The following is a 57,671-nucleotide window of genomic DNA, read 5'->3' on the forward strand; positions in this document are numbered from 1 at the left end:
GGTGCTCGCGCGCCGCGCGCCGCGGAGGGCGGTACGGGGGCGCCCGCCCCGGCGTCCGTGTGCGCTTCCGAAGCGCCGGCAGCGGCGCGGGAGGGTTCGGCGGCGCTTCGGTCCGGTGCGGCCGCGGCGCGGTGCGGCCGGCCGGCGCGGTGCGCGGCGGAGTCCCGGGCGGAGGCGTCCGGGTCCCGGTCGGAGGTGGTGAGGGGATCGTCGCTGCGGGTGCCGGAGCCGGGCTCCACCGGTTCCGCTTCGGCGTTACCGGCAGGCGGCGCGGAGCCCGGCTGAGGGTGCGGCATGACGACGTCTCCTCTCCTGGGGCGGCCGGAGGCCAGGGGTCAGGGGGCTAGCGGGTTGTCGAGGGTGACGTAGACGGACTGGGTGTCGACCGGGCCGACGAGCTCGTCCATGCCGTGCAGCCGGGTGAGCAGGTTCGCCTTGCAGCGCAGCGTCGGGGAGTCGAGGAGCAGCGCGGGCAGCGGTGAGGCCGGTTCCTGGCGTGCCGCTTCCTGCAGAAAACGACGGAGTCCCGCGAGCAGCACCGTTTCGTCAGCGAGCTGCTGGGCACCGAACGCACCGATGAGGCCCAGGATGTTGTTGATGCCCAGGTAGTAGGTGAAGCGTTCGTCGGTGACGTCGTCGGCGACGAAGGTGTCGCTCTCCACACCCAGCTCCGGGCCGGGCAGCTGGCGGGTGAGTGCGTCCCGGTGCGACGTGCGGAAGTAGTACCCCTGGTTGTCCCGGTAGCGTCCGCCCGTGGGCCAGCCGTGTGCGTCCAGCAGAACGAGGGTGTTCTGCTGGTGCGCCTCCAGGGCGATGCCCCCGTGTGCGTCCAGCCAGAGGATCGGCCCCACCACACTGTCCAGATAGCGCAGGAACCACTCGGCGGCCACCGCCCCGACCGGCCGCCTGGTGTGCCGGGCGAGCGCGTGCACCACGGCCCCGAGCCGGGAGCGCAACGCGCCGGACGGGCCGGGGTTTCCGGAGGTGTGCGGGGCGGGGACGGGCGCGGTCAGTCCGGCGACGCAGACGGCGTCCTCACCCGCGCCGAAGGGGTTGTGCCGTACAACGGTGTCGAAGCCGGGCACGCGCCCCTCACCGGGGACGTCGACGCCGAGCCAGGCCGGGTCGCGCACGACGTCGAAGCCGGGGTGGGCGGCGCGCCAGGCACGGCCGAGACCACCGCGGAGCAGCCGGTGCATCTCCACGCCGCGCAGCAGTTCCTTGCGGAGGTTCTCGCGGCGCGAGTTGGTGATGCGCAGCCCCACCGAGAGCTTGAGCATCGCGCTGCTGTCCGCCCGGAAGACCGTGCGCACCGAGGAGGTGGGGCTCCAGCTCTCCCCCGTCCGGCCGAGGTCGTGCAGGAGTCCGACGTCCAGCAGGGCCCGGACCACGCGGCTGTGCTGTACCTCCCGGGCCTGCCACGGGTGCAGCGGCAGCGGTACGCATTCCTCGGGCAGGCGGCCGGCGAGTGCCCGCCCGCTCAGGCGCAGCGCGAGCTGGGTGACCGGGACGGGCTTGCCGCGGTCGGTCCAGGCGGAGTCCCCCGCGAGCACCGAACGGTGCACCGCCATCCAGTGCAGCGGGAAACTGCCGCGCAGTTCGGGCGAGTAGGCGCCCTCCTCCGCGTCGGAGAGGCCCTCGCGGCTCTTGGGGGTGGGGTGCAGGGGGTGGCCGAAGAGCAGCGCCTGCTCGCCGTCGAGGAACGGTCCGGTGCCGGGCGGGGGCGCGGGGTGGTCGCGCCTGTCGGCGAGGAACCGCGCGGTGCGCTGCACGGAGTCGGCGACCCGGCCCACGAGCGCGGCGTTCTCCGCTCCCGCGCCCTCTGCCGGGTCCCCGGCGGAGCCGGGGGTCCGGGCGGCGTGCACGGCTTCGCGTCCGATCAGGGCGGCGACCGCGACGGCCTGCAGCGGGGCGGCGGTCTCCGGCGCGCCCTCCAGGTGCGGCGGGTCGAAGCGGTGCCAGCCGACGGGCGACCAGTGCCGTACCGGAACCAGCAGCGCGGTGCCGCTGGCGGACAGCGGGATGCGCAGCACTCCGTTCCGGGGGGCTTCGGGAGCGGTCTCGCGGACCCAGCAGCGCAGCAGGTTCTCCACCGCGGCGGCGTCGGCCGCCGCACGGGGATCCGGGTGTTCCAGCGGATCGCGACGCGGCCGGTGTGCATGGTGCTCCGGGGACTCCTGGTCGGAAGGCGCGAGACGGCGCTCCTGCTGGGGGACCGTCGGCTCGATCAGGTCGGCGAGCCTCCGACGGACCGGTTCCGTCGGCTCGTCGGCTCCGGAGCGCGCATTCACTGAAGTCTCCTCCGCTGGTGTCGACCGGGCGCGCCGGGCAGCGAGCCACTGTCCCCCGTACGTACCAACGAGGTGAACGGCCCCCGATCACGGCCTGCGTGAAGTTCCCTCCACGGCCCCCGTGGAACGCGGAGCACTCGGGGGCGCGTGTGGAGGTCGTACGCCCCGGGGAACCGCGGACCCTGCTGTGCCCGTCCCGAACACCACCGGGCATAGTGGGGGCCGCCCTCACCCGGCGAGGTGCATGACAAGTCAACAGGCACGAGATCCACTTCAGGGGGAGTTCACCGATGCCATCGATAGCCAGGTCCGCGCGGCGCCGGCCGGCGCTGGCCGCGGCAGCGGTCGCCGCCGTGCTGGCGGTCACCGCAACCGCCTGCGGCCCGGAGGACGACAACGCCGACGCCAAGGCCGACTCGGCCTCCTCGCAGGAGGCGAGCCGCGACGCCAAGAAGGACCTGGGGCTCCCCGACGACCTCCCGAAGGACCTCCCGACCTCCCTGGACGACCTGGACGCCTGGAAGAACGGCGCCTGGAAGAACTGGGACCGGGACAAGTGGCTCAAGGAAGCCAAGGACTTCTTCAACCCGATCATCGACGATCTGTGGGACCCGGACCGCATGAAGGACGCGGACGGGAACGACCGCGAGGTCGACGACTCGGACATCGACGACAGCCCGAGCGGCGGCAGCGACGGCACCGGTGAGGACGAGGGCGTCACCGACCCGAAGCCCGAGGCGGTCAAGGCCGCCGCGGTCAAGACGCCCTACACCAAGGACGATCTGCCCGTCGGCAAGGTGTTCATGGACACGCCCAAGGGAGCCATGGTCTGCTCCGGCTCCGTGCTGAAGGACCCGCGCCACCCGGGCAAGTCCAACCTGGTCGCCACCGCGGGACACTGCGTGCACGGCGGGGCGGGCAAGGGCTGGTACCGCAACGTGGTCTTCGTTCCCGACTACAACCCCACCGGGCTGTCGAACAAGCAGCTCGCCACCGCGTCGCAGAGCCAGGTCGCGCCGGACGGCATCTGGTGGGCCAAGCGCGCCCGTACGACCAAGCACTGGATCCAGAACGGCGCCGAGCGCGGCGGCAAGGGCGCCCAGCAGGACTTCGCCGTGCTCCAGGTCCAGCCCGAGGACAAGAGCAGCGCATCGCTGGAGGAGAAGGCCGGCGGCGCGCTGCAGGCCACCTTCACCACGCCGCGGGTCAAGTCCATCAAGAGCCTCGGCGCCGTGGGCTATCCGGCCGCACCGCCCTTCGACGGCTCCCGGATGTACCGCTGCGACGACAAGCCGGGCCGGCTGACGATCGACCCGCAGCAGCCCTCGATGTACCGCATCGGCTGCACCATGACGGCGGGTTCGTCCGGCGGCCCCTGGCTGGACTCCTCGGGCACCCGGCTGCTGTCGGTGACCTCCATCGGCCCGATCACCGCCGACTGGCTGGCCGGTGCCCGCCTCGGCAAGGAGGCCAAGGCCGTCTTCGACACGGTCAGCAAGGAGGGCTGAGCGCCGATGCGACCGGAAGAACACCGTGCGCGCCAGGCGCACCTCTCGTACGGATCCTCAGGGGGACCTCGGATCATGCCACGCATACGCAGGGCCGGACCCGGACGTCCGGTGCTGGTCACCGCGGCACTCGCGGCGACGCTCGCCCTCACCGCCACCGCCTGCTCGGGCGGCGACGACTCGGGCAAGAAGGCGGACGCCAAGCCGGCCGCTTCCGATTCCGCTCAGGGCGGCGACGACGGGAAGGACAGGATCGGCCTCCCCGACAAGCTGCCCGAGGACCTGCCCACGTCGATGAAGGACCTCGAGGGGTGGAAGAAGGGCGCCTGGAAGGACTGGGACAAGGACCAGTGGGTGCGTGAGGCCGAGGACTTCGTCAACCCCTACATCAAGGGCCACTGGGACCTGGGGCGGATGAAGAAGGCCGAGGACAACGAGAAGAAGGTCCCGAAGGACATCGAGAGCACCTCCGGCGCCGCGAACACCGCGGAACCGCGCCCGGTCAAGGCGCAGGCCGTGAAGACCCCGTACACCCGGAACGCGGCTCCGGCCGGCAAGGTCTTCATGGACACCCCGGAGGGCCCGATGGTCTGCTCCGGCACGGTCGTCAAGGACCCGCGCCACCCGGGGAAGTCCAACCTGGTGGCCACCGCCGGGCACTGCGTCCACTCCGGCAGGAGCGGCGGCTGGCTGCGCAACATCACCTTCATCCCGGCCTTCAACGACAAGGGCCGCTCCATGCCGGCCGTCAACAGCGCCCCGCCGCGGGAGGTCGCGCCGTACGGCCAGTGGTGGGTGAAGTGGGCCCAGACCAGCAACTACTGGATCCAGAAGGGTGCCAAGTCCGGCGGCGGGGGCTCCCAGCAGGACTTCGCGGTGCTGCGCGTGGAGCCGGTGAACAAGTCGGGCAAGTCGCTGGAGGAGACCGTCGGCAACGCCATCAAGGTCAACTTCCACGCGCCCTCGTCCTCCCGGATCAAGGGAGTCAGCAACTACGGCTACCCGGCGGCTCCGCCCTTCGACGGGGCCAGGATGTACTCCTGCACCGACCGCCCGGGCGCGCTGACGATCGACCCGCAGCAGCCCGCGCTGTACCGCATCGGCTGCACCATGACAGGCGGATCCTCCGGCGGCGCCTGGCTGATCAAGGGCTCGGGCGGCAAGCCCGAGCTGATCTCGGTCAACTCCATCGGCCCGCACCCGGCCACCTGGCTGGCGGGGCCGCGGCTGGGGGCGACCGCCAAGGCGGTCCTCGACGCCGCCAGCAAGAAGGGCTGACCCTGCTGTGCGCGCCGGGTACCGGCGCGCACAGCGGACGAGGGCCGTTCCTCCCGGTCTCCGGGAGGAACGGCCCTCGTTCTCGTTCCGGTGCGATACGCGCTGCTACGGCCTGGCGGCCAGCGGCTGGAACCCGCGCAGCTCCGCGGCGAGTTCCTCGTGCACCCGCGCCTTGAGCAGGGTGCCCTGTTCCACGTGCTCCTCGGAGAGCACCTCGCCCTGGGAGTGCACGCGGGAGACCAGCTTGCCCTCGGTGTAGGGAAGCAGCACCTCCAGCTCCACGGACGGATGCGGCAGCTCGTTGTCGATCAGCTCCCGCAGCTCGTCGACGCCCTGACCGGTGCGGGCGGAGACGACCAGTGCGTGCTTCTCGGTGCGCAGCAGCCGCTGCAGGACCAGCGGGTCGGCGGCGTCGGCCTTGTTGACGACCACGATCTCGGGCACCTCGGCGGCGCCCACCTCGCGGATGACCTCGCGCACGGCGGCCAGCTGCTCCTCCGGCGCGGGGTGTGCCCCGTCCACCACGTGCAGGATCAGGTCGGCGTCGCCGACCTCCTCCATGGTGGAGCGGAACGCCTCCACCAGGTGGTGCGGAAGGTGCCGGACGAACCCGACCGTGTCGGCCAGCGTGTAGGCCCTGCCGGTGGGGGTCTCCGCCTTGCGCACCGTCGGGTCGAGGGTGGCGAACAGCTGGTTCTCCACCAGCACACCCGCGCCGGTGAGGCGGTTGAGCAGGGAGGACTTGCCCGCGTTGGTGTACCCGGCGATGGCGACCGACGGCACCTTGTTGCGCCGCCGGTCCTGCCGCTTCACGTCGCGGCCGGTCTTCATCTCCGCGATCTCGCGGCGCATCTTCGCCATCTTCTCGCGGATCCGCCGCCGGTCGGTCTCGATCTTGGTCTCACCGGGACCACGCGTGGCCATCCCGCCACCCGCCGAGCCGGAGCCACCGCCACCCATCTGCCGCGAGAGCGACTGTCCCCAGCCCCGCAGCCTGGGCAGCATGTAGTTCATCTGGGCCAGTGCCACCTGCGCCTTGCCCTCCCGGGACTTGGCGTGCTGGGCGAAGATGTCCAGGATCAGTGCCGTGCGGTCCACGACCTTTACCTTGACGACGTCCTCGAGGTGGATGAGCTGGCCGGGAGTGAGCTCGCCGTCACACACCACCGTGTCCGCGCCGGTCTCCAGCACGATGTCCCGCAGCTCGGCGGCCTTGCCGGAGCCGATGTAGGTGGCCGCGTCGGGCTTGTCCCGACGCTGGACGACTCCGTCGAGCACCAGCGCGCCCGCCGTCTCGGCGAGAGCCGCCAGCTCGGCGAGGGAGTTCTCCGCGTCGTCCGCGGTGCCGGATGTCCAGACGCCGACCAGTACCACGCGCTCGAGGCGCAGCTGCCGGTACTCGACCTCGGTGACGTCCTCCAGCTCGGTGGAGAGACCGGCCACGCGGCGCAGTGCCGCACGCTCCGAGCGGTCGAGCTGCTCACCGTCACGGCTTTCGTCCAATGCGTGACCGGGAGTGACGTCCTCTTCCATCAGGGCGCCGGCTCGGCGGTTCGTCTTGGCGGTGCGCTGGCCGTTCTGTGGAAGGGAAGAGGAGTGGGTCAAGTGGATCCTTAGGTCGACGGACTGTTGCGTACCGAACAACGCCGCAGCGGCGCGGAAGATTCCCGGCGCGCGCCGGCCCCTCGGGGCCCGCCGCGCGGCGCCGCGCGGCCACAAGGATGGTCGCACGGCGCCCCAACGGCGTCACCCGTATTTGCCGCCACTCGCCCGGGCCGGTCGGCGCGGACGGACCGGCCCGGGACCGCGAGGAGCGGCGGGGGCGCTACCGTCCGCCCGCGCGCGCCCGCTCGAGGGATCGCGCCGTGCTCGCGCGCGCCTTTCCGGCCGGGCGCTTCGGCGGCGGCTGCTGCTTCCAGTCCGGGTGCCCGGGCATGGGCGGGGTGGTCTTCCCGTAGAGCCACTTCTCCAGGAACGCGCTCTGGTCCCGTCCGGACACCTCGCCGGCCAGCGCGATGAAGTCGGCGGTGGTGGCGCTGGAGTCGCGGTACCGGGTGGGCCAGGCACGCTGCAACCGGGCGAACGCCTGCTCGCCGATGTGTTCACGCAGCGCATACAGCACCACGGCGGCGCCGTTGTACACGATCGGGGTGAAGAGCTCGATCTTCCCGCTCTTGGAAGGAGGGAGGAGCGCGGCGGGCGGCCCGTAGCGTTCGCGCCAGGTGTCGGACTGCTCGTAGGACGCCCGCACCCGCTTCTCCACCGGGATACCGCCGCGTTTCTCCGCATAGGCCCACTCGTGCCAGGTCGCATGCCCCTCGTTGAGCCACAGGTCGGTCCAGCGGTGCGGGGAGACGCTGTCGCCGTACCACTGGTGCGCCAGTTCGTGCACCATCAGTGACTCCCGGTACCAGTCCGGGACCTGCCGGGAGGAGAGCAGGCTCTGCTCGAAGAGCGAGAGGGTCTGCGTCTCCAGCGCGAAGCCGAAGTCCGCGTCGGCGGCCAGCACCCCGTAGGTCTCGAACGGGTACGTCCCGGCGCGCCGTTCCATCCAGGAGATCTGCCGGGAGGTCTCGTTCAGCACCGGCTCCAGCGCCTTGCGCTGCCGGGCGGGGACGACGTGCCGCAGGGCCAGCCCGTGCGGTCCCGTGGAGCGCAGGACAGCGGAGCGTCCGATCGACACCTGCGCCAGTTCGGTGGCCATCGGGTGTCCCGAGCGGTATGTCCAGACCGTCTCGCGCGCCGCCCGGGTGCGGCCGGCGGGCAGCCCGCCGGCCACGACGGTCAGCCCGCGCGGGGCCCGCACCCGGAAGGTGAACATGGCCTTGTCCGACGGGTGGTCGTTGGAGGGGAACACCCGGTGTGCGGCGTCGGCCTGGTTGGCCATGGCGAGGCCGTCCGCGGTGCGCACCCAGCCGCCGTTCTTCCGGGTGGGGTCGCTGGTGTGGCGCACCTCGATGTGCAGCCAGGAACCTCGTCGCAGCGCAGACCCCGGGGTGACCACCAGGTCCTCACCCGCCCGCGCGTACTGCGCCGTCCGCCCGTTGACGTGCACGGACCGTACGTCGCCGGCGGCGAAGTCCAGGTTGAACCGTTCCATCGGTCCGTCGGTGACCTGTGCGTCGATCACGGTGCGGGTGCTGAGCGGCCTGCTGTTGTCACCGCTGTAGTCGAAAGAGATGTCATAGGCGCGGACGTCGTAGCCGGGGTTGCCGAGCTGCGGGAAGAGGTGGTCGCCGATGCCGGCCGGCCGGGGCGACGGAAGGGCTGCGCCGACCAGGGCGAGCGCGGTGACCGCGACGGTGCCGGCCACGGCGCAGCGCCGTCCGGCCGATGCGCGGGTGAGGGCTGTGAGGGCCATGCAGGATCGCTACCAGCGAGCGGCCCCGTTGCCGCCCGGCTCCGGGCGTCTCCACCCGAAAGGGGACGTGCCGCGCCTCCGCTCGCGCGGCCCGGTGGCGCGAGCGGACAGCGCGTCAGTTCGCCGCGGTCCGGCGGACGGAACGGGTGACGTCGTAGACCCCCGGCACCTGCCGCATGGCGCGCATCAGCGCGGGCAGACCGGCGGCGTCAGGGAGCTGGAGGGTGTAGGTGTGGCGGACACGCTGCTCGCGCGGCGGCTCGACGTCGGCCGAGACGACGGCGGCGCCCTCGGCGGCGATGGTCTCGGTGAGGTCCGCGAGCAGGTGCGGGCGGCCGAACGCCTCGGCCCGCAGTGTGACCCGGCACCCCGCGTCGCCCTGTTCCCAGCGCACCGGCAGGGTGAGACGCCCCGCGGAGGCCATCCGGGCCACCGACCGGCAGCTCTCCCGGTGGACGGTGACGGCACCGCCGCGCACCGGGAATCCGGTGACCGCGTCCGTCGGCACAGGTGTGCAGCAGCGGGCGAGCCGCACCGGCGTGCCGGGGTGGCCGGGGACGACGGGGATGTTCTCGCCGTACTCGGCCGGCTGTTCCCGGTGCGCGGCCGTGCAGTGCGCTCCGTTCTGCCGTGCGTCCTGCGATGTGTGCCGCGCCGGACGGTGCTCGGGGTGCCGCGCTCCGCGGTGCGGGGGCCGGGGCTCTCCCCGGGGCTGCTCGGAGGCCGCCGCTGCGTGTTCGCGCGGCGCGGCGTCCCGGTCGGCGGCTGCGCTCTCCCGCGGGTCGGCATCGCCCCGGCCCGGGGCCGCGAGCCATTCACGGATGGCGAGCCGCGCCGCGGGGGTGCGCACATGCTCCAGCCACTCCGGTGACGGGCCCGAAGGGCTGCCGTGGCCGGATTCGAGGAAGAGCTGGAGGGCGTCGCCGTCCCGCAGCACGGTGGTGAGGGCCACCAGCCGGCCGTTGACGCGGGCTCCGATGCACCGGTGGGCCGCCTCCCCCAGTCGGGCGTAGGCGGCGTCCACGCAGGTCGCACCGGCCGGCAGCGGCAGTGCGCCCCCTGCGGGCCCCTCCCCGCCGGGGGCGGCGCAGTAGACGGTGATCTCCAGGTCCTGCGCCAGTTCGTCGCGCAGTTCCTGCCAGAAGGTGTTCGGGTCGGATGCGTGGCTCTGCCACTCCAGCAGGCGCGAGAGCCACCCGGGGCGGGTGGGATCGGTCCGCTCCCCTGCCCCGTCGGCGTTCGGCGGTGCTGCTCCGCCGCCGTCGGGCTCGGCGGGGTCGCTCACCTCGGCGGCGTGCGGGTCACCGAGCGCGATCACCCCGGTCTCGGCGACCCGGTGCATACGGCGGGTGCGGACGAGCACCTCGGCCACCTCGCCGTTCTCGTCGGCGATCGCGGTGTGCAGCGACTGGTAGAGGTTGAACTTGGGCGCCGCGATGAAGTCCTTGAACTCCGAGACGAGCGGAGCGAAACAGGTGTGCAACTCGCCCAGCACGGCGTAGCAGTCCGCGTCCTCGTCCACGAGGACCAGCAGGCGTGCGAAGTCGCAGTCCCCCAACTGGCCGCGTTTGAGCCGCAGGCGGTGCACGGAGACGGTGTGCCGGGGACGGATGAGCACCTGCGCCGCGATCCCCGCCTCACGCAGCGTGCGGCGTACCCGGGAGGCGAAGGCGGTGAGCGGGTCGGGGCGGGTGTGCCGCTCACGGATCAACTCGCGTGTCTGCGCGTGCTCTTCCGGATGCAGCACGGCGAAGACGAGATCCTCGAGCTCGCTCTTGAGCGCCTGGACCCCGAGCCGTTCGGCGAGCGGGATCAGCACGTCCCTGGTCACCTGCGCGATCCGGACCTGCTTCTCACGGCGCATCACGCCGAGGGTGCGCATGTTGTGCAGCCGGTCGGCAAGCTTGATCGACATGACGCGTACATCATTGCCGGTGGCGACGAGCATCTTGCGGAAGGTCTCCGGCTCGGCGGCCGACCCGTGGTCGACCTTCTCCAGCTTGGTGACCCCGTCGACGAGATAGCAGACCTGGTCCCCGAACTCGCGTCGCACCTGTTCCAGCGTCACGGCGGTGTCCTCGACGGTGTCGTGCAGCAGCGAGGCCGTCAACGTGGTCGTCTCCGCGCCGAGCTGGGCCAGCAGCAGGGTGACCGCGAGGGGATGCGTGATGTAGGGCTCGCCGCTCTTGCGCATCTGCCCCCGGTGCGAGGACTCGGCCAGCATGTAGGCCCTGCGCAGCGGCCGCAGGTCGGCCCGCGGGTGGTGTGCCCTGTGCACCTTCGCGACGTGCTCGATGGCGTCCGGCAGGGAGTCGCGTGGCGTGGCGCCCAGCAGTGCCGCTCTGCTGAGCTTCCGCAGACTGCGCACCGCGCTCATGGCACCTCCCGCTCCTGAGCACCCCGGGCCGGGGGTGCGATGGTACCGACCCCATCACGTGCCGCCGACCGGGTCCCGTCGAGCGTGAGGGGGATCACCCCATCGTGCGACGCCGGGGCGGCGGCCGTCGACGGGCGGCAGGCGTCGTCAGGAGAGCAGCGCCGGGTCGATCGCGCCCTCTGCGACGATCTCGGCCGGGCCGGCCATCTCGATCTCCCCGTCGGGCCGCTCGGTGATCTCCAGGCGGCCTCCGGGCACCTCCACCGTGTAGGTCACGGCCGCGCCGTCCCGGTGCGGGTCGGCACCGTCCCTGCGGGCCGCCGCTACCATCACCGCGCAGGCGCCGGTGCCGCAGGACCGCGTCTCGCCCGCGCCGCGCTCGTGCACCCGCAGCGCGACATGCCGGGGGCCCCGTGCGACCACGAACTCGACGTTGACCCCGTCCGGGTAGGCGACGGCAGGCAGCACCTGCGGGGCCTCGTGCAGGGAGCCCGCCTCGGCCAGGTCCTGGACGAACACCACCGCGTGCGGGTTCCCCATCCCGACCTTGCGGGCCGGCCAGGTGTGCCCGGGAACACTGACCGTGATCCCGCCTCCGCCGCCGTCCGGTGCCGCCAGCTCGGCCGCGCCCATGCCCACGGTGATGTCGCCGCCGTCCTCGGGGATGTGCACCCTGCGCACCCCCGCACGGGTCGCGAGGGGCAGCTCGCCGGCCCCGGCCAGCCCGGCACGCTCCAGGTAGCGTGCGAAGACGCGGGTGCCGTTGCCGCACATCTCGGCGACGGATCCGTCGCCATTGCGGTAGTCCATGAACCACTCCGCTTCGGCGACCATGGACGCGGCTTCCGGGTGCGCCGCCGAGCGGACGACCCGCAGCAGGCCGTCCCCGCCGATGCCCGCGCGCCGGTCGCACAGCCGGGCCACCGTCTCCGGCGGCAGGTCCAGCCGGCCGTCCGGGTCCGGAATGATCACGAAGTCGTTCTCCGTGCCGTGCCCCTTGAGGAACGGCACTCCTGGTGTGCTGATCACGCTGCCGATCGTACGGGAGGCACGGCCGCGACCCGCCCGCGGGACAGGTCGCGGGGCGGCGGCTCAGCGGAGCCGGGCCACCCGCCAGACGGCCAGCACCACGACGGTGCAGACCACCACGGCGTAGATCAGGACGACCCGCCAGTCGGGGCGTCCGCCGGAGCCGCGGGCCGGGAGCCCCGGCCAGGTGTGCCCCACCCGGCGGGCCGCCATCACGCTCCAGCCGGCCGAGCAGCCGCACAGCAGCAGCCCGAGCATCGCGACCACCGCTCCGGCGCTGTCGCCGGGCTCGAAGGCGAGCGGGAAGGCGAACATCAGCGAGCCGAGCGCACCGAGCACCACGATCGGCGCGAGCTGCCACAGCCGCAGCTTGCGCTGCGGTCGCAGCTCGTGCGGCTCCACCGGCGGCCCCTGCTCCGCTTCGGGCCCCTCGGCACCCGGCTCGTCCGGATCCGGCTCCGCCGCGAGCTCGTGCCCCGGCAGCGGCTCACCGTCCCCCATGGCCGCACGTCCCGGCAGCTCCCGCTCCGGCGAGAGCTCCGCGTCCACAGGAGTGGATTCGTCCCGAGGGCTGGCCTCCATTGCCACGCGCCCTCCCAACTCCGGCTTCACGGCACCCGACGTTGCTCGATGATGGCACGCCGGGGGTAACGGGACGGTCGCTCAGGGCTTCCCGATGCCATCACGTGATCAGGCTGTAACCGCCTTCGTGAGCAACCCCAGCGCCGCCCCGGGCAGTTCCCGCCGGTCGGCGGCCGCACCGCTCAGCCAGTTCACCCGCGGATCGCGGCGGAACCAGGAGTCCTGACGGCGGGCGAAGCGCTTGGTCGCGCGGACGGTCGCCGCGCGGGCCTCCTCCAGCGTGCACTCCCCCGCGAGCGCCGCGAGGACCTGCTGATATCCGAGGGCGCGGGGGGCCGTGCGCCCCTCTCGCAGCCCCTGCCGCTCCAGCTCCCGGACCTCCTCCACCAGGCCGCCCTCCCACATCCGGTCCACCCGGCGGGTGATCCGCTCGTCCAGTTCGGGCCGTGCCACGTCCACGCCGATCTGCACGGTCTCGTAGACGGCCTCGTGGCCGGGCAGGTTCGCGGTGAAGGGCCGCCCCGTGATCTCGATGACCTCCAGGGCCCGTACGACGCGTCTGCCGTTGCTGGGGAGAATCGCACGGGCCGCCTCCGGGTCCGCCGCCGCGAGCCGCACGTGCAGCGGGCCGGGGCCGTGCTCCGCCAGCTCCGCCTCCAGGCGGGCGCGCACCTCGGGGTCCGTGCCGGGGAACTCCATGGCGTCCAGTGCGCCACGTACGTACAGCCCGGAGCCGCCGACCAGTACGGGCACCTTGCCCAGTGCGCGCAGCCTGTCCATCTCGGCGCGGGCCAGCCGCTGGTACTCCGCGACGCTCGCGGCGACGGTGACGTCCCAGATGTCGAGCAGGTGGTGTGGGACGCCCTCCCGCTCCTGGACGGTCAGCTTGGCGGTTCCGATGTCCATGCCCCGGTAGAGCTGCATCGAGTCGGCGTTGACGACTTCGCCGCCCAGCTCACGGGCGAGGAAGACGCCCAGATCCGACTTGCCGGCCGCGGTGGGGCCCACCACGGCGACGACCGGCGGGGAGTCCGACGGGAGGGGCGGGGAGGCGGCTGCGTCATTCACGGGTCAAGTCTCGCAAACCCGTCCCTGCCTTCTCGAACGGGCGACGTGACGGAGCGCTCATGGGGTCGTTGCCCGTTGCGAGGTTCCGACAGCCGGTTCTCCGCCGGCGCCCCGGTGCGGCGCAATGAGACGCTCCGTGAGGCGCGGGATTTCACCCACCTGCGTAGGATCTGGAGTAGTTATGGGCGTTTTTGCCAAGCTTTTCGGTCGTTCGTCCAGCACGTCAACACAGGAGGCCCGAGAGTCCACTCCTGCGGGGGGTTCCGATGCCCGGGAGCTGCCCACCGAGCCGGGCGGCGAGTCCGTCGCGGCGGAACCGGAAGCCGGCGAACCAGAGGGCGTGGAACCGGGCGGAGCGGGCACCCGGGGCCGGGAGGAGGCGTCCTCGGCCGGGGCCCCCGCCGCCGCGGCCGCCCCGGCGGACGCACAGGGCGGTGAGGAATCCGAGGAGGCGACCGACACCGGGACCGCCGCGACGGCCGGTAACGGCTCCGGCGAGGCGGGTGTCGGCATTCCCAAGCAGCCGTCCGCTGACGAGGCCGCCGACAGCGAGTCGGGAGAGAACGCCCGCAAGTAGGCCGCGCGGCGAGGTCCGCTCGGCGTGGGAGAAAGGTGAACCGCGATGGGCTTCATGGACAAGGTCAAGGGCATGCTCGGCCAGCACGGCGACAAGGTCCAGCAGGGTGTGGACAAGGCCGCGCAGGTCGCGGACTCCAAGACCAAGGGCAAGTACAGCAACAAGATCGACTCCAGCGCCCGCAAGGCCAAGGACACGGCCCGGAAGCTGGCCGACGAAGGCCGCGGCGGCAGCGGGGCGGGCGGCGGGCAGTCCGGATCCGGGCCCACCGGCGGCGGCACCGGCTGACCCTCCGGGCAGGCCCGGATACCTCCCCCGCGCAGTGGGGGACACTCTGGGCAGGCAGCCGCGGGACCGCCCCGGCAGCGTGCCGGGCACCGGTCGGCGCGTCCCCGGGCGAACTCCACCGGCGGCCGCCCCCGGCGGCCGGCCGGCGGGCCGGTGGCGCACAAGACCGCGGCGGCCTCTCCGACACCCCGGGGGACTGTGCGTCCGGCACCTCCCCGGCAGCCCTGGCGGCACTCAGTGGGGGTGTACGGCGCGCACCGGCGCCGCACGCCCCTGCTGCCGTCCGCCGCCGCGGGACGCGCCCGCGGCACGGCCCGAGGCCCGCGGCGCAGTCCGAGCGGGCGGTCAGGACCAGCTGGCGACCATGTAGCCCACTCCGTAGGGCGCTTCGTCGTAGAGCAGCTTTCCGGCCAGGTCGCTGCCCTGCCCGGCGCCGGCGAGCACCTGCCAGGAGGACCGCCCGGCGGCCTTCAGCTCGTACGCCAGTTCCTCGTCCAGCGCGAGCAGCGCGGCGGTGTCGGCCTCGGCCAGCGCACGGGCGGCCTCCGCGTCGAAGGCAGCGGCCCGCTCGTCGAAGTAGCCGGGGGCCTTGAGCGTGCGGCAGTTGCTGCCGTCGCCCATCACCAGCAGCGCCACCCGGTCGGCGCGGGCCGCCAGCTCGCGGCCCGCCTCCTGGCAGCGGTCCCGCGCCAGGGGTTCCCCGATGCCCAGGCCCTCGACCGGGCAGCCGGTCCAGTCCGTGCGCTCCAGGAGCCAGGCGCCGACGGTCAGCGAAGGGGGCAGTTCGCGGCGGGCGGGCTCGCCCTTGCCGAGGCTCACCTCCAGGGGCACACCGAACCCGGCGAGCGTCCCCCGCGCTCCCTGCGGATGGGGACCGCGTCCGGCCGGTTCCGCGGAGCCGAGCACGCACAACAGGTCCGGGCGGGCGGCCGCCAGGACACCGAGGGCGTCGTAGCAGGCGGCTCGCGCCCGGTCCATCTCGGCGGCGGCTCCGCCCGCGACCTCGGGCACGAGCAGCGGGGGGCAGGGGCATACGGCTGCGGCGACAAGCATGGCGCGCAGCTTAAGTGCCCCGCACGCCTCTTCCCACCCTGCCCGCGCCGGGACTCACCCGCCCGTGCGAGATCGGCTGAAACAGGTGACGCCGCCCGACGGGAGTCGGCCGGAGCGGGTTCCCGACCGGCCCGGCGGCCGCTTGGCGCGGACGGTGGCCACGCGGCCCGGACCGGTGCCGGTCAGCCCAGTCCGCAGCCGCCGGTGGCAGCGGGAAGCGGGTCGGGGGCGCCGACGGTGGGCAGGCCGAGCAGGACACCGCCGCCCTGCTGCTCCTGCGGCGCGGAGGTGCGCCGCTCCCACGCGTCACCCGCACGCGTGCGGCGCACAGCCCTGGCGGGCCCCTCGGCGAGCAGGTGGTGGGGCGCGGCGTAGGTGATGTCGACGGTGACGACGTCACCGGGCCGCACGGGCTCCTCGGGCCGGGTGAAGTGCACCAGCCGGTTGTCGGGTGCACGTCCGGACAGCCGCCGGGTGGCGTCGTCCTTGCGCCCCTCGCCCTCGGCGACCATCAGTTCCAGCGTGCGGCCCACCTGCTTCTTGTTCTCCTCCCAGGAGATCTCCTCCTGGAGTGCCACCAGACGCTCGTAGCGCTCCTGCACGACCTTCTTGGGGATCTGGTCGGGCATCTCGGCGGCGGGAGTACCGGGACGCTTGCTGTACTGGAAGGTGAACGCCTGCGCGAACCGGGCTTCGCGCACCACGTGCAGCGTCTCGGCGAAGTCCTCCTCGGTCTCGCCGGGGAAGCCGACGATGATGTCGGTCGAGAGCGCGGCCTGCGGGATGGCGGCGCGGACCTTCTCGATGATCCCGAGGAAGCGCTCCTGCCGGTAGGAGCGGCGCATGGCCTTGAGAACCCGGGAGGATCCGGACTGCAGGGGCATGTGCAGCTGCGGCATCACGTTGGGGGTCTCCGCCATGGCGGCGATCACGTCGTCGGTGAAGTCGCGGGGATGGGGCGAGGTGAAGCGGACGCGCTCGAGCCCGTCGATCCGGCCGCACGCGCGCAGCAGCTTGCTGAACGCCTCGCGGTCGCCGATGTCGGAGCCGTAGGCGTTGACGTTCTGGCCGAGCAGGGTGATCTCGCTGACGCCCTCGTCGACCAGCGCTTCGATCTCGGCGAGGATGTCGCCGGGACGGCGGTCCTTCTCCTTGCCGCGCAGTTGCGGGACGATGCAGAAGGTGCAGGTGTTGTTGCAGCCCACCGAGACCGAGACCCACGCCGCGTAGGCGCTCTCGCGGCGGGTGGGGAGGGTGGAGGGGAACGCCTCGAGCGACTCGGCGATCTCGACCTGCGCCTCGTTCTGCAGCCGGGCGCGCTCCAGCAGCACGGGAAGCTTGCCGACGTTGTGGGTGCCGAAGACGACGTCGACCCAGGGGGCCTTCTCGACGATGGTGTCCCGGTCCTTCTGGGCAAGGCAGCCGCCGACCGCGATCTGCATCCCCGGGCGCGCGGCCTTCTTGGGGGCGAGCTGGCCGAGGTTGCCGTAGAGCCGGTTGTCGGCGTTCTCGCGCACGGCACAGGTGTTGAAGACGACGACATCCGCCGCGTCGGCGCCCTGGGGGGCGCGGACGTAGCCGGCGCCCTCCAGCAGTCCCGCCATCCGCTCGGAGTCGTGGACGTTCATCTGACACCCGAAGGTGCGTACCTCGTACGTCCCCTTGACGTCCGCTGCCTGACTCCGGTCGCTACTGCTCATGCGACAAGGGTAGGCGTTCGTCCGGGCGGTCCCGGCCGCGCGGGGGCACGCTCCACGCACCGGACGGGCAGTGTGACACACCTCACCCGACGCCGGGCCCGGCGGGGAGACGGAGCGTCGCCCACACCGCGTTGCCGCCGGTCGCGGACGAGGGCCGGACGCCCCAGTCCGCCGCCAGCGCCGCCACGATGCACAGACCCCGGCCGCTCTCGTCCGCGGCCTCGCTGTTCTTCAGCCGGGGGCGGTCGTCGCCCTCCGCGTGGTCGTGCACCTCGATCCGCAGCAGCGCGGCGGCGGGCGTCTCCCGGGACGCCAGGGTGGCCCGGCACAGAAGCTCGGCTTCGGGCCGGGAGCGGGTGTGCACGACGGCGTTGGTGGTCAGTTCGGACAGCAGCAGCACGGCGTCGTCCGCGGCGTCGGCGGATATCGGCGGGTCCCCCCGCTCCCGCAGCCAGCCGGTGAAGGCCAGACGCGCGCGGGCGATGTGCTGTTCCCGCGCGGGGAGTCGCAACTGCCAGACCGGGTCCTCCGCGCGTCCCGGTGGCGCCGCCGGGGATGGGCTGCCGGCGGACGCTGGAGACGCCGGCGTGGGGGCTGCTGCGGGATCCCTGCGAGCGGGGGCGGCGTACACGTGGAGGCGCCTTCCGTCGAGCTGGTCCCGGCCCCGCGGAAGGGCCGTGACGCGCGTGGTCTGACCGTCACTATGGCCCCTGCAGTTCCACTCAGCAAGCGACAGTGTGAAATTTGCAGTTCGCGAATCGGCGTGTTCGCACACGGCAGTTGGGCCGGGAGACGGGCCGGGGTGACTCCCGCCACTCCCTTCCCGGCCGCGGGGCTGGCAGTATCCCCTTCCATGGCCAGCCTGCGTCCGCGAACGGTGTCCCGTCCGATGCGCCGCCCGGGCGGCTCCGGCACCGGTCGGCGGCGCCTGCTGTGGGCCGCGACAGCGGTGCTCGTGGTGTGCGGGCTGCTGGTGTGGTGGCTGCGGCCGGCACCCTCACCCGCCCCCGGCGGAAAGATCACCTTCGCCACCGGGGTGCGCACCGGCGTGTACGAGCGCTACGGCACCCTGTTCAAGAAGCGGCTGGCCCGGGATCTGCCCCGGGTCGACCTGACGCTGCAGCACAGCGAGGGGTCGGTGCAGAACCTCGGCCGGATCGTCTCCGGCGAGGCCGACTTCACGATCACCGCCTCCGACGCGCTCGCCGCCTACCGGGACAAGGGCGGCAAGGACGCCTCCCACATCCGGGCCTGCGCCCGGCTCTACGACGACTACATGCATCTGGTCGTGCCCCGGGACTCGCCGGTGGACAGTGCCGAGGACCTCAAAGGGCTCCGCGTCGGCGTGGGCGAGAAACGCTCCGGGGTCGCCCTGGTGACCCGGAGACTGCTCAAGGCCGCGGGGCTCGACATGGACCACGACGTCCATCCCGTGCGCAAGGGCATCGACCGGATGCCCGACCTGCTCTCCGCGGGCGAGCTGGACGCGTTCTTCTGGTCGGGCGGGCTGCCGACGGGGGCGATCGAGCGCCTGGCGGAGCGGACGGACATCCGGCTGGTGCAGCTCGGGGACCTGCTCCCCCGGCTGCACGAGCAGCGCCCCGACATGCGCTACTACCGCGCGGCCGTGATGGCACCCGACGCCTACCCCACCGTGCAGCGCGGCCGGTCCGTCAAAACGGTGGCCATCGCCAACCTGCTGGTGACCATGGACCGCACGGACGCGGCGCTGACGGAGGGCATCACCCGCTCCGTCATCAAGAGCAGGGACCAGATCGGACGCGAGGTGCACGCGGCGCAGAAGGTCGACCTGCGGACCGCCATCTACACCGACCCCGTGCCGCTGCACGAGGGAGCCCGCCGCTACTACCGCTCGGCCAAACCCTGACCGGACGCCGCTGCCGGCACCAGGCCCCGCCCCCCACCGAGGAGCCGTTCGATGCACGACGACCACCGCACCGTCGAGGACCGGCTGCGCCGGGTACTGGAGGAGCGCGTGCGGCCCGCCGTCCACACCTCCGCACTGCCGCTGACCGTCGCACGCTGGGAGGCGCCGGGAGAGCCCGTGCCCGCGGCGGACGGCATCTCGGCGCCCTACCGGCCCGCGGCCGTGGGCGAGACCTGGGGGCCGGCCTGGGGCACCACCTGGTTCCGGGTGACGGGCCAGGTACCGCACAGCTGGGCGGGCCGCACCGTGGAGGCGGTGCTGGACCTGGGCTTCGAGCGGGACATGCCGGGCTTCCAGTGCGAGGGGCTGGTGCACCGGGCGGACGGCGAGCCCGTCAAGGGACTGCATCCGCGCAATTCCTGGGTGCGGGTCGCGGAGCCGGCGGCCGGCGGCGAGGAGGTCGAGCTGTACATCGAGGCGGCCTCCAACCCGATCCTCAATACACCGCAGACGCCGACCCGCCAGGGCGACGTCCGCACCGCCGACGACACCCCGCTGTACCGGCTGGCGCGGATGGACCTGGCGGTCTTCGAGCCGCAGGTGTGGGAGCTGGCCCTGGACCTGGAGGTGGCGGGCTCCCTGATGCGCGAGCTGCCACTGGAGGACGCCCGCCGCTGGGAGCTGCTGCGCGCCCTGGAGCGGGCGCTGGACGCGCTGGACCTCGCCGACGTGCCCGGCAGCGCGGAGCGGGCGCGGGAGCGGCTGGCGGCGGTGCTGGGCGCTCCCGCACGGGCCTCCGCGCACCGGATCAGCGCGGTGGGACACGCGCACATCGACTCGGCGTGGCTGTGGCCGCTGCGCGAGACGGTGCGCAAGGTGGCCCGGACCTCCTCCAACATGGTCGCGCTGATGGACGAACATCCCGAGTTCGTCTTCGCCATGTCGCAGGCCCAGCAGTTCGCCTGGCTCAAGGAGCACCGGCCCGAGGTGTACGCCAAGGTCGCGCGCAAGGTCGCCGAGGGCCGGTTCGTCCCGGTGGGCGGGATGTGGGTCGAGTCGGACACCAACATGGTGGGCGGCGAGGCCATGGCGCGGCAGCTCGGCTACGGGAAGAAGTTCTTCCTGGAGGAGTTCGGCATCGAGACGAAGGAGGTGTGGCTGCCCGACTCCTTCGGATACACCGCGGCGCTGCCGCAGCTGGTGAAGCTCTCCGGTTCCGACTGGTTCCTGACCCAGAAGATCTCCTGGAGCAGCACCAACCCCTTCCCGCACCACACCTTCTGGTGGGAGGGCATCGACGGCACCCGGGTCTTCACCCACTTCCCGCCGGTCGACACCTACAACGCGACGCTCAGCGGCGAGGAGCTGGCGCATGCGGCGCGCAACTTCCGCGAGAAGGGCGCCGCCTCGCGCTCCCTGGTCCCGTTCGGCCACGGCGACGGCGGCGGGGGCGCGACCCGCGAGATGCTGGGGCGCGCGGCGCGTACGCGTGATCTGGACGGCTCGCCGCGGGTCACGGTCGAGAAGCCCGCCGCGTTCTTCGAGAAGGCACGGGCGGAGTATCCGGACGCACCGGTGTGGCAGGGCGAGCTCTATCTGGAGCTGCACCGGGGCACCTACACCTCGCAGGCCGCCACCAAACAGGGCAACCGGCGTGCGGAGTCCCTGCTGCACGAGGCCGAGCTGTGGGCGGCCACGGCCGCTGTGCGCACCGGGTACGTCTATCCGTACGCGCGGCTGGAGGAACTGTGGAAGACGGTGCTGCTGCACCAGTTCCACGACATCCTGCCGGGATCGTCCATCGCCTGGGTGCACCGGGAGGCCCGCCGGACGTATGCGCGGGTCGCCGGGGAGCTGACGGAGATCGTCGAGGAGGCCCAGCGGGCGCTCGCCGGGCGCGGGGAGCGGGGAGTCGTCTTCAACGGCTCCCCGCACACCCGTAGCGGCGTCCCGGCGGGCGGCGCCCGCCCGGCCGCCGAGGACAGCGCCGCGCACCGGGGCGGCACCGGGGGCGAGGAGGCCGTGACCGTGACCGAGCGGGGAGGCGGCGGCTGGACGCTGGAGAACGGGCTGGTGCGGGTGGAGGTGGACGGCCGCGGGCTGGTCGTCTCCGTGTACGACCGGCGCGCCCGGCGGGAGGCAGTGGCCCCCGGCTGCCCGGCCAATCTCCTCCAGCTCCACCCCGACCTGCCCAACCACTGGGACGCCTGGGATGTCGACGCGTTCTACCGGCACTCGGCCACCGATCTCACGCACGCCGACGAGGTGACCCTCTCCGCGGCGGACGGCCGCAGCGCCACCGTCCGGGCCCGCCGGTCCTTCGGCAGCTCGACCGCGGTGCAGTCGGTGACGCTGCGCGCGGGCAGCCCCCTGCTGCTGATGGAGGCCGACGTCGACTGGCGCGAGAGCGAGAAGCTGCTCAAGGCGGCGTTCCCGCTGGATGTGAAGGCCGACCGGTCGGCTGCCGAGACCCAGTTCGGGCACGTCTTCCGGCCCACCCACACCAACACCACCTGGGAGGCGGCGAAGTTCGAGATCTGCGCGCACCGCTGGCTGCATGTGGAGGAGCCGGGCTGGGGTGCGGCACTGGTCAACGACTCCACCTACGGGCACGATGTCACCCGGGACATCCGCGCCGACGGGGGCCAGACCACCACGGTGCGGCTGTCGCTGCTGCGCGCGCCCCGCTACCCGGACCCGGAGACGGACCAGGGCCGCCATCGGATGCGCTACGGGCTGGCGCCGGGCGCGACCCTGCGGGACGCGGTGCGCGAGGGACACTGGATCAACCTGCCCGAGCGGACCGTGCCGGGGGACGGCAGCCCGGTCGCACCGCTGGTCGTGCTCGACGGCGAACAGGGCGAGCAGATCGTCGCCGAGACGGTGAAACTGGCGGACGACGGCAGCGGCGACGTGGTCGTGCGCCTCTACGAGTCGCTGGGCGGCCGGGCCCGCGCGCTGCTGACGCCCGGCTTCCCCGTCACGTCGGTGACCGAGACGGACCTGCTGGAGCGGCCGCTGGCCGAGCCGCGGGCGCAGCACACGGTGGAGGAGGCCAGGGTCCGGGTGGCGCTGCGGCCCTTCCAGATCCTCACGCTGCGGCTGGGGCGTTCCGGGGAACGGTGATCAGCACCCGCAGCCCCCGCGGCTCGTGGTGCGCGAAGGACAGTCCGGCACCGCCCCCCGCCAGCAGGGCGCGCGTGATGGAGAGGCCGAGCCCCGAGCCGGAGACGTTCTGGTGGCGGCTGCTGCGCCAGAAGCGGTCGCCCACGCGCTCCAGTTCCTCGTCGGTCAGCCCGGGACCACCGTCGGCCGTCTCGACGGTCACGCTGTCGCCCTCCGCGCGGACGGTGACCATGACAGTGCCGCCCTCCGGGGTGAACTTCACCGCGTTGTCGACCACGGCGTCCAGCCCGCTGGAGAGCGCCACCGGGTCAGCCCACCCGGTCGCCGCGGTCTGCCCCTCGAGCCGCAGTTCCACTCCGCTGTGCTCCGCGGTGGGCCGCCAGGCCGCGACCCGCTCGGCAGCGATCTCGGCGACATCGGTGAGCTGCACGTGCGCGCTGCCCGAGTGCTCGGCCAGCGCCAGGTCGAGGAGGTCGTCCAGCACCCTTGCCAGCCGCTTGCCCTCCGCCCGCACGGACGCCATCTCCTCGTTGCCCTCGGGCAGCTCCAGCGCGAGCAGTTCGATACGCAGCAGCAGCGCCGAGAGCGGGTTGCGCAACTGGTGCGAGGCGTCGGCGACGAAGGCGCGCTGCTGCTCCAGCACGCTCTCCAGGTTGCCGGCCATCTCGTTGAAGGAGTGCGCCAGCCTGCGCAGCTCCGGCGGCCCCACCGAGGCGACGACGCGGGAGGTGAGCTTTCCGGTGGCGATCTCATGAGCGGCCCGGTCCAGGGTGCGCACCGGCTTGAGCACCCACCCGGTCAGCCGCAGCGCGGCGCCGAGGGCCAGCAGCATGGCGGCCGCCTCTCCGACGGCGATGGCCAGCCAGCCGCGCAGGGTGCGCGAGCGCATCGGTCCGGTGGGCGAGTCGGTCAGCACCACCGCGGCCACGTCGCCGTCCCGGATGACGGGAGAGGCGACAGCGATCCGGCCGTCGCGCTGCCAGGGCCACACCTGGGGCGGGTCGTGGCTGCGGCGCCCGGCCAGTGCCTCGGCGAAGGCGCGTGCGCCGTCGGGGCGCCCCTCCGGCCCGGCCGCCTTGTCCTCGCCGGGTATCCGCCAGCCGGCGGGGGAAGCCGCCATGGTGCGGCCGTCGCGGTAGAAGACACCGGCGCGGATGCCGTAGAGGTCGTGGTAGCGGTCCAGCTCGTGCTGGAGAGTGGCGCGGCGTTCGTCCGGTGCGCTGGTCGCGGTGACGAACTGCGCGAGCGAGGCGAAGCGTGCGGTGTCGTCGATCCGGTCGACGACCACCCGCTGCTGCTCGGCCTGCGCCTGGCTCAACGCCAGCGGGAAGCCCAGGGCCAGCAGGACCCCGGCCAGCAGGACGATGAGGAGCGGAAGGAGGCGGGTGCGCACGTCGGGGTTCCGGTCCGGCGGTCAGTCGGCCCGGGCGGTCATGCGGTAGCCCACCCCGCGCACCGTCTCGATCAGGGTCGGCTGCCGCAGTTTCGAGCGGAGCGAGGCCACGTGCACCTCCAGGGTGCGCCCGGTCCCCTCCCAGCTCGTCCGCCAGACCTCACTGATGATCTGCTCGCGCCGGAAGACGACACCGGGGCGCTGGGCCAGCAGCGCCAACAGGTCGAACTCCTTGCGGGTGAGCGGTACGGGTGCGCCGTCCACACTGACCCGGCGGGTGGGCAGCTCGATGCGCACGGCGCCCAGCCGCAGGGTGCCGCTCTCGTCCGGGCCCCGGGAGGCGGCCCGCTCGCCGGGCGGGGGCGCCTCTTCGACCGCCGTGCGGCGGCTGACGGCGTGGATCCGGGCCAGCAGCTCGCCCATGTCGTAGGGCTTGACGACGTAGTCGTCCGCGCCGAGGTTGAGGCCGTGTATGCGGGAGCGCACATCGGCCCGCGCGGTCACCATGATCACCGGGGTGGAGCTGGTGCGGCGGATACGGCCGCACACCTCGAAGCCGTCCTGGTCGGGCAGGCCCAGGTCGAGCAGGACGACGGCGAAGCCGGGCCCCTCCTGACCGCCCACGAGCAGCTCCTGGAGCGCCTCGGCGCCGCTGCGTACATGGGTGACCTCGAAGCCGTGCCGCGCCAGCACCGCGGAGAGCGCCGCGGCGACGCGGTCGTCGTCCTCGACGAGCAGCAGTTTCACCGGGCACCTCCTGTTCTCCCACCGCCTCCGGCGAACAAGTCCAACAGTGCATCCACGCTGATCGGCGCAGGTGAGTCAAGGGCTCACCTGGACCGCGCGGACATCCGTTATACAGCCGGTACGACGGCCGTCAGGCAACCGCTACGCCGACCGCCGCCCGCAGCGCCCGCCGGACCCGGGCGGGCCCGGCCGGACCGGGGCGGGCCGTGGAGAGCAGCCGTGGCGGGACCGCGGGAGAACCGATCGGTCCCCCCTTGCCCTCTATACCCACTCTGCCGGGATGCGGCCGGATCGTTATGCTCAATTTCAGCTCAGATGTGATGACGCTCCTCGCAGCCGCTCACTAAGGTCCTCGCAACCGACGAGGACGGAGCTGGACGTCGATGAGCGAAGTATCGGTGACCAAGGACGCAGGCGGTCCCGAGCCCGCGACCGACAAGCTGGTCGTACTGGACAACATCAACAAGCACTTCGGTGCGCTGCACGTCCTCCAGGACATTGACCTGACCATCGCGCGCGGCGAGGTCGTCGTCGTCATCGGCCCCTCGGGGTCGGGCAAGTCCACACTGTGCCGCACCATCAACCGGCTGGAGACGGTCGACTCGGGCAGCATCACGATCGACGACAAGCCGCTGCCCGAGGAGGGCAGGGAACTGGCGAAGCTCCGTGCCGACGTCGGCATGGTCTTCCAGTCCTTCAACCTCTTCGCGCACAAGACGGTGCTGGAGAACGTCACGCTGGGCCAGACCAAGGTCCGTAGGACCGACAAGCAGACGGCGGAGCAGAAGGGCCGCGCGCTGCTGGACCGGGTCGGCGTCGGCAACCAGGCCGACAAGTACCCCGCGCAGCTCTCCGGCGGCCAGCAGCAACGTGTCGCGATCGCCCGAGCCCTGGCGATGGACCCGAAGGTGATGCTCTTCGACGAGCCGACCTCGGCCCTCGACCCGGAGATGATCAATGAAGTCCTGGAGGTCATGCAGCAACTGGCCCGGGACGGAATGACCATGGTCGTCGTCACCCATGAGATGGGCTTCGCACGTTCGGCGGCGAACCGTGTGGTCTTCATGGCGGACGGCCGGATCGTGGAGGAAGCCACCCCGGAGCAGTTCTTCAGCAACCCGCGCAGCGACCGCGCCAAGGACTTCCTCTCGAAGATCCTGCACCACTGAGCTTTCACCGCTTGCCATGTGACCCCGTATGACCCCGTAACCACCGCCCGGCCCGGCAGCACCGCGCAGTCGGACGGGCAGCGCTTCGGCACCGGGCCAACGACTTTCCGAGCAAGGGATGTTCACCATGAAGTTCCACAAGACCGCAGCGGCGGCAGCCGCCGTCCTGGCCCTCGCCGCCACCGCGGCCTGCGGTGGCAAGGAGGGCTCCGCGGGCGACAAGCCCAAGGACCAGACGGACGAGAAGGCGCTCCCCACCTACGAGGTCGCCAAGGATGTCGAGGTCGACTCGGCCGTCCTGAAGAAGGCCCAGAAGCGCGGGAAGATCGTCATCGGCGCCAAGGCCGACCAGCCCTACCTCGGCTTCCAGGACCAGTCGACCAAGAAGTACTCCGGCTTCGACATCGAGATGGCCAAGATGATCGCGGCCGATCTGGGCTTCACGCCCAAGCAGATCGAGTGGAAGACCGTCGACTCCGGCGCCCGCGAGACCACGGTCTCCAAGGGCGACGTCGATCTGATGATCGGCACCTACACGATCAACGACGAGCGCAAGAAGCAGATCGACTTCGCCGGCCCCTACTTCCACGCCGGCGCCTCGCTGCTCGTCCGCAAGGACGAGAAGGAGGTCACCGGACCGGAGTCGGTCAAGGACAAGAAGGTCTGCTCCATCGTCGGCTCGACGCCGCTGCAGGTGATCAAGAAGCCCAAGTACGGCGCCGAGGTCACCGAGCTGAGCAAGTACTCCGAGTGCGTCTCGCAGCTCCTCGACGGCCAGGTCGACGCGGTCACCACCGACGACGCGATCCTGATGGGCTACGCCGCGCAGAATCCCGGCAAGCTCAAGGTCGTCGGCAAGCCCTTCTCCGACGAGCCCTACGGCGTCGGCCTGAAGAAGGGCGACGCGGCGCTGCAGAAGGCCGTCGCCGACTCCATCAAGAAGCACGAGGACAACGGCGACTACAAGAAGGCGTACGACGCGACGCTGGGCAAGTCCGGCTCCAAGTTCAAGACGCCGCCCGAGATCACCGAGAAGTGATGCCGCACGCCCCGCTCCCCGGCACCGGTGCCGTGCGGGGCGGGGCGTGGTGTTGCGGGCGCACCGCCCGCCCTTCCCGGTGCCTCGCGCCCGGCGGGTGACCGCCGGGTGACCGGCCCGGCCCTTCCCGCCGTCCCTACGCGACTCCTCGCGGAGAATTCATGAACGTACTGCTCGACAACCTGGCGCTGTTCCGCGAGGGATTCCTCGGCACGCTGTGGCTGACGGTGGTCAGCGCGCTGCTCGCCGTCGTACTCGGACTGCTGATCGCCGGCTTCCGGGTCTCTCCGGTTCCTCCGCTGCGCATCTTCGGCACCCTCTGGGTGAACGTGCTGCGGAACACCCCGCTCACGCTGCTGTTCCTGGTGGCGTTCTTCGTGGTGCCCAAGGTGCTCTTCCCCGGCGTCGACTCCTTCGTCCTGGCCGTCTGCGCCTGCGGCTTCTACACCTCGTCCTTCGTCGCCGAGGCCGTCCGCTCCGGCATCAACACTGTGCCGATGGGCCAGGCCGAGGCCGCCCGCGCCATCGGAATGACGTTCACCCAGACCATGCGGATCGTGGTGCTCCCCCAGGCCACACGCTCGGTCGTACCCCCGCTGAGCAGCATATTCATCGCGTTGACGAAGAACACCGCAGTCGCCGGTGCCTTCGACAACGTCGATCTGTTCAACATCCAGAAGACGCTGAGCAACGACGGCTACGACATCGCCGTGATCTTCATCTGGATCACCCTCGGCTATCTGGTCATCACCTACGCCATCAACGGCCTCTTCCGGCTGCTGGAGAAGGGTCTGGAGGTTGCCCGATGAGCGCGAGCGTCCTGTTCGACACGCCCGGCCCGAAGGCGCGCTTCCGCAACCTCGTCTACTCGGTCGTCGGCAGCATCGGTCTCGCCGCCCTGATCGCCTGGGTCTGCTACCGGCTCTACGACAAGGGGCAGTTCGCGGGCGAGCTGTGGGACATCTTCAACTACGCGGGCATCCGGGAGAACATCCTCGACGCCCTGATGTCCACCCTGAAGGTGTTCGCGCTGGCGGGCGTCTTCTCCCTGGTCTTCGCTGTGCTGCTGTGCGTGGCCCGGCTGTCCGACCACAAGCCGGTGCGCTGGGTGGCGGTCGTCTTCATCGACCTGTTCCGGTCGATCCCCCTGCTCATCACGATCTTCGCGCTGTGGGTGGGCATCCTCGGCCACATGACCCCGATGTGGGCGCTCGTGCTCGGTCTGACCATCTACAACGGCTGCGTCCAGGCCGAGGTGCTGCGCGCCGGGGTCAACTCGGTGCCCAAGGGCCAGGTCGAGGCGGCCTACGCACTCGGACTGCGCAAGACGCAGGTGACCGCCTCGGTGCTGTTCCCACAGGCCGTACGCGCCATGCTGCCGTCCATCATCAGCCAGTTGGTGGTCACCCTCAAGGACACCTCGCTGGGCTACATCATCCTCTACCCGGAGCTGCTGTACTCGGCCCGTCTGATCGCCAACAACACCCCGGTCGGCGGTGTCTATCCGACGGTGCAGACGGTCATCGTCTTCGGCGCCATCTACATCTCGCTGTGTCTCGCCCTGGCGTGGCTCGCGAAGTTCGTCGAGCAGCGCGGCAGCCGCTCCAAGGCCGGCATCGTGCCTGCCGGGGCGAAGGAGCTGGAGGAGGCAGCCGCCCCCGCAGCACCCGAGGCGAAGGGCCCGGACGGCACCGCACCGCCGTCGAAGTGACCCGCGCCCCGACCGGCTGATCCGCACCGCACCGGCCCCGGACGGCCTGTGGCAAGGGCACCCGCCCTTGCCACAGGCCGTCTCGGCGTCCCAGGGCCTCACTTGACGCATGCTCAGGCAATGGGTTGCATACCAGCGTGATCGCGCACCAGGCTCCACCATCGGAGAACCCCGGCCCCCGTCAGCACCACCAGGGCAGTGAGGTCTCCGCACCGTGGACCCCGTGATCGTCGTCGGGGCGGGTCCGGCCGGCCTCGCCCTGTCCCTCGCCCTCGCCCGACACGCCGTCCCCTCCCTCGTCCTGGACTCCACCGACGGCGTCCCGGCGGCCCGCGCGGCCCGCACCTGCCTGCTGCGTCCGGACACCGCGGCCGTCCTGCCCGCACTGCCCGGACTGCGCTGGCGCTCCTGGCGCACCCGACGCCGCGCGCAGCCGGTCGAGCGGGTCGACCTCCCCCCGGAGCAGGCACCGCTGCACATCGAGCAGCACGCGCTGGAGCGGACACTGCGCAGCGCGCTGGCGGACGAGAAGCTGGCGCGGATCGTCACCGGCAGCCATGTGGACCTGCTGGAACAGGACGCCGACGGAGTCACCGCGCACACCCGGGGCCCCTCCGGTACCTGGTGGCGCGGCAGCTACGCGGTGGGCTGCGACGGCGCACGCTCGACCGTACGCAAGCTGCTCGGGGTGCGCTTCCCGGGACGCACCTCGGTCGAACGGCACGCGGTCGCCGCGCTGCGGGTGCGACTGCCGTGGGAGGAGGGGGGCCACGAAGCGGACAGCCGGCGCGGCGCCGCCGACGTGGGCAGCGCGCTGCTGCACCGCGACCCGGACGGAGTCCCGGGAGAGGTGACCGCACGCCCGCTCGCCGACGAGCGCTGGCGGCTGGACTGGCTGCTGCCGCCGCGCGGCGAGCTGGTCACCCCCGAGGAGATGCTGGAGCGGGTGGCGGAGACTCTCGCGGTCTGGTCCGAGGAGTCGGTGAGCTCCGCGACACCGGGCCGCGGTGGGTCCGCGGGCGGGCGCGGCCCCGGTTCCGGGCCGCGGGGCACCGGCAGCGGCGGTATCGGCCCCTATGAGCTCGTGGACACCGGTGTGCACACCGTTCACCAGCGGCTGGCCCGCCACTGGCGCGTCCAGCGCGTCTTCCTCGCCGGGGACGCAGCGCATCTGACCGGCGCGCTGGGCGTGCAGTCCGTCGACGAAGGGCTGCGGGACGCGGCGAACCTCGCCTGGAAACTCGCGCTGGCCTGGCACCACGGTCACGGCGCGGCGGCGGACACCCTGCTGGACAGCTACGAGACGGAGCGGCGGGGTGCCGTGGCCGCCCGGCTGCGCGCCGTCGACCAGGCGCTGCCCGTGGTGCGGCGCGGCGGCGGGCTGCGCGCGCTGCTCCCGGGCGGGGGTGCGCGCTCCCGTCTGGGGCTGCTCACCGACGGCCACTTGGGGCGCGGGCTGCTGGGCGCGCCCCCTACCTACGCCCGCACGCCGTTGACGTCTCCGCGCCTGAGTGCTGAAACGGTGTCGGTGGGAACGGCCCCCGGGGCTCCCGTGTCCGACATCCCCGTCACGGCGACGGACGGCTCCCGCGGCGCGCTGCACGACTGGCTGGGCGGGCCCGGCGGAGAACTGCTGGTGCTGCTGGTGGCTCCGGGCACCGGCGTATGGGACAGCAGGCACTGGCTGTCGGCGGGCATGATGCCCGAACTGGCGTCCGCCGTCGCGGAGCTGCCGCTGCGCGCGACGCTGCTGGTCGCCGAGAGCTACCCGGAGGCGGCGGCGCACACCGTGCTGGCGATCCGCGCGGACGGCCATCTCGCGGCGGCCTTCCCCGCGGGACGCCCGCACGCGCTGCGGGCCTGCGCGGAGGCGGTGCGCGGGGGAGCGCACACCTGAGCCCACGGCGGCTTCGGCCGCGCGGCACCGGGTGGCGCGTGGTGCGCTGCCCGGGCCGGGTGCGGCAGCACCGGATTGCGGTCGGCTACAGACCGCCGTCCGGCCCGCTCACCGCCGTCACAGGCCGTGGAGATGCTCGTCGAGTATCTCCGGGTCCTCGCCCTCCTCCTGGAGCGCGCGCCGGACCACCCGGAGCGCGAGGCCCTCGGAGTACCCCTTGCGGGCCAGCATGCCGACGAGCCGCCGAAGGCGCTTCTCCCGGTCGAGCCCCCTGGTGGAACGCAGTTTGCGCGCCACCAGGGCACGGGCCGTCTCCTCCTCGGAGTCGGAGTCGAGCCGGCCGACGGCCTCGTCGATCACGGTGGAGTCCACACCCTTGGTGCGCAGTTCCCGGGCGAGCGCTCTGCGGGCCAGGCCTCGGCTGTGGTGCCGGGAATCCACCCAGGCGGCGGCAAACGCGGCGTCGTCGATGAGACCGACATCCTCGAATCTGGCCAGCACCTCCTCCGCCGCCTCCTCGGGCACCTCCCGCTTGCGGAGCGCGTCGACGAGCTGCCGTCGCGTCCTGGGCGTGCCGGTGAGCAGTCGGAGGCAGATGGCCCTGGCCCGCTCCACCGGGTCCTTGGGCTCGGCCGCCGCCCCGGACCCCCGCTCCCCGTCCGAGCCTCGCCCCCGGTTCCGGGACGACGCACGCGACGGTCCCGCTTCGGCCCTCGACGGAGCGGGACCATCGCTGTCCTGGATGTCCGCCGGCAGGCCGCCGCCCCAGCGGGCGGAGGCCGGGGGCGGCTCCGGGGAAGGTGTGTACTCCGGCCAGTCGCTGCGCCGTGTCACGGATCAGCTCTTGGCTGCGGCGGCCTTGGACGCCTTGCTCGTCCTGGCCGGCTTGGCCGCCGGAGCCGGAACGCTCTTGGCCGGCTCCGTGCCGCTGTCCGCCTCGGGGGCTGCCGCGCTGCTGTCCGCGGCGTCGGTGCCGGGCTCGCCGGCCGGCTCCGGCGGCTGCACGCCGATACCCAGCTTCTCCTTGATCTTCTTCTCGATCTCGTTGGCGAGGTCGGGATTGTCCCGCAGGAAGTTGCGGGCGTTCTCCTTGCCCTGGCCGAGCTGATCGCCCTCGTAGGTGTACCAGGCCCCGGACTTGCGGATGAAGCCGTTCTCCACGCCCATGTCGATCAGGCCGCCTTCACGGCTGATGCCCATGCCGTAGAGGATGTCGAACTCGGCCTGTTTGAAGGGCGGCGCGACCTTGTTCTTGACGACCTTGACGCGGGTGCGGTTGCCGACGGCGTCAGTGCCGTCCTTCAAGGTCTCGATGCGGCGGATGTCGAGCCGCACCGAGGCGTAGAACTTCAGCGCGCGGCCGCCCGTGGTGGTCTCCGGCGAGCCGAACATCACGCCGACCTTCTCGCGGAGCTGGTTGATGAAGATCGCGGTGGTCTTGGACTGGTTCAGCGCACCGGCGATCTTCCGCAGCGCCTGGCTCATCAGCCGGGCCTGGAGGCCCACGTGGGAGTCGCCCATCTCGCCCTCGATCTCGGCCCGGGGCACCAGCGCCGCGACCGAGTCCACGATGATCAGGTCCAGCGCACCGGAGCGGATCAGCATGTCGGTGATCTCGAGGGCCTGCTCGCCGTTGTCCGGCTGCGAGAGGATCAGTGCGTCGGTGTCGACGCCGAGGCGCTTGGCGTATTCGGGGTCCAGCGCGTGCTCGGCGTCCACGAAGGCCACCGTGCCGCCTGCCTTCTGCGCGTTGGCCACCGCGTGCAGGGTCAGGGTTGTCTTGCCGGAGGACTCCGGGCCGTAGACCTCGACCACACGACCGCGCGGCAGGCCGCCGACGCCGAGGGCCACGTCCAGGGCGGTCGACCCGGTGGGGATGACCTCGACCGGCTCGTTCGGCCGCTCGCCCATGCGCATCACGGCGCCCTTGCCGAATTGCCGTTCAATCTGTGCGAGCGCGGCGTCGAGCGCCTTCTCGCGGTCGGTTCCTGCCATGGGTGCCACCCGGTTGTTTGCTTGAGTCGATCGCTTCACGTCTCACGACGCTAGCGGCTGCCACTGACAATCGGTCCGGACCCGCGCTCACTGGGCCAGAGCCTGAGCGGGCGTGCTCCGCCGGAGCCTCCATAAGAATCGATGTTCGATTTTTGCGTCAAGTCGCCCCGCACACCTGTGGAAAACCCGCAGAACCGCAGATGAGGGCGCCGAGGCGGAGGTGAACCGGGCCCGGCGTCGTCGACGATCCGCCGCCTTCACCGGCCCCGGCGCCACCATCGGCTGCTTCCCTCATGCCCCTCGCGGCTCCTGCTCCCCGCGTGTCTCTCACGGCCCTTATGCCCCTTCCGCCATGGACGCGGCCCGTCGGTGTCGCCCGGGACGTCGTAGCGCTTCACATACGCGCCGAGGAACCCCTGGAGTGTCGCCGTGGCGGGGATCGCGACGAGCGCACCCACGACCCCCAGCAGCGAGGTCCCGGCGACCACCGAGCCGAAGGCGACGGCCGGGTGGATGTCCACGGTCCGCGCCGTGATGCGCGGCTGCAGGACATAATTCTCCAACTGCTGGTAGAGCACGATGAACACCAGGACCCACAGGGCCGTCCAGGGGTCCACGGTGAACGCGATCAGCAGCGGCAGCGCTCCGCCGATGTAGGTACCGACGGTGGGCACGAACTGCGAGACCACCCCGACCCAGATCGCCAGCGCGGCGGCGTAGGGCACGCCGAGCAGTTGGAGGAAGACGTAGTGCGCACCGCCGGAGATCAGCGCCATCAGGGCCCGCGAGTACAGGTACCCTCCGGTCTTGGCCACGGCGATCTCCCAGGCCCGCAGCACCTCCGCCTGCCGCGCGGGCGGCAGCACCGAGCACAGCGCCACCCGCAGCCGGGGCGCCTCGGCTGCGAAGTAGAAGGTGAACAGGGCGACCGTCAGGAGCTGGAAGACCCCGCCCAGCAGGGTGGCGGAGATCCCCCACACGTTCTGCGCCCCGCTGCGCAGGAATCCGCGCGCCCAGTCGGAGTGGATGACCCGCGAGCGGAGCCTGTCGACGTCCAGGTCGGTGTGGAGGTGGGCGTTGCTCCAGCTGAGCACGTCGGAGACGTACCGGGGCAGGTTCTCCACGATGCGGCTGACCTGCTCGACGAAGAGCGAGCCGAGCGCCCCGAAGAACCCCGCCGCCGCGGCCAGGAGGACGACGGAGACCAGCGCGGTGGCCGGGCCGCGGCGCACACCGCGCCGGGCCAGACCGGCGACGGCGGGTTCCATGGCCAGCGCCAGGAAGAACGCGATGAGCACGTTCAGCAGCAGCCCGAGCACACGCAGAAAGGCCCAGGTGAGGATCTGGTAGGCGGCGAGGAGGCCGAGCGCGAGCACGAAGGCCCGGGGCAGCCAGCCCGGCATACCGGAGGCCCGCGGCCCGGGACGCGGGCCGGGCGGCTCCCCCGGGCCGGCTCCCCCGGCCGCCGGGCCGCCGCGGCCGGCTCCGCCCCCGGCGCGACCGCCCCGCTGTCCGTCGCCGTCGCCTGGTGCACCCACCAGGCAAGTTTCGCGCCCGGGAAGACGGCGTCCGGTAAACGACTCACCTCTTGTCCGCGGGGACCTCCATGACGTCGCACACCACGCGCCAGACGTCCTTCGCGTCCCAGCCCGCGGCGAGTGCGTCGTGCACCGTCCGGCCGCCCAGACCGGACATCACATGGTCGTGCGCGAAGGAGTCGGCGTAGGACGCACCGAAGTGCTCCGCCATCCGCTGCCAGAAGTCCGTCAACCGCATGACTCCAGTATCCAGCCCTCCGGGGTCGGCTCTCCCCGACCGCCCGCCGCCCGGGGACGCGCGGGCCTACCGTCGGGGAATGGCTCCCTGTGGATCGGTCCTCTCCCGCGCGGAGAACTTCATCTGGCTGACGGCGCGTGTCCTGGAGCAGCGCCGGTTCGCGCACGATTTCCAGGACGGCGATCCGGGCGCCGTCGAGACGGCTCTGGACGCCTACCGCAACAGCGACGGCGGCTACGGCCACGGACTCGACCCCGATCTGCGCGGCCCGGTGAGCCAGCCGCTGCACACCGCCGCCGCGGTGCGGGTCCTGGACGGCATCGGGCGCTGCGCCGGGCAGCGGGTGGAGCGCATCGGCCGCTATCTGACGGCGGTCGCCACCCCGGAGGGCGCACTGCCCGCCGTGCACCCCTCGCTGCGCGGCTTTCCGGCAGCGCCCTGGTTCCCGGTCGTGGACGCGCCGCCGGGCGACCTGCTGGCCACCGGCCCGGTGGTCGGCGCCCTGCACCGCAACAACGTGTGGCACGCATGGCTGTTCCGCGCCACGGACTACTGCTGGAGCGCCATCGAGTCGCTGGGGAAGACCCATCCGTACGAGGTGCGGGCGGCACTCGCCTTCCTGGAGGGGGTCCCCGACCGGCCTCGCGCCGAGGCCGCGGCGGAGCGCCTGGGGACGCTGGTGCGCGAGCAGCGCCTCGTCGTGACGGACCCGGGCCGCAGGTCGGACTTCCCGCTCCCCGGGGGATACGCACCCGCCGAGTACCACTACCCGACCGACTTCGCACGTACCCCCCGCTCGCCCGCCCGGCGCTGGTTCTCCGACGTGGAGCTGGAGCGCGCACTCGACCACCTGGTCAGCCGGCAGCGGGACGACGGCGCCTGGGATGTCACCCGGCACCACTGGGCACCGGGAACAGCGCTGGAGGGGCGTCCGCAGATCACGCTGGAGGCGCTGCACACACTGCGGGCCTACGGCCGGCTGTGAGCGTGCTCGCGAGGACGGCCCCCGATGCGGCGCCGCGAGGATGCGGGCCCGGACCACGCGCGCGGGGCGCTGGAGCCGCACGATCCCTACCCCAGCGCCCGTACGCCTGCCGTGACCAGCACCGCGGCGGCGACGACCACCAGGAACGGCGCCCGCACGGCCAGCGCTGCGGCGGCAGCGGCGAGCCCCGCGGCGCGGGCGTCGAGCACCAGCGACACCTGGTGGGCGAAGGTCTGCTGCGCGATCAGTGCCGCGAGCAGCGCGACGGGCAGCAGCGCGGCCAGCCGCTGGACCAGGGGCCGCTCCAGCACCCCCGCGGGCACCGAGAGGCCGAGCAGCTTCACCAGGTAGCAGCCGAGGGCTGTGGCCCCTATGGCGATCCACACACTCATCGTGTCTCCTCGCTCGCGGTCCGCTCGGCTTCCCGCGCCGCCCGTCGGCGGGGCAGCGCTCTGCCGTGCGCCAGCAGCACGAGAGGTGCCGCGAGCGCGGCCGCCAGCACCGGCACCCCGGCCGGCAGCAGCGGCAGCAGTCCGAGCCCCAGGACGACGGCCGCAGCCGCTGTCGCACGTTCCTGACCGGTGCGGAGCATGGGCGCCAGCAGGGCGAGAAAGGCCGCGGGGCCGGCCGCGTCCAGGCCCCAGGTGTCCGTGTCCCCCAGGGCTCCGGCGCCCAGCGCGCCGATCAGTGTGGTGAGGTTCCACAGCACGAACAGCGTCGCTCCGGTGACGGTGAAGCCGAGCCGGACGGCGTGCTGTCCGCGCTGCGCCAGGGCGACGGCCGAGGTCTCGTCGATCACCCAGTGCGCGGCGGCCAGCCGCGCACTGCCGCGCAGCCGGAGCAGCCCGGAGAGCCGCAGCCCGTAGAAGGCGTTCCGGGAACTCAGGAAGAAGGCACCGGCGGCGGCGGTCAGGGGCCCGCCTCCGGCGGCGAGCGCGCCGACGAGGGCGAACTGCGAGGCACCGGTGAAGACGAACAGGCTCAGGGCGCAGGTCTGGGCGAGGGAGACGCCCGCACCGGCGGCTGTCACGCCGAAGGCGAAGCCGGAGAGTCCGACAGCGACGCCGACTCCCAGCGCGTCCCGTACGACGGCACGGTCGTCGCGCGTGCGCTCCGCTGCGGCCTCGCCCGGCGGGCCCGGTACGCCGGTGGTTTCCAGGGGTGAGGGGGCGCTCGGCGCCGCCGGTTGCTCGATGGTTTCTCTCCGCTGTGGCACGCGGTCACGTTAGGGAACCGGAGCTCATCCGCTCTTGTACGTTCTTGCACGTCCCCGCTGGTAGGCGCCGGGCGGTACACCGACGGTCCGGCCGAAGTGCCGCGTCAGATGGGACTGGTCGGTGAAGCCGACGGCCGTGGCCGTTTCCGCGACGGGCAGCCCCGCGTCCAGCAGGGCACGCGCCCGGTGCACGCGCGCGTCCGTCAGCCAGGTGTGCGGCGGCATCCCGTACAGCCGGCGGAAGGCGCGGAGCAGTGCGAAGGGGCTGGTCCCCAGTTCGGCGGCGAGGCTCTCCAGGGAGGGCGGGTCGGCCATCCGCTCCTCCAGCACCGCGCGGGCCCGCAGCGCGTACCGGGCGCCCGCGAGGCGGACCGGGCGTTCGGGCAGCACGCCGCCGTGCCGCTTCAGCAGCCGGGCGACCACCGCGTGCAGGTGGGTGTCGGCGGCGAGCGCGTTGCCCTCGTCGAGCGCCCGGTGCACGGCCCGCACCTGGCGGGCCGAGACCGGGTCGTCGGCTGCCGCGACGGTGAATCCGGGGGTGCCCCGGAGGCTGGTGGTCTCGGCCGCGATCCGGGCGACCAGGGCTGCGTCTGGGTAGAGCACCTCGTAGGACCAGCCCTCGGGGGTCCCGGCGTGCCCGGTGTGCATGGTGTCCGGATTGATCAGCGCCATTCCTCCGGCGCCCACCCGGTGCAGGCGGCCGCCGTGGTGGAACGCCTCCACCCCGTCGGTGATCGCGGCCAGCACATAGGTCTCGTGGGTGTGTCTGGCGAAGGTCTTGCGAATGTAGCGGGCGCGCAACAGGTCCACTCCCGGCAGCTCGGGCGACTGCCAGTAGTGCGCCTTCTCCTCCCGCGTCATGTCCCCCATTGTCCTCCGCCCCGATGATCCGATGAGCGGGGGCCGTGCCCACTCCGGCGGCGCCGCGGGCCTCCGGTCGCGGTCCCGGGCCGGTGTCAGTGCCGTGCTGCACGATGGGAACCATGGGTCGGACATCGGCGCTGGACGCCTTCTCACCGGCGACCCGTGCATGGTTCACGGGCGCCTTCAGCGAGCCCACGGCCGCGCAGGAGGGCGCCTGGCGCGCGCTGGCGGAGGAGTCGGACGCGCTCGTGGTGGCGCCGACCGGCTCGGGCAAGACGCTGGCCGCCTTCCTCGCCTCGCTGGACGCGCTGGCCGCCGACCCGCCACCCGCCGACCCGCTCAAGCGCTGCCGTGTGCTGTACGTGTCGCCGCTGAAGGCGCTCGCCGTCGATGTCGAACGCAACCTGCGCAGCCCCCTCACGGGGATCCGGCAGGAGTCGCTGCGGCTGGGGCTGCCGGAGCCGGAGATCAGGGTCGGGATCCGCTCCGGGGACACCCCCGCGACCGAGCGCAGGTCGATCGCGCGGCGCCCGCCGGACATCCTGATCACCACCCCCGAGTCGCTGTTCCTGATGCTGACCTCCGGCGCCCGGGAGGCGCTCTCCGGCGTCGAGACGGTGATCCTCGACGAGGTGCACGCGGTGGCGGGCACCAAGCGGGGTGCGCATCTGGCGCTCTCCCTGGAGCGGCTGGACGAGCTGCTGGACCGCCCGGCGCGCCGGATCGGCCTGTCGGCCACCGTGCGGCCGGTGGAGGAGGTGGCCCGCTTCCTCTCGCCCCGCAGGAACGCCGCGATCGTGCAGCCGCCGTCGGGCAAGCGGTTCGACCTCTCGGTCGTGGTGCCTGTCGAGGACATGGGCGAGCTGGGCGGTTCGCCTGCTCAGGACGCCTCCGGGGCGGCGGGCGGTGGTCCGGGCGGTGGGGACACACCGTCGATCTGGCCCTCGGTGGAGGAGCGGATCACCGACCTCATCCAGGAGCACCGCTCCACCATCGTCTTCGCCAACTCGCGGCGGCTGGCCGAGCGGCTGTGCAACCGGCTGAACGAGATCGCCTACGAACGCGCCACGGGCGAGCCCATGCCCGAGGACCACTCGCCGGCGGAGCTGATGGGCAACGCCGGTGCGGTCACCGGGGCACCGGCGCTGCTCGCCCGCGCGCACCACGGCTCGGTCTCCAAGGAGCAGCGCTCCCAGGTCGAGGAGGATCTGAAGGCGGGCAGGCTGCCGGCTGTGGTGGCCACCTCCAGCCTGGAGCTGGGGATCGACATGGGAGCCGTCGATCTTGTGATCCAGGTGGAGTCGCCGCCCTCGGTGGCTTCGGGCCTGCAGCGGGTGGGCCGGGCGGGGCACCAGGTGGGCGCGGTCTCGGCGGGAGTGGTCTTCCCCAAGTACCGGGGCGACCTCGTACAGTCCGCCGTGGTCACCGAGCGGATGCGCGAGGGTGCCATCGAGGCGCTGCGCATCCCCACCAATCCCCTGGACGTCCTCGCCCAGCAGATCGTGGCGATGGCCGCGGTGGACACCTGGAACGTGGACGAGCTGCTGGCCCTGGTGCGGCGGGCGGCGCCGTTCGCCGCGCTTCCGGAGTCCGCCTACACCTCGGTGCTGGACATGCTGGCCGGGCGGTACCCCTCGGACGCCTTCGCCGAGCTGCGCCCGCGGCTGGTGTGGGACCGGGTGGCCGAGACGCTCAGCGGCCGTCCGGGCGCGCAGCGGCTGGCCGTCACCTCCGGCGGCACCATCCCGGACCGGGGGCTGTTCGGGGTTTTCCTGGCCGGAGCTGACCCGAAGGGCGGCGGCCGCGTCGGGGAGCTGGACGAGGAGATGGTCTACGAGTCCCGGGTGGGTGATGTCTTCACCCTCGGGACGACGACATGGCGGATCGAGGACATCACCCGGGACCGCGTCCTGGTCACTCCCGCGCCCGGGGTGCCGGGCCGGCTGCCGTTCTGGCGGGGCGACCAGCTGGGCAGACCGTTGGAGCTGGGCCGGGCGCTGGGCGCCTTCCTGCGGGAGATCGGCTCGCTCTCCCGCGAGCAGGCGGAGCAGCGGCTGGCGGCCTCCGGGATGGACGCGATGGCGATCGGCAATCTGCTGGCCTATCTGGGCGAGCAGCGCGAGGCCGCCGGGCACGTCCCGGACGACAGGACGATCGTCGTCGAGCGCTTCCGCGACGAGCTGGGCGACTGGCGCATCGTGGTGCACTCCCCGTTCGGCGCCCAGGTGCACGCGCCCTGGGCGCTGGCCATCGGCGCCCGGCTGACCGAGCGGTACGGCATGGACGCGCAGGTGATGCACGCCGACGACGGTCTGGTGCTGCGGCTGCCGGACGCGGAGCTGATGGACCTGGACCTGTTCGACGGGGAGGCGCGGCCGCCGCGCATGCCCGCGCAGGAGGCCCCGGGCGACCGGGACGAGCCTCCGCTGGGCGTCGGCGACGTCCTCTTCGACAAGGGCGAGGTCGAGCAGACCGTCACCGACCAGGTGGGCAATTCGGCGCTGTTCGCGGCCCGCTTCCGGGAGTGCGCCTCGCGCGCGCTGCTGCTGCCGCGCCGCAGCCCGGGCAAGCGCACCCCGCTGTGGCAGCAGCGCCAGCGGGCGTCCCAGCTCCTGCAGGTGGCCGCCGAGTTCGGCTCGTTCCCGATCGTCCTGGAGGCGGTGCGCGAGTGCCTCCAGGACGTGTTCGACGTGCCGGGGCTCACGGAGCTGATGGGCGACATCGAGGCCCGCCGGGTGCGCGTGGTCGAGGTCACCACGCCGGAGCCGTCGCCGTTCGCCCGGTCCCTGCTGTTCGGCTACGTCGCACAGTATCTGTACGAAGGCGACTCGCCGCTGGCCGAGCGGCGGGCCGCCGCGCTCTCCCTGGACTCGCGGCTGCTGTCGGAGCTGCTGGGCCAGGCGGAACTGCGGGAGCTGCTGGACGCCGACGTGCTGGCCGAGCTGGAGCGGGAGCTCCAGTGGCGTACCGAGGACCGCCGCCTCAAGGACGTGGAGGGCGTGGCCGACCTGCTGCGGCTGCTGGGCCCGCTCACCCCGGACGAGCTGGCGGAGCGCGGCGCCGAGCCGGGCTGGGCGGCAGAGTTGGAGACGGCCCGCCGCGCCGTCCGGGTACGGATCGCGGGACGCGATCACTGGGCGGCGATCGAGGACTCCGGGCGGTTGCGGGACGCGCTCGGGGTGGCGCTGCCCGTCGGGGTTCCCGAGGCCTTCACCGAGCCGGTGGCGGACCCGCTGGGCGATCTGCTCTCGCGCTACGCGCGCACGCACGGCCCGTTCACCTCCGCCGAGGCGGCGGACCGCTTCGGGCTGGGGACCGCTGTCACAGACGGTGCGCTGCACCGGCTGGCGGCCGGGGGGCGGCTGGTCCAGGGTGAGTTCCACCCCTCGGGAATCGGCCAGGAGTGGTGCGACGCGGGGGTGCTGCGCAGGCTGCGGCGCCGCTCGCTGGCCGCGCTGCGCCAGGAGTTGGAGCCGGTCGCCCCGCAGTCGCTGGCCGCCTTTCTGCCGCAGTGGCAGCATGTGCGCACCAACAGCCTGCGGGGTGTGGAGGGGCTGCTGCGCACGGTGGAGCAGTTGCAGGGGGCGCCCGTTCCGGCGTCCGCGCTGGAGAAGCTGGTGCTGCCCGGCAGAGTCGCGGACTACGCGCCGCCCATGCTGGACGAGCTGACCGCCTCGGGCGAGGTCGTCTGGGCGGGTGCCGGGGCGCTGCCCGGCAAGGACGGCTGGATCTCACTCCTGTTGGCAGACGCCGCCCCGCTGCTGCTGCCTTCCCCGCATCCGCTGGAGCTCACTCCGGTGCACCAGGCGGTGCTGGCAGCGTTGGAAGGGGGCTACGGGCTGTTCTTCCGGCAGATCGCCGAGCACGCGCGGGCCGCGCATCCGGAGTCGACCGACCCGCAGCTCAGCGAGGCGCTGTGGGATCTCGTGTGGTCCGGCAGGGTCACCGGTGACACGCTCGCGCCGCTGCGCGCGCTGCTGGGCTCGGGGCGTACGGCCGGCTCGACGGCGCACCGCGCGAAGCGACCCGCCCCGCGGGGGCGCTACGGCTCGTTCACAGCGGCGGCAGTCGCCGCGGGCAGCGGAGCGGGCCGCCGCGGTCCGGGGCGCGCACCGGCCGCCGCGCCACCGACAGTGGCCGGACGCTGGTCGCTGCTGCCCGCCGCGGAGAGCGAACCCACGCACCGGGCACACGCACTGGCCCGCACCCTGCTGGACCGGCACGGGGTGGTGACGCGGGGCGCGGTGGCCGCCGAGGGTGTGGAGGGCGGGTTCTCGGCCGCCTACCGGGTGCTGTCCGCCTTCGAGGAGAGCGGGCAGGCGCGGCGGGGCTACGTGGTCGAGGGACTGGGCGCCGCACAGTTCGCCATGGACGGCGCGGTGGACAGACTGCGCGCGGTCAGCACGGCCCGCGAGCGGGAGGGCGGCGTCCCCGGCGCGTACGGCGGGCCGCAGAGGAGCGGTGCCCCCGCCGGGGCGGGGGCACTGGTACTGGCGGCAGCGGACCCGGCGAACGCCTATGGTGCCGCCCTGCCTTGGCCACCGCCTCCGCCCGGCGCCGCCCACAAGCCGGGGCGAAAGGCGGGCGCGCTGGTGGTCCTGGTCGACGGCGCGCTGACCCTCTACGTCGAACGGGGCGGCAAGACGCTGCTGGCCTGGGCGCGGGATCCCGAGGCGCCGGAGGGCGCCTCGGGGGGCCCCGGGGACGCGTCGGCCGCGGGAGCCGCGGACCGGCCGGATTCGGCGCAGGTGGTCGCGGCGGTCGAGGCGCTAGCCGAGGCAGCGCGCCGGGGCGCGCTCGGTACCGTCACGGTGGAGCGGATCAACGGCACGGCGGCACTGTCGTCGCCGTTGAGCGCCGCCCTGGAGGCCGCCGGGTTCCATCCGACCCCGCGCGGACTGCGGCTGCGCGCGCGATAGCAGAGCGCCGTCGCCGGGACGGCGCTCTGCCGCCCCTGCTCCTCATGCCGTCGGCCGCCCCGGAAGCCGCGCGGTGGCGGTCACTCCTGCCCCGACGACTCTGAGGACTCGCTGTCGGAACTGGTCGCCAGCATGATCTGCCGGAGAAGGCCGGCGAGCAGTCGCTGCTCGTGCCAGTCCAGGACGCCGAACAGGCGACGCTCCTCTTCCGCGGCCGTCTCGATGGCGGCCAGCCACACGGAGCGCCCCTCGCCGGTGAGGACGACTTCCGGGGAGGGGCCGCCGGTGGTGGTGCGTGCCACGAGATCCCGCTGCTCCAGCAGGTCCAACAGCTCGGACAGGGCGTTGGGAGCCGTCCCGAGCTCGACGGCGAGCCCGGTGAGATCGGCCCGCCCGCCGTTCCCGGCCAGGAGGTGCAGGACTTCGTGCTCCTCCCGCCGCAGGCCGCACTCCGCCAGCGCCCGCTCCCCTGACCGCCGCAGGTGGTCGGCAAGGTACTGCATCCGGGTGACGGCGCCTTCGACATGGCGGTTGAGTTCGGGCAGCACCGGCTGCCAGCGGTCCAGATGGTCCTCGACCCAGTCCCGCGCGCCTTCCAGCGCGTCCCTCTGCTCGGCCTCGGCCTCTCCGTCCACGTCGAGCGCGTCGTGCTGTCGTTGGTATCCCCACTGCCCCATGGCCCTGGATCGTATCCCGTGATCGTCCGGCACTTGCCGCCGCTCTCCCCCGCTTCCGTCGGTGGCCCCTGCAACCATGGGCATATGTCCCGGGGGGCCGGGATGGCGCAGGATGCCGGAAGGCCGGGCAGGAATGTCGTACAAGCCGTGGATGGGGTGAGGACCGATGCCCGAGGGGGACACCGTCTGGCGTACAGCGCACGCACTGCACTCGACGCTGGCCGGGCAGGCGCTGGTTCGCACGGACTTCCGGGTGCCCAGGATGGCGACGGTCGATCTGTCGGGCCGGAGGCTGCTGGATGTCACTCCGCGCGGCAAACACCTGCTGATGCGGGTCGAGGGCGGCTTGACGGTGCATTCCCATCTGGGCATGGAGGGTGCGTGGCGGATCAGGGCGGATCCGCCGGGGAGAACAGACCCGCTCCGGGGGTTCGGGCCCGGCCATCAGATCCGTGCCCTGCTGGCCACCGATTCGCACTCCGCTGCCGGGATCCGGCTCCCCGTGCTGGAACTGGTGCGCACCTCGGCGGAGTTCACCGTGGTCGGCCACCTGGGTCCCGATCTGCTCGGCCCCGACTGGGACGCGGCCGAAGCCGAACGGCGGCTGCTCCAGGACCCGGACCGGCCGCTCGTCGAGGCTCTGCTCGACCAGCGCAACCTGGCGGGTATCGGCAACGTGTACGCGGCCGAGTTGTGCTTCCTTGCCCGCACTTCGCCCTGGGCCCCGGTGGGCTCGCTGCCCGCCGGGCTGCCGGCCCGCCTGGTCGGCGCGGCCAAGCGGCTGCTGGAGGCCAACAAGGACCGTCCCCGCCGCCGCACCACCAACAGCCCGCGGCCGGACCGGGGTCTGGCGGTCTACGGCCGCGGGAACCGCCCGTGCCACCGCTGCGGCACCCCGGTCCACACCGGTTCCCACGGGCCGCCCGAACGCGTCCGCACCGTCTGGTACTGCCCGCACTGCCAGCCGGCCCCCGGGAACTCCGGAGAAGGAACACCATCCACGGAGAATTGACGTACCGTCAGCTCGCGGCGGCGGGCTGAGCGCTTCCGGCGTCTCACGGGCCTGAGGTACGCGTACAGCCCATCCTCCGGTATCCGGCTTCCGGCCTCTCACGACCGGCCGGATTCCCCGTTCCCCTGGCCGGGTAGCCCTGCCGTGGCAGCCCGCCGGGTGGCCTCCCCCTTCCGCGCCGGGCGGCCTCGCGCCACATGCACGGGCAGTACGCTCAGCCCCCATCCCCCCGCTGTCACCGACGCCTCCACCGGGCCGCCCTCCCCTGCGGCCACCCGCCATATCGCGCACAGCCAGCCGAGGGCACAGGCACTCCCGAGGGCCCACCGGCACCGCAGCAACGGGCGCACAGCCGACATGCCGCCACCTCCCGCGACGGAGCCCTGGCCGCACCGGGCGGAGCACCGTGCGCGGCGGAGAGGGCGGGCCGTCGACGAAATCGAGAACACCGCCATCGTCCCGCACCCCGGGCGACTCCGCGACCACAGCACGTCACACCGGGACGCGCGCGGAACTCGCCTCGCGCTCGCCACGGGAGCCTTCCACCCGACCCCTCTCCGGCGGCTGGCGCGGGCCGGACCTCCAGGCCCGCGCCAGCCGGTCGGGGCAGGCGCCGGAGAGTGGTGCGGGACGGCTCCACGCAACGAAGGCCCCGCCGGAAGGGTCCGGCGGGGCCTGTCGTTCACCTCTCACCCGGCTGCCTCGTCCCGCGCGGGACCCCGGCAGCGGCGTACGCAGCCACGATCGCCACCCGGTCAGGCAGCGACCACGTCCACGGCCTCCGTCGGCGCCTTGATCGTGACGCGCTCCTCGGGCACTCCGGTGACCGAGGTGACGGACAGCGGATTGAGCACCGGCCGCATCGGGGCGGGCACGGCGTCGCTCGCCGCGGACTCGGCCAGCTCGGCGAGCGCCAGCTCGTCGCTGACCTCCCGCATCAGCTCGGACATCCGCACATCGAGGGCGTCACAGATCGATGAGAGCAGCTCGGACGAGGCTTCCTTCTGGCCGCGCTCGACCTCGGAGAGGTAACCGAGCGAGACCCTGGCGGACGATGAGACTTCGCGCAGGGTGCGACCCTGGCGTTGGCGCTGCCGACGCAGCACGTCACCCAACAGGCGACGGAGCAGAATCATCGGTGCTCCTCCCTCTCAACGCGCGGCGTCTTCCACAGCCTGTATCGGGGCGGCCAGTTGGCCCCGACTCCTTCAGGCTCCACCGTACCGCCTCGGCAGGCGGCCGTGCGGGGAGCGATGTCGTGTTCACTCAGGGCTGCAAACATCCATTCCCCCCGGTCTGTTCCCTACCCTGTCCTCCGGCATTTTCGATCAGTTCGTCGTAGAGCAGCTCCAGCGCGCCTCGAACACTCTCCGTGCGGATCCCGGCACGCTCACGTTCCCCGGCTGCCGCACCACCACCGGCCGGCTCACCGCTCCGGCCGACCGCCGACCGCAGCTTCCGCGCCACCGGCGTCGCCCCGGGAGCGGCGACGGCGACGTACACCGTTCCGACCGGCTGCCCGTCCTGGGGCTCGGGCCCGGCCACGCCCGTGGTGGCGAGGCCCCAGTCGGCACCGAGCACCGTGCGTACGCCCTGCGCCATCCGACGCGCGACCTCCGCGTCGACAGCGCCCCGCTCCTCGAGGAGTGCCCCGTCCACACCGAGTACATCCCTCTTGAGCGCGGTCGCGTACGCGGTCACCGAACCACGGAAGACTCGTGAGGCGCCCGGGACACCGGTGATCTCGGCCGCGACCAGTCCTCCGGTCAGCGACTCCGCCACGGCGAGCGTCTGGCCCCGCTCTGTGAGCAACGCCAGCACACCGCCGGCCATGGAATCCGCCTGCGTCAGGGCCGCTCACCCCCTGTGTCCTCGTCACTCCCGGTGGTCTGCGTCTTCCCCGGGTTCCCGAGGCTACGCCCGTCCTCCTCGTCGGCGCTCGTCGCGCTCTCGCCGTGCGCGGCGCTGCCGCGGGCCTCCGGCTCGCTCCCCGCCGAGGAGGGTCCGCCGCCTCCCGCCGACGCGGCCCCGGCCGCCTCCGCGGCCAGTCCGCTCCGCCGCAGCACAACGGCCTGGCGTACATAGTCGAGACCGGTGATGACGGTGAGGAGCACGGCCACCCCCATCACCCACCAGCGCGCGGTGGCCAGCGGACCGGTCAGCGCCAGCACGTACATGCCGACGGCGACACCCTGGGCGAGCGTCTTCATCTTGCCGCCGCGGCTGGCCGGGATGACCCCGTGCCTGATCACCCAGAAGCGCATCAGGGTGATGCCCAGCTCGCGGAAGAGGATCACCCCGGTGACCCACCACGGCAGGTCCGAAAGAGCGGAGAGGCAGATCAGCGCCGCTCCCATGATCGCCTTGTCCGCTATGGGATCGGCGATCTTCCCGAAGTCGGTGACGAGGTTGTAGCGGCGCGCCAGCTCCCCGTCGAACAGATCGGTGATCATGGCGATGGTGAACGCGGCCCAGGCGAACGAGCGCCAGGCCGGGTCATGACCGCCGTTCGCGACCATGAGCAGCACGAACGCGGGCACCAGCAGGAGCCGCACCATGGTCAGGATGTTCGCGATGTTCCACAGGCTCACAGGGCGTACCGTGCTCGCCGCCGCCGGTTTGGGTACGGTGCCACGCCGGGCCGCGGAGGCCGGGACTCCGGTCATCTGCCGGCCTCCTCCCCGACGCGGCGCAGGTCGTCGCCCACCGAGCGGGCGGCCGGAGCGGTGCCGTACCCCGCGGGGGCGGCGGTGCGAGGCTCCGCGATCAGATCCACGCCCTCCGCCGCCACGACCCGCGCCTCGACCATCCGGCCCACCGGCAGGGCCTGACCCGCTTCCGGCGCCGGTCCGGACGCCTCCGGCCGCACCAGCCGCACCTGGCCGTCGGTCTCCGGGGCCTGGTGCGCGCCGCGCCCGAGCGGCCCGTCCTCCTCGTCGTGGGTCTCGACCAGCACCCGGACGGTCTCGCCCACCCGCTCCTCGGCGCGCTGGGCGGTCAGCTCCTCGGCGAGCCTGGACATGTGCGCGAGGCGCTCGGCGACCTCGTCCGGATCCACCTTGTCCGCGTACCCGGCGGCCTCGGTGCCGTCCTCGTCCGAATACCCGAACACCCCGATCGCGTCGAGACGTGCTTCGGTCAGGAAGCGCTCCAGCTCCGCCACGTCCTGCTCGCTCTCGCCGGGGAAGCCGACGATGAAGTTCGACCGGGCGCCCGCCTGCGGAGCCCTCGTGCGGATCTCCTCCAGCAGCCCGAGGAAGCGCTCGGTGTCGCCGAAGCGCCGCATCGCGCGCAGCACGCCCGGCGCCGAGTGCTGGAAGGACAGGTCGAAGTAGGGAGCGACCTTCTCGGTGCCGGTGAGCACGTCGATCAGCCCGGGCCGCATCTCGGCCGGCTGGAGATAGCTCACCCGCACCCGCTCGATGCCGTCGACGGCGGCCAGCTCCGGCAGCAGCGTCTCCAGCAGCCGGATGTCCCCCAGGTCCTTCCCGTAGGAGGTGTTGTTCTCGGAGACGAGCATGATCTCCCGAACGCCCTGCTCGGCGAGCCATCTGGTCTCGGTGAGCACGTCGGCCGGGCGGCGCGAGATGAACGAGCCGCGGAAGGACGGAATGGCGCAGAAGGAGCACCGGCGGTCGCAGCCGGAGGCGAGCTTGACGGAGGCGACAGGGCTGCTGCCCAGCCGCCGCCGCAGCGGCGCGCGCGGCCCGGAGGCGGGCGCGACGCCCTCGGGGAGGTCAGCGGGGGCGGACTCGGCGGCCTCGTCGGCGCTCTGCTGGGTGGTCGCCCCGGCAGCTGCCACGGCACCGTGTCCGGGCAGTGCGACGGCGGCGCCCTGCCGCTCGGCCGGGCTCACGGGCAGCAGCTTGCGCCGGTCGCGCGGGACGTGCGGCGCGTGCACCCCGCCGCCCAGGATGGTGCCGAGCCGGTCGGAGATGTCCGTGTAGTCGTCGAACCCGAGGACCCCGTCCGCCTCGGGGAGCGCCTCGGCCAGTTCCTTGCCGTACCGCTCGGCCATACACCCCACGGCCACCACGGCCTGGGTTCTGCCCTCGCCCTCCCTGGCTGCGTTCTTGAGGTCGTTGGCCTCCAGCAGCGCGTCGACGGAGTCCTTCTTGGCGGCCTCGACGAAACCGCAGGTGTTGACGACGGCGACATCGGCGGCGGCGGCATCCTCGACGAGATCCCAGCCATCCGCCGCCAGGCGGCCTGCGAGCTCTTCCGAGTCCACCTCGTTACGGGCGCAGCCGAGAGTGACAAGGGCGACGGTACGGCGTTCGGGCATGGGCTCAGCCTACTTCGTCCCTCCGGCACCATCCGCCGCCAGGTTGCGACCACGCAGCTCACCGATGCGGGCGCAGCGCCCCACCCGGCGACGGGACCGCGCCGGGCCCCGGTACGCGGATGCTGGTCAGCCCGCTTCCGGGTCGCCCCGGGTGTAGCTGAGCCGCTGCACCTGGCCGACCTCGCCCGCGTGCTTCACCTGCTTGCCGTTGACGTACAGCTTCACGCCCCCGGCGTTGCCCAGCACGAGATCGAGCCGCTTGTCGTCGGTGAGGGTCTTGGACTGCCCCTCCTTGAGTACGCCTTCGTGGATCAGCCGTCCGTTGTGGTCCTTCGCGGAGACCCAGCTGTTGCCCTTCTCCGCGGTCATCCGGACGGTGACCTTGTCGGCGGGCGCTCCGGCGATGGCGCTCTCGGACGGCTTGGGGTCGCTCTTCCTGGAGGGCGAGGGTTCCGCGGAGGGATCCGTCGTGGGCTTCCCCGACGGTGCCTTCTCGGCGGCCTGCTTGCCGGAGTCCTCGCCGCCGCCGCCACCGACGAGAGTGAAACCGACGAAACCGACGACCGCGACGATGGCGGCGACCATCGCGGCCGTCCAGTTCGGTCTGCGCGGCTCGGGGCGGATGCGCTCCGCCTCGAACAGGGTCGCGGGCGGTGTGGGCTCGGGACGGCCGCCGTGTTCCTCGTCGTACTGCGCGACCAGAGCGTCGCCGTCGAGGCCGACCGCGCGTGCCAGAGTGCGGAGGTGGCCGCGCGCGTACACGTCTCCACCGCACCGGGAGTAGTCGTCCTGTTCGATCGCCTGGACGATCGGGACACGCACCCGGGTGGCGGTACTGACCTCTTCCACGGTCAGCCGTGCGTCGATGCGGGCCTGCTGGAGGGCTCGACCGACCGGGGGGCGGTCCTCTTCGGGGGAGTTGCCGATGGACACGGGGGCGCCTTTCGAGCGTGTAGCCACCTGCTGGGGGTTCAGTCTAGGGGCGGAGCAAAAGGGTGGGGCAAGCGGGCGGAGCAAGTTTGTACGCCATATGTATGGCGTACGTATGACCGAGCTGCGCCGGGGGGCGCCCGCGCGGAACCGAGTACGCCGACGTCTCTGCCGTCCCTTCCCTCAACTTGACGTACAGACCACGGAAACGGTTGCCTCGACCGCCCTTTCGAGTGAGCTGTACCGCCGTGCAGCCGGTGCCGGGCGCCCCGCAGGCGCCGTGGAAGCCGCCCGCCGGCCGGCGCCGGGCCGCCCCCGCCGAGAGGGGCGTGCCGAATGCGGCGCCCGGCCTCCGCACCGGGACTACTGTCCGCCGCCTCTGATGACCGTGAGCACCTCGTCCAGCTCGTCGGGCTTGACCAGGACATCCCGCGCCTTGGAGCCCTCGCTGGGACCCACCACGCCGCGCGACTCCATCAGGTCCATCAGCCGCCCCGCCTTGGCGAACCCGACCCGCAGCTTGCGCTGGAGCATCGAGGTCGACCCGAACTGGGTGGAGACGACCAGCTCCGCCGCCTGGCAGAGCAGATCCATGTCGTCGCCGATCTCCTCGTCGATCTCCTTCTTCTTGCCCTGCGCCCCGGTCACGTCCTCCCGGAAGACGGGCGTCATCTGCGCCTTGCAGTGCTCGACGACCGACTGGACCTCCTGCTCATTGACGTAGGCACCCTGCATCCGCGTCGGTTTGCCCGCGCCCATCGGCAGGAACAGCCCGTCCCCCTTGCCGATGAGCTTCTCGGCACCGCCCTGGTCGAGGATGACGCGGCTGTCGGCCAGGGACGAGGTGGAGAAGGCCAGCCGGGAGGGAACGTTCGCCTTGATGAGACCGGTGACGACATCCACCGACGGCCGCTGGGTCGCCAGCACCAGGTGGATGCCGGCGGCCCGCGCGAGCTGGGTGATCCGCACGATCGCGTCCTCCACGTCGCGCGGCGCCACCATCATCAGGTCGGCCAGCTCGTCCACGATCACCAGCAGATACGGGTAGGCCGTCAGCTCCCGTTCGCTGCCCTCGGGAGCGGACACCCGTCCGGCCCGTACCGCCTCATTGAAGTCGTCGATGTGGCGGAACCCGAACGCCGCCAGGTCGTCATAGCGCAGATCCATCTCGCGCACGACCCACTGGAGGGCTTCGGCGGCCTTCTTGGGGTTGGTGATGATCGGGGTGATCAGATGCGGGATGCCCTCGTAGGCGGTCAGCTCGACCCGCTTGGGGTCGACGAGCACCATCCGCACGTCCTCCGGGGTGGCACGGGCCATAACCGAGGTGATGAGGCAGTTGATGCAGGAGGACTTGCCGGAGCCGGTGGCGCCCGCGACGAGGATGTGCGGCATCTTCGCGAGGTTGGCCGAGACGTATCCTCCTTCGACGTCCTTGCCGAGCCCGACCAGCAGCGGATGCTCCTCGCCCGAGGCATCGGCGGACCGCAGCACGTCACCGAGATTGACCATCTCCCGGTCACTGTTGGGGATCTCGATCCCCACCGCGGACTTGCCGGGGATCGGATTGATGATGCGGACGTCAGGGCTGGCCACGGCGTAGGCGATGTTCTTGGCCAGGGCCGTGATCTTCTCGACCTTCACTCCCGGACCCAGCTCGATCTCGTAGCGGGTGACCGTCGGACCGCGGGTGAAGCCGGTGACGGCGGCGTTCACCTTGAACTCGGTGAACACAGTGGTCAGCGACTGCACCACCTGGTCGTTGGCGGCGCTGCGGGACCGCCCGGGACCACCGCGTTCCAGCAGGTCCAGCGACGGCAGCGCGTAGGTGATGTCGCCGGAGAGGGTGAGCTGTTCGGCACGCGCGGGCAGGTCGGCGGGTTCCGGCGGCGCCGCGGCCTTGGTCAGATCGGGGACCGGGGTGCGCTCGGTGACCTCGCCCCCCTGCGGACCCTCCCCCTGCGCGCCGCCCCGGCCCCGCGCACCCGGCACGGCCGAGCCGGTCGCCTCGCCCTTGCGCTTCCCGCCGCGCGACCTGGCGACCGAGGTGGTCAGATCGGCGACCACCGGCGACGGCTGGACCCCGTTGACGACGGCCCCGTCCAGCGAGGCGGCAGCGGCTGCGGCCACATCCACCGCGTCCCGCGTCCGCCCGCTCTCCCCGGCACTCGCGCCGAGCGCGCCGATCTCACCGTCGGCGGGCAGCGCCTCCCGGGGCCCGGCCCGCCGACGACGGTCCAGCGCCTCCTTCTCGGCGAGCGCGGGAGCGATCCGGTCCTTGCGCATGCTGTGCGCACGGCGTCCGGCGGCCGGCTCCTCCTCGTCCGGCTCCAGGTCGTAGTCGTAGCCGGCCACCGGCTGGACGACGCCCAGCCTGACCCCCGCCGCCCGGAGCCGCTGCGGGATGGCGTTGACCGGGGTGGCCGTCACCACCAGCAGTCCGAAGACGGTGACGAGAGCGAGCAGCGCCACCGCGAGCATGTTCCCCAACGTGAAGATCAGCGGCCGGGAGACGCCCCACCCGACCAGGCCGCCCGCGTCCCGCAGCGCCTCGTCGCCCGCCCCCCTGCCGGGCGCGCCGCAGCCGATGTGGACGAGCCCCAGCACCCCGACCAGGAGAGCCGAAAGGCCGATCACGATCCGGCCGTTGGCCTCGGGCTTCTCCGGATGGCGGATCAGCCGCACCGCGATGACGGCCAGCAGTATCGGCACCAGCAGATCCAGCCTGCCGAACGCGCCGGTCACCAGCATCTCCACCAGATCCCCCACCGGCCCCTGGAGGTTGGACCAGGTACCGGCCGCGACGATCAGTGCGAGACCGATCAGCAGCAGCGCGAGTCCGTCCTTGCGATGGGCCGGGTCCAGCGCCTTCCCGCTGCGCCCTATGCCCCGCAGAAGCGCACCGAGAGTGTGCGCCAGGCCGAGCCAGCACGCCTTGAGCACCTTGAGCACGCCGCTGGTCGGGGACGGCGCCGCCGTGCCCTTGCCGCCCTTGGCCGCGGGCTTCTTGGCGGGCGCCTTCTTGGCGGGCGCCTTCTTGGGTGGCGCCTTCTTCGCCGGGGCCGCCTTCGCGGACTTCGGGGCAGCCTTCTTGGCGGGTGCTTTCCTGGCAGCCTTTCCTGTTCCCGACGCGCGTGAGGCCATGGGTGCGAGGTTACCTGGGTCGGGCACCCGAGGCACGGAGCCCGGGGCCGCCGACGCCCCGCCGGGAGGGGCGGAGCCGTCCGGACTCGGCATCACTTCCCCGCGCGGCAGTCGCCGGTGGCGGTGACGGCGGCGACGCAGCCCACGGCGGGACTGCGCCACGAGGACTCCTGACGGAGTGGCCGCCGGCAGCCACTCCGTCAGTTCTGCGAGGACACCTGCGCCGAGGGGTCGCCTTCCGTTCCCGGGCCCAGCGCGTCAAGTGCGCTGCGCAGCCCGGCGAGTTTGCGCTCCAGGTGCGCCGCGGTCGCGGCGGTCGCCCCGTCGGCCGCACCGCCCAACTGCTTGGTGAGCGCCTCGGCCTGCTCCTCGACGGCCGCCAGCCTGGCGGACAGTTCGACCAGCAGGCCCTGTGCCTCGTCGTCGCCGTCGCGCGCCGGGCTCCGCTCCCCGCCGTTCTCCAACTGGAGCCGGAGCAGCGACGCCTGCTCGCGCAACTGCACGTTTTTCATGTACAGGTCCACGAAGACCGAGACCTTCGCCCGCAGCACCCAGGGATCGAACGGCTTGGAGATGTAGTCGACCGCACCGGCCGCGTACCCGCGGAAGGTGTGATGCGGGCCGTGGTTGATGGCCGTGAGGAAGATGATCGGAATGTCGCGGGTGCGCTCACGGCGCTTGATATGCGCTGCTGTCTCGAAACCGTCCATACCCGGCATCTGGACATCCAGCAGAATGACCGCGAAGTCGTCGGTCAGCAGCGCCTTGAGCGCTTCCTCCCCTGACGATGCCCGCACCAGCGTCTGATCGAGCGCGGAGAGAATCGCCTCCAGCGCCAGCAGATTCTCCGGCCGGTCATCGACCAGGAGGATCTTGGCCTTCTGCACCATGGCCCGTCCTCCTCGCCCCGGCAGCCTCTCGGACGCCGCCCCTGGGAGCGGCATCCTGTCGCCGCCGCCCGTCCTTGTGCCGGTCATGGTAGCCGCACCCCGCGGTTCGCCACACCCTGTCACCGTGATGTCACTGTGCACGTACCGGAAACGCCTCAGAGGACCAAAAGGTTCCCGGTTCGCCGCGTTTCCACACGCGTTCGACCACACTGCGTCAGCGGAAGCCCTCATCAACACAGTGTCATATTCACCCGCCCTCCATCCACCGCCTCATGACATCCAGCAGATGATCAGTGTCCACCGGCTTGGTGACGTAGTCGGAGGCACCGGATTCGATGCTCTTCTCCCGGTCCCCCTTCATCGCCTTGGCGGTCAGCGCGATGATCGGCAATCCGGCGAACTGCGGCATCTTGCGGATGGCCGCCGTCGTCGCGTATCCGTCCATCTCCGGCATCATGATGTCCATCAGCACCACGGCCGCGTCGTCGTGCTGTTCCAGCACCTCGATGCCCTCCCGGCCGTTCTCGGCGTAGAGGACCTGAAGTCCGTGCTGCTCCAGCACGCTGCTGAGCGCGAAGACGTTCCGGATGTCGTCGTCGACGATGAGCACCTTCCGGCCCGCCAGATCGCCGGCCGCCCGGGCTCCGGACGGGAGCGCCTCCCGGCCGTGGCGCGCCGTCGGCCCCCCGTCGGCCACCTCGACGGCGCCGTCGGACATCCCCGCGGCCGCGCCGCCCTGGAGGATCACCGGGGCAGCCGGGCCGGTGCCGCCCGCGGCCCCGTCGGCCACCGCCCCGTTCTCGCCCGCCGGGGACGACGGACGGGCCTCCGGGGGCAGTTCGGGCTGCGCCTGGCCGCTGGCGTCCCGCAGCCGCCGCCGGTCGGCGAGCGAATGCGCTGCCTCGTCCGCGGTCTGCTCGCCGGCGGAGCCGGCGGAGCCGCCCGGCGCCGCCGCCGGCTCAATCGCCGCGGCCCCGGGGACGGCTGCGTGCGCCTCCGGGAGGGCCATCGGAACACTTCCCGAGACGAGCTGCGCGTAGCCCTGCGGAGGCAGCTCCGTGGGATGCAGCGGCAGGTAGAGCGTGAAGGTGGAACCGCGGCCCGGCTCGCTGACCGCGTGGATCTCGCCGCCCAGCAGCCGGGCGATCTCCCGGCTGATGGACAGCCCCAGCCCCGTCCCGCCGTACTTCCGCGACGTGGTGCCGTCGGCCTGCTTGAACGCTTCGAAGATGACGCGCATCTTGCTCTGCGCGATACCGATTCCGGTGTCCGTGACGGAGAAGGCAATCATCTCCGAGTCCGGATCCCGCAGCGACCCGTGCTCCAGCATCTGCTCCCGGATCGCGTCGGGAACGTCCGAGCGGGCCGAGCGGATCACCAGCTCGACGGCCCCGCTGTCGGTGAACTTGACCGCGTTCGAGAGCAGGTTGCGCAGCACCTGGAGCAGCCGCTGCTCGTCGGTGTGCAGCGTGGCCGGCAGCTCCGGCGAGACGCTCACCGAGAAGTCCAGCCCCTTCTCGACCGTCAGCGGCCGGAAGGTCGCCTCCACGTAGTCGACCAGTTGCACCAGCGCGATCCGGGTCGGGCTGACGTCCATCTTCCCCGCCTCGACCTTCGACAGGTCGAGGATGTCGTTGATGAGCTGCAGCAGATCGGACCCCGCGCCATGGATCGTCTCGGCGAACTCGACCTGTTTGGGCGACAGGTTGCTCTCGGCGTTGTCCGCCAGCAGCTTCGCCAGGATCAGCAGCGAATTCAGCGGTGTGCGCAACTCGTGCGACATGTTGGCCAGGAACTCGGACTTGTAGCGCATCGAGACCGAGAGCTGCTCGGCGCGCTCCTCCAGGACCTGCCGGGCCTCTTCGATCTCCCGATTCTTGATCTCGATGTCGCTGTTGGTCTGGGCGAGCTGCTCGGCCTTCTCCTCCAGCGCCGCGTTGGACTCCTGAAGGGCCTTCTGCCGGTTCTCCAGCTCGCCGGAGCGCTCCTTGAGCTGCGCCGTCAGCTCCTGCGACTGCTCCAGCAGCCGCTCGGTGCGCATATTGACGCTGATGGTGTTGACGCTGGTCGCGATCATCTCGGCGATCTGGTTGAGGAAGTCCTTCTGGATCTGCCCGAACGGCTGGAAGGACGCCAGCTCGATCACGCCGAGCACCGTGCCCTCGAAGATGACCGGCAGCACGACGAGATGCGCAGGCGGCGCCTCGCCCAGCCCCGAAGAGATCTTCAGATAACCGGGCGGGACATTGCCCATCTCGATGGTGCGCTTCTCCTTCGCCGCCGTCCCGACCAGGGACTCACCGGGGAGGAACGACGTGGGCATGCTGTCCGTGCAGTAGCCGTAACTGCCCAGCATCCGCAGTTCGTACCTGCCGTCCTCGCCCGGGCCGGCACCCACACCGACCGCGCTCTCCGGGGTGCCCTCGGGCAGCGAGATGAAGAACGCGCCGTGCTGCGCCGAGACCACCGGGGTCAGCTCGCTCATGATGAGCCCGGCCACGTCCCGCAGGTCGCGGCGGCCCTGCATCAGGCCCGAGATCCGCGCCAGGTTGCCCTTGAGCCAGTCCTGCTCCTGGTTGGCCTGCGTGGTGTCCCGCAGATTCGCGATCATCGTGTTGATGTAGCCCTGCAGCTCCAGGATCTCCCCGGCCGCCTCCACATCGATCCGGACGTTGTGGTCGCCGCGCGTCACCGCGGTGGCCACCTCGGCGATCGCCCGCACCTGGCGGGTCAGGTTGCCCGCCATCTCGTTGACGGAGTCCGTCAGGTCCTTCCACGTACCCGCGACGCCCGGCACCCGTGCCTGGCCGCCCAGCTGGCCCTCGGTGCCCACCTCGCGGGCGACCCGGGTGACCTGCTCGGCGAACGAGGAGAGCTGGTCGACCATCGTGTTGATGGTCGTCTTCAGCTGGAGGATCTCGCCGTTGGCCTCGATGTCGATCTTCTTGGTCAGATCACCCTTGGCGATGGCGGTGGTGACCATGGCGATCTGCCGCACCTGTCCGGTCAGATTGGACGCCATGGAGTTCACCGACTCCGTCAGGTCCTTCCATGTACCGGCGACACCGCGGACCCGCGCCTGGCCGCCCAGCACACCGTCCGTGCCCACCTCCCGGGCCACCCTGGTGACCTGCTCGGCGAACGACGAGAGGGTGGTGACCATCGTGTTGACGGTGTCCGCGAGCTGCGCCACCTCGCCACTGGCCTCGACGGTGACCTTCTTCGTCAGGTCACCGCCCGCGACCGCGGTGGCCACCTGGGAGATGTTGCGCACCTGGGAGGTGAGGTTGTTGGCCATGATGTTGACGTTGTCGGTCAGGTCCTTCCAGATACCCGACACGTCACGCACCCGCGCCTGCCCGCCGAGGATGCCCTCCGTGCCCACCTCGCGGGCGACCCGGGTGACCTGCTCGGCGAACGACGACAGCGTGTCCACCATCGTGTTGACCGTCGTCACCAGGGCGAGGACCTCGCCCTTGGCGTCGACGGTGATCTTCTTCGAGAGGTCGCCCTGTGCGACGGCGGTGGTGACCTCGGCGATGTTCCGGACCTGGGAGGTCAGGTTGTTCGCCATGAAGTTCACGGACTGTGTGAGGTCCTTCCAGGTACCGGAGACCCCCTTGACCTCCGCCTGCCCGCCCAGGATGCCTTCGGTACCGACCTCGCGGGCCACCCGGGTCACCTGCTCGGCGAACGAGGACAGCTGGTCGACCATCGTGTTCAGCGTGGTCTTCAGTTCCAGGATCTCGCCCCGCGCGTCCACGTCGATCTTCTGCGACAGATCGCCGCGCGCCACCGCGGTGGCCACCTGCGAGATGTTGCGCACCTGGGAGGTCAGATTGCCCGCCATGCCGTTCACGGAGTCGGTCAGATCGCGCCACACACCCGCGACGCCCGGCACCTGGGCCTGGCCGCCCAGCCTGCCCTCCGTGCCGACCTCCCGGGACACCCGCGTGACCTGGTCGGCGAAGGCGGAGAGCTGATCGACCATCGTGTTGATGGTGTTCTTCAGCTCCAGGATCTCACCGCGCGCGTCCACCTCGATTTTCTGCGACAGGTCACCACGCGCCACCGCCGTCGTCACCTGGGCGATCTGCCGCACCTGGGAGGTGAGGTTGTTCGCCATGAAGTTGACGGAGTTCGTCAGGTCCTTCCAGGTGCCCGAGACGCCGTCCACCCGCGCCTGCCCCCCGAGCCGGCCCTCGGTGCCGACGTCCCGGGCCATCCGGGTCACCTGCTCGGCGAACGACGACAGCTGGTCCACCATCGTGTTGACGGTGTTCTTCAACTGGAGCATCTCGCCCGAGACGTCCACGGTGACCTTCTGCGACAGATCACCGTTCGCGACCGCCGTCGTCACCTGCGCGATGTTGCGGACCTGGCCCGTCAGGTTGCGGAACGCGGTGTTCACCGAGTCCGTCAGGTCCTTCCAGGTGCCGGCCGCCCCGGGCACCGCCGCCTGACCGCCCAGCTCGCCCTCTACACCGATCTCGCGGGCGACCCGCGTCACCTCGGCGCCGAACGACGACAACTGGTCCACCATCGTGTTGACGGTGTTCTTCAACTCCTGCATCTCGCCCGAGACGTCCACGGTGACCTTCTGCGACAGATCACCGTTCGCGACCGCCGTCGTCACCTGCGCGATGTCGCGCACCTGAGCGGTCAGGTTGCGGAACGCGGAGTTGACCGAGTCCGTCAGGTCCTTCCAGATACCGGCCGCGCCCGGGACCACCGCCTGACCGCCCAGCACCCCGTCCGTGCCGACCTCGCTCGCCGCCCGTGTCACCTCGTCCGCGAGCGTGCGCAGCGTGTCCGTCATCGCATTGATCGTCTCGGCGAGCTGCGCCACCTCGCCGCGAGCGTTGACCGTGATCTTCTGCGACAGGTCGCCGTTGG

At 72.3% G+C, this 57,671-nt stretch carries 42 protein-coding genes (1 of these 42 running past the window's edge); 14 read left to right on the forward strand and 28 right to left on the reverse strand.

Annotation, left to right across the window (positions count from 1 at the left end; translation table 11 throughout):
* Positions 1 to 335 precede the first annotated feature (335 nt).
* Positions 336 to 2,291 carry an IucA/IucC family protein gene (locus ACFYMO_RS27595; protein WP_388549718.1) on the reverse strand — a complete coding sequence of 652 codons (1,956 nt, stop codon included), beginning with the start codon at positions 2,289 to 2,291 and terminating at the stop codon, positions 336 to 338.
* Positions 2,292 to 2,581: 290 nt separating this feature from the next.
* On the opposite strand from ACFYMO_RS27595, the gene ACFYMO_RS27600 reads away from it, so the two are divergent.
* Together ACFYMO_RS27600 and ACFYMO_RS27605 are read left to right on the forward strand one after the other, a co-directional pair.
* Complete coding sequence (locus tag ACFYMO_RS27600; protein ID WP_366773681.1) at positions 2,582 to 3,799, forward strand: trypsin-like peptidase domain-containing protein; 1,218 nt, start codon at positions 2,582 to 2,584, stop codon at positions 3,797 to 3,799.
* Between the two features lie 75 nt (positions 3,800 to 3,874).
* A complete protein-coding gene (locus ACFYMO_RS27605) occupies positions 3,875 to 5,077 on the forward strand; it encodes a hypothetical protein (RefSeq protein ID WP_366773680.1) in 1,203 nt (400 codons plus the stop codon).
* Positions 5,078 to 5,182: 105 nt separating this feature from the next.
* On the opposite strand, the gene hflX is transcribed toward ACFYMO_RS27605, so the two are convergent.
* The 6 genes from hflX to miaA all read right to left on the reverse strand — a co-directional run bounded on the left by hflX (position 5,183) and on the right by miaA (position 13,494).
* On the reverse strand, positions 5,183 to 6,682 hold the full coding sequence (hflX, locus tag ACFYMO_RS27610; protein WP_388549720.1) for a GTPase HflX: 1,500 nt from the start codon (positions 6,680 to 6,682) through the stop codon (positions 5,183 to 5,185).
* Positions 6,683 to 6,902: 220 nt separating this feature from the next.
* Positions 6,903 to 8,438 carry a M1 family metallopeptidase gene (locus ACFYMO_RS27615; RefSeq protein WP_366774238.1) on the reverse strand — a complete coding sequence of 512 codons (1,536 nt, stop codon included), beginning with the start codon at positions 8,436 to 8,438 and terminating at the stop codon, positions 6,903 to 6,905.
* A 115-nt stretch (positions 8,439 to 8,553) separates the two neighbouring features.
* Positions 8,554 to 10,815, reverse strand: a complete 2,262-nt coding sequence (locus ACFYMO_RS27620) for an HD domain-containing protein (RefSeq protein ID WP_366774239.1) — start codon at positions 10,813 to 10,815, stop codon at positions 8,554 to 8,556.
* A gap of 147 nt (positions 10,816 to 10,962) precedes the next feature.
* Positions 10,963 to 11,841: a diaminopimelate epimerase gene (dapF, locus tag ACFYMO_RS27625; RefSeq protein ID WP_388549769.1), complete on the reverse strand. Its 879-nt coding sequence runs from the start codon at positions 11,839 to 11,841 to the stop codon at positions 10,963 to 10,965.
* Between the two features lie 66 nt (positions 11,842 to 11,907).
* Positions 11,908 to 12,426 carry a hypothetical protein gene (locus tag ACFYMO_RS27630; RefSeq protein ID WP_366774241.1) on the reverse strand — a complete coding sequence of 173 codons (519 nt, stop codon included), beginning with the start codon at positions 12,424 to 12,426 and terminating at the stop codon, positions 11,908 to 11,910.
* A 108-nt stretch (positions 12,427 to 12,534) separates the two neighbouring features.
* On the reverse strand, positions 12,535 to 13,494 hold the full coding sequence (gene miaA, locus ACFYMO_RS27635; protein WP_366774242.1) for a tRNA (adenosine(37)-N6)-dimethylallyltransferase MiaA: 960 nt from the start codon (positions 13,492 to 13,494) through the stop codon (positions 12,535 to 12,537).
* Between the two features lie 340 nt (positions 13,495 to 13,834).
* On the opposite strand from miaA, the gene ACFYMO_RS27640 reads away from it, so the two are divergent.
* Together ACFYMO_RS27640 and ACFYMO_RS27645 are read left to right on the forward strand one after the other, a co-directional pair.
* On the forward strand, positions 13,835 to 14,071 hold the full coding sequence (locus tag ACFYMO_RS27640) for a gliding motility protein (RefSeq protein ID WP_366774243.1): 237 nt from the start codon (positions 13,835 to 13,837) through the stop codon (positions 14,069 to 14,071).
* Between the two features lie 45 nt (positions 14,072 to 14,116).
* Entirely contained in the window at positions 14,117 to 14,359 is a 243-nt protein-coding gene (locus ACFYMO_RS27645; protein WP_366774244.1) for an antitoxin, read from the forward strand.
* Positions 14,360 to 14,704: 345 nt separating this feature from the next.
* Here the strand turns inward: ACFYMO_RS27645 and ACFYMO_RS27650 are convergent, their stop codons facing one another.
* The 3 genes from ACFYMO_RS27650 to ACFYMO_RS27660 all read right to left on the reverse strand — a co-directional run bounded on the left by ACFYMO_RS27650 (position 14,705) and on the right by ACFYMO_RS27660 (position 17,623).
* Positions 14,705 to 15,412 (reverse strand): class III extradiol dioxygenase subunit B-like domain-containing protein, encoded by a 708-nt coding sequence (locus ACFYMO_RS27650; protein WP_366774245.1) that lies wholly within the window; start codon positions 15,410 to 15,412, stop codon positions 14,705 to 14,707.
* A gap of 182 nt (positions 15,413 to 15,594) precedes the next feature.
* Positions 15,595 to 17,112 carry a tRNA (N6-isopentenyl adenosine(37)-C2)-methylthiotransferase MiaB gene (miaB, locus tag ACFYMO_RS27655; protein WP_366774246.1) on the reverse strand — a complete coding sequence of 506 codons (1,518 nt, stop codon included), beginning with the start codon at positions 17,110 to 17,112 and terminating at the stop codon, positions 15,595 to 15,597.
* 82 nt (positions 17,113 to 17,194) lie between these two features.
* A complete protein-coding gene (locus tag ACFYMO_RS27660) occupies positions 17,195 to 17,623 on the reverse strand; it encodes an ATP-binding protein (protein ID WP_366774247.1) in 429 nt (142 codons plus the stop codon).
* Between the two features lie 342 nt (positions 17,624 to 17,965).
* On the opposite strand from ACFYMO_RS27660, the gene ACFYMO_RS27665 reads away from it, so the two are divergent.
* On the forward strand, positions 17,966 to 19,000 hold the full coding sequence (locus ACFYMO_RS27665) for a TAXI family TRAP transporter solute-binding subunit (RefSeq protein WP_388549727.1): 1,035 nt from the start codon (positions 17,966 to 17,968) through the stop codon (positions 18,998 to 19,000).
* A 51-nt stretch (positions 19,001 to 19,051) separates the two neighbouring features.
* The gene (locus ACFYMO_RS27670; RefSeq protein ID WP_388549730.1) at positions 19,052 to 22,126 is read left to right on the forward strand and encodes an alpha-mannosidase; all 3,075 of its coding nucleotides are present in this window, start codon (positions 19,052 to 19,054) and stop codon (positions 22,124 to 22,126) included.
* Here the strand turns inward: ACFYMO_RS27670 and ACFYMO_RS27675 are convergent.
* The gene (locus ACFYMO_RS27675; protein ID WP_366774249.1) at positions 22,092 to 23,519 is read right to left on the reverse strand and encodes a HAMP domain-containing sensor histidine kinase; all 1,428 of its coding nucleotides are present in this window, start codon (positions 23,517 to 23,519) and stop codon (positions 22,092 to 22,094) included. The genes ACFYMO_RS27670 and ACFYMO_RS27675 overlap by 35 nt on opposite strands.
* A gap of 21 nt (positions 23,520 to 23,540) precedes the next feature.
* Positions 23,541 to 24,266, reverse strand: coding sequence for a response regulator transcription factor (locus tag ACFYMO_RS27680; RefSeq protein ID WP_366774250.1), 726 nt, complete (start codon positions 24,264 to 24,266; stop codon positions 23,541 to 23,543).
* A 383-nt stretch (positions 24,267 to 24,649) separates the two neighbouring features.
* Between ACFYMO_RS27680 and ACFYMO_RS27685 the strand changes: the two genes are divergently transcribed.
* The 5 genes from ACFYMO_RS27685 to ACFYMO_RS27705 all read left to right on the forward strand — a co-directional run bounded on the left by ACFYMO_RS27685 (position 24,650) and on the right by ACFYMO_RS27705 (position 30,082).
* Positions 24,650 to 25,435, forward strand: a complete 786-nt coding sequence (locus ACFYMO_RS27685) for an amino acid ABC transporter ATP-binding protein (protein WP_075003392.1) — start codon at positions 24,650 to 24,652, stop codon at positions 25,433 to 25,435.
* 127 nt (positions 25,436 to 25,562) lie between these two features.
* Positions 25,563 to 26,474, forward strand: a complete 912-nt coding sequence (locus ACFYMO_RS27690; RefSeq protein WP_366774251.1) for a glutamate ABC transporter substrate-binding protein — start codon at positions 25,563 to 25,565, stop codon at positions 26,472 to 26,474.
* Positions 26,475 to 26,635: 161 nt separating this feature from the next.
* A complete protein-coding gene (locus ACFYMO_RS27695) occupies positions 26,636 to 27,283 on the forward strand; it encodes an amino acid ABC transporter permease (protein ID WP_366774252.1) in 648 nt (215 codons plus the stop codon).
* The gene (locus ACFYMO_RS27700; RefSeq protein WP_366774253.1) at positions 27,280 to 28,185 is read left to right on the forward strand and encodes an amino acid ABC transporter permease; all 906 of its coding nucleotides are present in this window, start codon (positions 27,280 to 27,282) and stop codon (positions 28,183 to 28,185) included. Before ACFYMO_RS27695 ends, ACFYMO_RS27700 begins: the two co-directional genes overlap by 4 nt.
* A 214-nt stretch (positions 28,186 to 28,399) precedes the next feature.
* Positions 28,400 to 30,082 (forward strand): FAD-dependent monooxygenase, encoded by a 1,683-nt coding sequence (locus ACFYMO_RS27705; protein WP_388549734.1) that lies wholly within the window; start codon positions 28,400 to 28,402, stop codon positions 30,080 to 30,082.
* Between the two features lie 117 nt (positions 30,083 to 30,199).
* Here the strand turns inward: ACFYMO_RS27705 and recX are convergent, their stop codons facing one another.
* The 4 genes from recX to ACFYMO_RS27725 form a co-directional block, all read right to left on the reverse strand.
* A complete protein-coding gene (recX, locus tag ACFYMO_RS27710) occupies positions 30,200 to 30,916 on the reverse strand; it encodes a recombination regulator RecX (RefSeq protein ID WP_388549736.1) in 717 nt (238 codons plus the stop codon).
* 3 nt (positions 30,917 to 30,919) lie between these two features.
* The gene (gene recA / locus ACFYMO_RS27715; RefSeq protein WP_366774255.1) at positions 30,920 to 32,077 is read right to left on the reverse strand and encodes a recombinase RecA; all 1,158 of its coding nucleotides are present in this window, start codon (positions 32,075 to 32,077) and stop codon (positions 30,920 to 30,922) included.
* A gap of 257 nt (positions 32,078 to 32,334) precedes the next feature.
* Positions 32,335 to 33,480, reverse strand: coding sequence for an AI-2E family transporter (locus tag ACFYMO_RS27720; RefSeq protein WP_388549772.1), 1,146 nt, complete (start codon positions 33,478 to 33,480; stop codon positions 32,335 to 32,337).
* Between the two features lie 178 nt (positions 33,481 to 33,658).
* Complete coding sequence (locus tag ACFYMO_RS27725) at positions 33,659 to 33,853, reverse strand: DUF3046 domain-containing protein (protein ID WP_019360103.1); 195 nt, start codon at positions 33,851 to 33,853, stop codon at positions 33,659 to 33,661.
* Between the two features lie 79 nt (positions 33,854 to 33,932).
* Here ACFYMO_RS27725 and ACFYMO_RS27730 point away from each other — a divergent pair, with 79 nt between their 5' ends.
* Positions 33,933 to 34,838: a hypothetical protein gene (locus ACFYMO_RS27730; RefSeq protein WP_388549740.1), complete on the forward strand. Its 906-nt coding sequence runs from the start codon at positions 33,933 to 33,935 to the stop codon at positions 34,836 to 34,838.
* An 86-nt stretch (positions 34,839 to 34,924) separates the two neighbouring features.
* Here the strand turns inward: ACFYMO_RS27730 and ACFYMO_RS27735 are convergent, their stop codons facing one another.
* The 3 genes from ACFYMO_RS27735 to ACFYMO_RS27745 form a co-directional block, all read right to left on the reverse strand.
* Entirely contained in the window at positions 34,925 to 35,230 is a 306-nt protein-coding gene (locus ACFYMO_RS27735) for an AzlD domain-containing protein (RefSeq protein ID WP_366774258.1), read from the reverse strand.
* Positions 35,227 to 35,997: an AzlC family ABC transporter permease gene (locus ACFYMO_RS27740; RefSeq protein ID WP_388549775.1), complete on the reverse strand. Its 771-nt coding sequence runs from the start codon at positions 35,995 to 35,997 to the stop codon at positions 35,227 to 35,229. Before ACFYMO_RS27740 ends, ACFYMO_RS27735 begins: the two co-directional genes overlap by 4 nt.
* Positions 35,998 to 36,078: 81 nt before the next feature.
* The gene (locus ACFYMO_RS27745) at positions 36,079 to 36,915 is read right to left on the reverse strand and encodes an AraC family transcriptional regulator (protein ID WP_388549743.1); all 837 of its coding nucleotides are present in this window, start codon (positions 36,913 to 36,915) and stop codon (positions 36,079 to 36,081) included.
* Positions 36,916 to 37,037: 122 nt separating this feature from the next.
* Between ACFYMO_RS27745 and ACFYMO_RS27750 the strand changes: the two genes are divergently transcribed.
* Entirely contained in the window at positions 37,038 to 41,837 is a 4,800-nt protein-coding gene (locus tag ACFYMO_RS27750) for an ATP-dependent helicase (RefSeq protein ID WP_388549746.1), read from the forward strand.
* 80 nt (positions 41,838 to 41,917) lie between these two features.
* On the opposite strand, the gene ACFYMO_RS27755 is transcribed toward ACFYMO_RS27750, so the two are convergent.
* On the reverse strand, positions 41,918 to 42,514 hold the full coding sequence (locus ACFYMO_RS27755) for a MarR family transcriptional regulator (protein ID WP_366774262.1): 597 nt from the start codon (positions 42,512 to 42,514) through the stop codon (positions 41,918 to 41,920).
* Between the two features lie 166 nt (positions 42,515 to 42,680).
* On the opposite strand from ACFYMO_RS27755, the gene ACFYMO_RS27760 reads away from it, so the two are divergent.
* The gene (locus ACFYMO_RS27760) at positions 42,681 to 43,526 is read left to right on the forward strand and encodes a DNA-formamidopyrimidine glycosylase family protein (RefSeq protein ID WP_366774263.1); all 846 of its coding nucleotides are present in this window, start codon (positions 42,681 to 42,683) and stop codon (positions 43,524 to 43,526) included.
* A 755-nt stretch (positions 43,527 to 44,281) separates the two neighbouring features.
* Here the strand turns inward: ACFYMO_RS27760 and ACFYMO_RS27765 are convergent.
* From ACFYMO_RS27765 to ACFYMO_RS27800, 8 genes are all read right to left on the reverse strand, one after another.
* A complete protein-coding gene (locus tag ACFYMO_RS27765; RefSeq protein ID WP_019360111.1) occupies positions 44,282 to 44,662 on the reverse strand; it encodes a helix-turn-helix domain-containing protein in 381 nt (126 codons plus the stop codon).
* 130 nt (positions 44,663 to 44,792) lie between these two features.
* Complete coding sequence (locus tag ACFYMO_RS27770; protein ID WP_366774264.1) at positions 44,793 to 45,359, reverse strand: nicotinamide-nucleotide amidohydrolase family protein; 567 nt, start codon at positions 45,357 to 45,359, stop codon at positions 44,793 to 44,795.
* A 14-nt stretch (positions 45,360 to 45,373) separates the two neighbouring features.
* Entirely contained in the window at positions 45,374 to 46,192 is an 819-nt protein-coding gene (gene pgsA, locus ACFYMO_RS27775; protein ID WP_366774265.1) for a CDP-diacylglycerol--glycerol-3-phosphate 3-phosphatidyltransferase, read from the reverse strand.
* Complete coding sequence (rimO, locus tag ACFYMO_RS27780; protein WP_366774266.1) at positions 46,189 to 47,811, reverse strand: 30S ribosomal protein S12 methylthiotransferase RimO; 1,623 nt, start codon at positions 47,809 to 47,811, stop codon at positions 46,189 to 46,191. Before rimO ends, pgsA begins: the two co-directional genes overlap by 4 nt.
* 126 nt (positions 47,812 to 47,937) lie before the next feature.
* On the reverse strand, positions 47,938 to 48,744 hold the full coding sequence (locus tag ACFYMO_RS27785; RefSeq protein WP_388549753.1) for a helix-turn-helix domain-containing protein: 807 nt from the start codon (positions 48,742 to 48,744) through the stop codon (positions 47,938 to 47,940).
* Positions 48,745 to 49,104: 360 nt separating this feature from the next.
* Positions 49,105 to 51,885: a DNA translocase FtsK gene (locus tag ACFYMO_RS27790; protein ID WP_388549756.1), complete on the reverse strand. Its 2,781-nt coding sequence runs from the start codon at positions 51,883 to 51,885 to the stop codon at positions 49,105 to 49,107.
* Between the two features lie 200 nt (positions 51,886 to 52,085).
* The gene (locus tag ACFYMO_RS27795) at positions 52,086 to 52,775 is read right to left on the reverse strand and encodes a response regulator (protein ID WP_366774269.1); all 690 of its coding nucleotides are present in this window, start codon (positions 52,773 to 52,775) and stop codon (positions 52,086 to 52,088) included.
* A 247-nt stretch (positions 52,776 to 53,022) separates the two neighbouring features.
* Positions 53,023 to 57,671, reverse strand: partial view of a HAMP domain-containing protein gene (locus ACFYMO_RS27800; protein WP_388549759.1) — the 3' portion only. The gene runs 985 nt beyond the window's last position; the window shows 4,649 of its 5,634 coding nt (coding positions 986-5,634); its start codon lies off the right edge, out of view; the stop codon is at positions 53,023 to 53,025.

It is taken from the genome of Streptomyces sp. NPDC007025 (genome assembly GCF_042869455.1).
Classification (GTDB): Bacteria; Actinomycetota; Actinomycetes; order Streptomycetales; family Streptomycetaceae; genus Streptomyces.

Coding starts and splice junctions, on each gene's coding strand:
- ACFYMO_RS27735 (WP_366774258.1), bottom strand. CDS start 35,230: ATGAGTGTGTGGATCGCCATAGGGGCCACAGCCCTCGGCTGCTACCTG.
- ACFYMO_RS27615 (WP_366774238.1), bottom strand. CDS start 8,438: ATGGCCCTCACAGCCCTCACCCGCGCATCGGCCGGACGGCGCTGCGCC.
- ACFYMO_RS27665 (WP_388549727.1), top strand. CDS start 17,966: ATGGCCAGCCTGCGTCCGCGAACGGTGTCCCGTCCGATGCGCCGCCCG.
- ACFYMO_RS27670 (WP_388549730.1), top strand. CDS start 19,052: ATGCACGACGACCACCGCACCGTCGAGGACCGGCTGCGCCGGGTACTG.
- ACFYMO_RS27755 (WP_366774262.1), bottom strand. CDS start 42,514: ATGGGGCAGTGGGGATACCAACGACAGCACGACGCGCTCGACGTGGAC.
- ACFYMO_RS27600 (WP_366773681.1), top strand. CDS start 2,582: ATGCCATCGATAGCCAGGTCCGCGCGGCGCCGGCCGGCGCTGGCCGCG.
- ACFYMO_RS27730 (WP_388549740.1), top strand. CDS start 33,933: ATGGCTCCCTGTGGATCGGTCCTCTCCCGCGCGGAGAACTTCATCTGG.
- ACFYMO_RS27720 (WP_388549772.1), bottom strand. CDS start 33,480: ATGCCGGGCTGGCTGCCCCGGGCCTTCGTGCTCGCGCTCGGCCTCCTC.
- rimO (WP_366774266.1), bottom strand. CDS start 47,811: ATGCCCGAACGCCGTACCGTCGCCCTTGTCACTCTCGGCTGCGCCCGT.
- ACFYMO_RS27690 (WP_366774251.1), top strand. CDS start 25,563: ATGAAGTTCCACAAGACCGCAGCGGCGGCAGCCGCCGTCCTGGCCCTC.
- ACFYMO_RS27650 (WP_366774245.1), bottom strand. CDS start 15,412: ATGCTTGTCGCCGCAGCCGTATGCCCCTGCCCCCCGCTGCTCGTGCCC.
- ACFYMO_RS27760 (WP_366774263.1), top strand. CDS start 42,681: ATGCCCGAGGGGGACACCGTCTGGCGTACAGCGCACGCACTGCACTCG.
- ACFYMO_RS27700 (WP_366774253.1), top strand. CDS start 27,280: ATGAGCGCGAGCGTCCTGTTCGACACGCCCGGCCCGAAGGCGCGCTTC.
- ACFYMO_RS27695 (WP_366774252.1), top strand. CDS start 26,636: ATGAACGTACTGCTCGACAACCTGGCGCTGTTCCGCGAGGGATTCCTC.
- ACFYMO_RS27790 (WP_388549756.1), bottom strand. CDS start 51,885: ATGGCCTCACGCGCGTCGGGAACAGGAAAGGCTGCCAGGAAAGCACCC.
- ACFYMO_RS27770 (WP_366774264.1), bottom strand. CDS start 45,359: ATGGCCGGCGGTGTGCTGGCGTTGCTCACAGAGCGGGGCCAGACGCTC.
- ACFYMO_RS27645 (WP_366774244.1), top strand. CDS start 14,117: ATGGGCTTCATGGACAAGGTCAAGGGCATGCTCGGCCAGCACGGCGAC.
- ACFYMO_RS27630 (WP_366774241.1), bottom strand. CDS start 12,426: ATGGAGGCCAGCCCTCGGGACGAATCCACTCCTGTGGACGCGGAGCTC.
- ACFYMO_RS27750 (WP_388549746.1), top strand. CDS start 37,038: ATGGGTCGGACATCGGCGCTGGACGCCTTCTCACCGGCGACCCGTGCA.
- ACFYMO_RS27725 (WP_019360103.1), bottom strand. CDS start 33,853: ATGCGGTTGACGGACTTCTGGCAGCGGATGGCGGAGCACTTCGGTGCG.
- ACFYMO_RS27745 (WP_388549743.1), bottom strand. CDS start 36,915: ATGACGCGGGAGGAGAAGGCGCACTACTGGCAGTCGCCCGAGCTGCCG.
- ACFYMO_RS27685 (WP_075003392.1), top strand. CDS start 24,650: ATGAGCGAAGTATCGGTGACCAAGGACGCAGGCGGTCCCGAGCCCGCG.
- ACFYMO_RS27605 (WP_366773680.1), top strand. CDS start 3,875: ATGCCACGCATACGCAGGGCCGGACCCGGACGTCCGGTGCTGGTCACC.
- pgsA (WP_366774265.1), bottom strand. CDS start 46,192: ATGACCGGAGTCCCGGCCTCCGCGGCCCGGCGTGGCACCGTACCCAAA.
- ACFYMO_RS27765 (WP_019360111.1), bottom strand. CDS start 44,662: ATGATTCTGCTCCGTCGCCTGTTGGGTGACGTGCTGCGTCGGCAGCGC.
- ACFYMO_RS27620 (WP_366774239.1), bottom strand. CDS start 10,815: ATGAGCGCGGTGCGCAGTCTGCGGAAGCTCAGCAGAGCGGCACTGCTG.
- miaB (WP_366774246.1), bottom strand. CDS start 17,112: ATGAGCAGTAGCGACCGGAGTCAGGCAGCGGACGTCAAGGGGACGTAC.
- recA (WP_366774255.1), bottom strand. CDS start 32,077: ATGGCAGGAACCGACCGCGAGAAGGCGCTCGACGCCGCGCTCGCACAG.
- ACFYMO_RS27795 (WP_366774269.1), bottom strand. CDS start 52,775: ATGGTGCAGAAGGCCAAGATCCTCCTGGTCGATGACCGGCCGGAGAAT.